At 57.1% G+C, this 57,671-nt stretch carries 51 protein-coding genes (2 of these 51 cut by a window edge); 22 read left to right on the plus strand and 29 right to left on the minus strand.

Annotated elements, in window-relative coordinates; all coding sequences use genetic code 11:
* Positions 1-765 carry the 5' portion of an NO-inducible flavohemoprotein gene (gene hmpA / locus RGU70_RS11325; RefSeq protein ID WP_322209502.1) on the minus strand. It extends 417 nt beyond the left edge of the window, so the window shows 765 of its 1,182 coding nt (coding positions 1-765); it begins with the start codon at positions 763-765; its stop codon lies beyond the left edge, outside the window.
* A gap of 172 nt (positions 766-937) precedes the next feature.
* Between hmpA and norR the strand changes: the two genes are divergently transcribed.
* Entirely contained in the window at positions 938-2,503 is a 1,566-nt protein-coding gene (gene norR, locus RGU70_RS11330; protein ID WP_322209503.1) for a nitric oxide reductase transcriptional regulator NorR, read from the plus strand.
* A gap of 38 nt (positions 2,504-2,541) precedes the next feature.
* On the opposite strand, the gene RGU70_RS11335 is transcribed toward norR, so the two are convergent.
* Positions 2,542-3,546, minus strand: coding sequence for an LLM class flavin-dependent oxidoreductase (locus RGU70_RS11335; protein WP_322209504.1), 1,005 nt, complete (start codon positions 3,544-3,546; stop codon positions 2,542-2,544).
* A gap of 290 nt (positions 3,547-3,836) precedes the next feature.
* Between RGU70_RS11335 and RGU70_RS11340 the strand changes: the two genes are divergently transcribed.
* The 5 genes from RGU70_RS11340 (at position 3,837) to RGU70_RS11360 (ending at position 8,725) form a co-directional block, all read left to right on the plus strand.
* Positions 3,837-4,397, plus strand: coding sequence for a carbonate dehydratase (locus RGU70_RS11340; protein ID WP_322209505.1), 561 nt, complete (start codon positions 3,837-3,839; stop codon positions 4,395-4,397).
* Between the two features lie 315 nt (positions 4,398-4,712).
* Positions 4,713-5,687 carry a TerC family protein gene (locus RGU70_RS11345; RefSeq protein WP_322209506.1) on the plus strand — a complete coding sequence of 325 codons (975 nt, stop codon included), beginning with the start codon at positions 4,713-4,715 and terminating at the stop codon, positions 5,685-5,687.
* A 77-nt stretch (positions 5,688-5,764) separates the two neighbouring features.
* Positions 5,765-6,970 carry an HD-GYP domain-containing protein gene (locus tag RGU70_RS11350; RefSeq protein ID WP_322209507.1) on the plus strand — a complete coding sequence of 402 codons (1,206 nt, stop codon included), beginning with the start codon at positions 5,765-5,767 and terminating at the stop codon, positions 6,968-6,970.
* Positions 6,971-7,308: 338 nt separating this feature from the next.
* Complete coding sequence (locus RGU70_RS11355; RefSeq protein ID WP_322209508.1) at positions 7,309-7,761, plus strand: MerR family transcriptional regulator; 453 nt, start codon at positions 7,309-7,311, stop codon at positions 7,759-7,761.
* Positions 7,727-8,725 carry an aldo/keto reductase gene (locus tag RGU70_RS11360; protein WP_322209509.1) on the plus strand — a complete coding sequence of 333 codons (999 nt, stop codon included), beginning with the start codon at positions 7,727-7,729 and terminating at the stop codon, positions 8,723-8,725. The genes RGU70_RS11355 and RGU70_RS11360 overlap by 35 nt, the downstream gene beginning before the upstream one ends.
* A 16-nt stretch (positions 8,726-8,741) precedes the next feature.
* On the opposite strand, the gene RGU70_RS11365 is transcribed toward RGU70_RS11360, so the two are convergent.
* From RGU70_RS11365 to RGU70_RS11455, 19 genes are all read right to left on the minus strand, one after another.
* A complete protein-coding gene (locus RGU70_RS11365) occupies positions 8,742-9,476 on the minus strand; it encodes a 4'-phosphopantetheinyl transferase family protein (protein ID WP_322209510.1) in 735 nt (244 codons plus the stop codon).
* Between the two features lie 56 nt (positions 9,477-9,532).
* Positions 9,533-10,774 carry a beta-ketoacyl-ACP synthase gene (locus RGU70_RS11370; RefSeq protein ID WP_322209511.1) on the minus strand — a complete coding sequence of 414 codons (1,242 nt, stop codon included), beginning with the start codon at positions 10,772-10,774 and terminating at the stop codon, positions 9,533-9,535.
* Entirely contained in the window at positions 10,771-11,520 is a 750-nt protein-coding gene (fabG, locus tag RGU70_RS11375) for a 3-oxoacyl-ACP reductase FabG (RefSeq protein ID WP_322209512.1), read from the minus strand. The genes RGU70_RS11370 and fabG overlap by 4 nt, the downstream gene beginning before the upstream one ends.
* On the minus strand, positions 11,517-11,969 hold the full coding sequence (locus RGU70_RS11380; protein ID WP_322210783.1) for a hotdog family protein: 453 nt from the start codon (positions 11,967-11,969) through the stop codon (positions 11,517-11,519). The genes fabG and RGU70_RS11380 overlap by 4 nt, the downstream gene beginning before the upstream one ends.
* 7 nt (positions 11,970-11,976) lie before the next feature.
* Complete coding sequence (locus tag RGU70_RS11385; protein WP_322209513.1) at positions 11,977-13,164, minus strand: beta-ketoacyl-ACP synthase; 1,188 nt, start codon at positions 13,162-13,164, stop codon at positions 11,977-11,979.
* A gap of 7 nt (positions 13,165-13,171) precedes the next feature.
* Positions 13,172-13,759 (minus strand): DUF3261 domain-containing protein, encoded by a 588-nt coding sequence (locus RGU70_RS11390; RefSeq protein ID WP_322209514.1) that lies wholly within the window; start codon positions 13,757-13,759, stop codon positions 13,172-13,174.
* Between the two features lie 41 nt (positions 13,760-13,800).
* On the minus strand, positions 13,801-15,030 hold the full coding sequence (locus RGU70_RS11395) for an NAD(P)/FAD-dependent oxidoreductase (protein ID WP_322209515.1): 1,230 nt from the start codon (positions 15,028-15,030) through the stop codon (positions 13,801-13,803).
* Complete coding sequence (locus tag RGU70_RS11400; RefSeq protein WP_416186564.1) at positions 15,017-17,473, minus strand: MMPL family transporter; 2,457 nt, start codon at positions 17,471-17,473, stop codon at positions 15,017-15,019. The genes RGU70_RS11395 and RGU70_RS11400 overlap by 14 nt, the downstream gene beginning before the upstream one ends.
* Complete coding sequence (locus RGU70_RS11405; RefSeq protein WP_416186511.1) at positions 17,466-18,098, minus strand: outer membrane lipoprotein carrier protein LolA; 633 nt, start codon at positions 18,096-18,098, stop codon at positions 17,466-17,468. The genes RGU70_RS11400 and RGU70_RS11405 overlap by 8 nt, the downstream gene beginning before the upstream one ends.
* Entirely contained in the window at positions 18,095-19,675 is a 1,581-nt protein-coding gene (locus RGU70_RS11410) for an aromatic amino acid ammonia-lyase (protein ID WP_322209516.1), read from the minus strand. The genes RGU70_RS11405 and RGU70_RS11410 overlap by 4 nt, the downstream gene beginning before the upstream one ends.
* Positions 19,662-20,618, minus strand: coding sequence for an acyltransferase (locus RGU70_RS11415; RefSeq protein ID WP_322209517.1), 957 nt, complete (start codon positions 20,616-20,618; stop codon positions 19,662-19,664). The genes RGU70_RS11410 and RGU70_RS11415 overlap by 14 nt, the downstream gene beginning before the upstream one ends.
* Complete coding sequence (locus RGU70_RS11420; RefSeq protein ID WP_322209518.1) at positions 20,615-21,367, minus strand: glycosyltransferase family 2 protein; 753 nt, start codon at positions 21,365-21,367, stop codon at positions 20,615-20,617. The genes RGU70_RS11415 and RGU70_RS11420 overlap by 4 nt, the downstream gene beginning before the upstream one ends.
* Positions 21,364-23,151 (minus strand): AMP-binding protein, encoded by a 1,788-nt coding sequence (locus RGU70_RS11425; protein ID WP_322209519.1) that lies wholly within the window; start codon positions 23,149-23,151, stop codon positions 21,364-21,366. Before RGU70_RS11425 ends, RGU70_RS11420 begins: the two co-directional genes overlap by 4 nt.
* On the minus strand, positions 23,144-23,701 hold the full coding sequence (locus RGU70_RS11430; protein ID WP_322209520.1) for a hypothetical protein: 558 nt from the start codon (positions 23,699-23,701) through the stop codon (positions 23,144-23,146). The genes RGU70_RS11425 and RGU70_RS11430 overlap by 8 nt, the downstream gene beginning before the upstream one ends.
* Positions 23,688-23,969 carry an acyl carrier protein gene (locus RGU70_RS11435; RefSeq protein ID WP_322209521.1) on the minus strand — a complete coding sequence of 94 codons (282 nt, stop codon included), beginning with the start codon at positions 23,967-23,969 and terminating at the stop codon, positions 23,688-23,690. The genes RGU70_RS11430 and RGU70_RS11435 overlap by 14 nt, the downstream gene beginning before the upstream one ends.
* The gene (locus tag RGU70_RS11440; protein ID WP_322209522.1) at positions 23,966-24,247 is read right to left on the minus strand and encodes a phosphopantetheine-binding protein; all 282 of its coding nucleotides are present in this window, start codon (positions 24,245-24,247) and stop codon (positions 23,966-23,968) included. The genes RGU70_RS11435 and RGU70_RS11440 overlap by 4 nt, the downstream gene beginning before the upstream one ends.
* Positions 24,234-25,025: a lysophospholipid acyltransferase family protein gene (locus RGU70_RS11445; RefSeq protein ID WP_322209523.1), complete on the minus strand. Its 792-nt coding sequence runs from the start codon at positions 25,023-25,025 to the stop codon at positions 24,234-24,236. Before RGU70_RS11445 ends, RGU70_RS11440 begins: the two co-directional genes overlap by 14 nt.
* Positions 25,018-25,815, minus strand: a complete 798-nt coding sequence (locus RGU70_RS11450) for a beta-ketoacyl synthase chain length factor (RefSeq protein ID WP_322210786.1) — start codon at positions 25,813-25,815, stop codon at positions 25,018-25,020. The genes RGU70_RS11445 and RGU70_RS11450 overlap by 8 nt, the downstream gene beginning before the upstream one ends.
* A gap of 284 nt (positions 25,816-26,099) precedes the next feature.
* Positions 26,100-26,711, minus strand: coding sequence for a hypothetical protein (locus tag RGU70_RS11455; RefSeq protein WP_322209524.1), 612 nt, complete (start codon positions 26,709-26,711; stop codon positions 26,100-26,102).
* A gap of 423 nt (positions 26,712-27,134) precedes the next feature.
* Here RGU70_RS11455 and chrA point away from each other — a divergent pair, with 423 nt between their 5' ends.
* Entirely contained in the window at positions 27,135-28,499 is a 1,365-nt protein-coding gene (gene chrA, locus RGU70_RS11460; protein WP_322209525.1) for a chromate efflux transporter, read from the plus strand.
* A 23-nt stretch (positions 28,500-28,522) separates the two neighbouring features.
* On the opposite strand, the gene RGU70_RS11465 is transcribed toward chrA, so the two are convergent.
* Positions 28,523-29,602: a DMT family transporter gene (locus RGU70_RS11465; protein ID WP_322209526.1), complete on the minus strand. Its 1,080-nt coding sequence runs from the start codon at positions 29,600-29,602 to the stop codon at positions 28,523-28,525.
* Positions 29,603-29,904: 302 nt separating this feature from the next.
* Between RGU70_RS11465 and RGU70_RS11470 the strand changes: the two genes are divergently transcribed.
* On the plus strand, positions 29,905-30,669 hold the full coding sequence (locus RGU70_RS11470) for a potassium channel family protein (protein ID WP_322209527.1): 765 nt from the start codon (positions 29,905-29,907) through the stop codon (positions 30,667-30,669).
* Between the two features lie 99 nt (positions 30,670-30,768).
* Here the strand turns inward: RGU70_RS11470 and RGU70_RS11475 are convergent, their stop codons facing one another.
* From RGU70_RS11475 to RGU70_RS11495, 5 genes are all read right to left on the minus strand, one after another.
* On the minus strand, positions 30,769-31,593 hold the full coding sequence (locus RGU70_RS11475) for a universal stress protein (protein WP_322209528.1): 825 nt from the start codon (positions 31,591-31,593) through the stop codon (positions 30,769-30,771).
* 292 nt (positions 31,594-31,885) lie between these two features.
* Complete coding sequence (gene fnr / locus RGU70_RS11480) at positions 31,886-32,707, minus strand: fumarate/nitrate reduction transcriptional regulator Fnr (RefSeq protein WP_416186512.1); 822 nt, start codon at positions 32,705-32,707, stop codon at positions 31,886-31,888.
* A 211-nt stretch (positions 32,708-32,918) separates the two neighbouring features.
* Positions 32,919-34,106 (minus strand): acetate/propionate family kinase, encoded by a 1,188-nt coding sequence (locus RGU70_RS11485; RefSeq protein WP_322209529.1) that lies wholly within the window; start codon positions 34,104-34,106, stop codon positions 32,919-32,921.
* Entirely contained in the window at positions 34,099-35,511 is a 1,413-nt protein-coding gene (locus tag RGU70_RS11490) for a bifunctional enoyl-CoA hydratase/phosphate acetyltransferase (protein WP_322209530.1), read from the minus strand. The genes RGU70_RS11485 and RGU70_RS11490 overlap by 8 nt, the downstream gene beginning before the upstream one ends.
* A 208-nt stretch (positions 35,512-35,719) precedes the next feature.
* Entirely contained in the window at positions 35,720-37,738 is a 2,019-nt protein-coding gene (locus RGU70_RS11495; protein WP_322209531.1) for an OPT family oligopeptide transporter, read from the minus strand.
* 299 nt (positions 37,739-38,037) lie between these two features.
* Between RGU70_RS11495 and RGU70_RS11500 the strand changes: the two genes are divergently transcribed.
* From RGU70_RS11500 to RGU70_RS11520, 5 genes are all read left to right on the plus strand, one after another.
* A complete protein-coding gene (locus RGU70_RS11500) occupies positions 38,038-38,475 on the plus strand; it encodes a universal stress protein (RefSeq protein ID WP_322209532.1) in 438 nt (145 codons plus the stop codon).
* 68 nt (positions 38,476-38,543) lie between these two features.
* A complete protein-coding gene (locus RGU70_RS11505) occupies positions 38,544-39,206 on the plus strand; it encodes a BON domain-containing protein (RefSeq protein WP_322209533.1) in 663 nt (220 codons plus the stop codon).
* A gap of 459 nt (positions 39,207-39,665) precedes the next feature.
* The gene (locus tag RGU70_RS11510) at positions 39,666-41,258 is read left to right on the plus strand and encodes a methyl-accepting chemotaxis protein (RefSeq protein ID WP_322209534.1); all 1,593 of its coding nucleotides are present in this window, start codon (positions 39,666-39,668) and stop codon (positions 41,256-41,258) included.
* Positions 41,259-41,529: 271 nt separating this feature from the next.
* Positions 41,530-42,687 carry an FIST N-terminal domain-containing protein gene (locus RGU70_RS11515; RefSeq protein WP_322209535.1) on the plus strand — a complete coding sequence of 386 codons (1,158 nt, stop codon included), beginning with the start codon at positions 41,530-41,532 and terminating at the stop codon, positions 42,685-42,687.
* Positions 42,674-44,371, plus strand: a complete 1,698-nt coding sequence (locus tag RGU70_RS11520) for a diguanylate cyclase domain-containing protein (protein WP_322209536.1) — start codon at positions 42,674-42,676, stop codon at positions 44,369-44,371. Before RGU70_RS11515 ends, RGU70_RS11520 begins: the two co-directional genes overlap by 14 nt.
* Positions 44,372-44,526: 155 nt before the next feature.
* Here the strand turns inward: RGU70_RS11520 and RGU70_RS11525 are convergent, their stop codons facing one another.
* Positions 44,527-44,718 (minus strand): hypothetical protein, encoded by a 192-nt coding sequence (locus tag RGU70_RS11525; protein ID WP_322209537.1) that lies wholly within the window; start codon positions 44,716-44,718, stop codon positions 44,527-44,529.
* A 326-nt stretch (positions 44,719-45,044) separates the two neighbouring features.
* On the opposite strand from RGU70_RS11525, the gene aspT reads away from it, so the two are divergent.
* The 3 genes from aspT (at position 45,045) to RGU70_RS11540 (ending at position 49,627) form a co-directional block, all read left to right on the plus strand.
* On the plus strand, positions 45,045-46,730 hold the full coding sequence (gene aspT / locus RGU70_RS11530) for an aspartate-alanine antiporter (RefSeq protein ID WP_322209538.1): 1,686 nt from the start codon (positions 45,045-45,047) through the stop codon (positions 46,728-46,730).
* A gap of 76 nt (positions 46,731-46,806) precedes the next feature.
* The gene (locus tag RGU70_RS11535) at positions 46,807-48,399 is read left to right on the plus strand and encodes a bifunctional aspartate transaminase/aspartate 4-decarboxylase (protein ID WP_322209539.1); all 1,593 of its coding nucleotides are present in this window, start codon (positions 46,807-46,809) and stop codon (positions 48,397-48,399) included.
* Positions 48,400-48,940: 541 nt separating this feature from the next.
* Entirely contained in the window at positions 48,941-49,627 is a 687-nt protein-coding gene (locus RGU70_RS11540) for a 4'-phosphopantetheinyl transferase family protein (protein WP_322209540.1), read from the plus strand.
* 114 nt (positions 49,628-49,741) lie between these two features.
* Here RGU70_RS11540 and RGU70_RS11545 read toward each other — a convergent pair whose 3' ends face one another.
* Positions 49,742-50,965, minus strand: a complete 1,224-nt coding sequence (locus RGU70_RS11545) for an IscS subfamily cysteine desulfurase (protein WP_322209541.1) — start codon at positions 50,963-50,965, stop codon at positions 49,742-49,744.
* A gap of 271 nt (positions 50,966-51,236) precedes the next feature.
* Between RGU70_RS11545 and RGU70_RS11550 the strand changes: the two genes are divergently transcribed.
* The 6 genes from RGU70_RS11550 to RGU70_RS11575 all read left to right on the plus strand — a co-directional run.
* Complete coding sequence (locus RGU70_RS11550) at positions 51,237-52,166, plus strand: LysR family transcriptional regulator (protein WP_322209542.1); 930 nt, start codon at positions 51,237-51,239, stop codon at positions 52,164-52,166.
* 98 nt (positions 52,167-52,264) lie between these two features.
* Positions 52,265-53,743, plus strand: a complete 1,479-nt coding sequence (locus RGU70_RS11555; RefSeq protein ID WP_322209543.1) for an NAD(P)/FAD-dependent oxidoreductase — start codon at positions 52,265-52,267, stop codon at positions 53,741-53,743.
* Positions 53,740-54,714, plus strand: coding sequence for an ABC transporter permease (locus tag RGU70_RS11560; protein ID WP_322209544.1), 975 nt, complete (start codon positions 53,740-53,742; stop codon positions 54,712-54,714). The genes RGU70_RS11555 and RGU70_RS11560 overlap by 4 nt, the downstream gene beginning before the upstream one ends.
* Positions 54,715-54,794: 80 nt before the next feature.
* The gene (locus RGU70_RS11565; protein WP_322209545.1) at positions 54,795-55,730 is read left to right on the plus strand and encodes an ABC transporter permease; all 936 of its coding nucleotides are present in this window, start codon (positions 54,795-54,797) and stop codon (positions 55,728-55,730) included.
* Positions 55,727-56,746, plus strand: coding sequence for an ABC transporter ATP-binding protein (locus RGU70_RS11570; RefSeq protein ID WP_322210788.1), 1,020 nt, complete (start codon positions 55,727-55,729; stop codon positions 56,744-56,746). Before RGU70_RS11565 ends, RGU70_RS11570 begins: the two co-directional genes overlap by 4 nt.
* Positions 56,739-57,671: the 5' portion of an oligopeptide/dipeptide ABC transporter ATP-binding protein gene (locus RGU70_RS11575; protein ID WP_322209546.1), read on the plus strand. The gene runs 72 nt beyond the window's last position; only the first 933 of its 1,005 coding nucleotides appear in the window; its start codon is at positions 56,739-56,741; its stop codon lies off the right edge, out of view. Before RGU70_RS11570 ends, RGU70_RS11575 begins: the two co-directional genes overlap by 8 nt.

Raw genomic sequence — 57,671 nt, forward strand, 5'->3', positions numbered from 1 at the left:
CAGCGTAAAGTCGCCGGCGGGAGGGAACATCTCCAGCGTCCCCTGTTCATGGATGGCGTCGTGCAGATAGTTCGATACCTTCCCGTCCGGCTCACGCTTGACGCTGATGCGGTACTGCTTGCCATTCATCGCCATGGAGAGGGAATAGGTGCGGCGCATTTCCTCGCCGTTGATCACGACCCGCATACCGATGAATTGCCCCGGTTCAAAATCGGCCAATCCCTGTCCATCCGCAGGTTGCAGATAAAAAGAGGTGATTTCATCGCTTTCCCGCTGTTTGCGGACGACGGTAAACTTTCTGCCGCCGCGCCATCCACCGGGAGCGGTGGCTTTGTCATCATAGATTTTCTTTTCCGCGCCGATCAGGATGTCTGCCAATTGCTGATACGCCTCGCCCCACGCGCCGAGCACTTGCTCGGTGGCGATTTCGGCACCCAGCACTTCCCGGATTGAACGCAACAGGCAATCCCCCACCATCGGGTAATGTTCCGGCAAAATTTGCAATGCCACGTGTTTGTTGATGATGGTGGAAACCAGCCCCCCGAGTTGTTCCAGCTGATCGATATGGCGGGCGTACATCAGAATGCCGTTGGCCAGTGCGCGCGGTTGTTCACCGGTGGCCTGGTGTGCCTTGTTAAAGAGCGGCAGCACTTCCGGGTAATCCTTCATCAACATGCGATAAAAATGCGTAGTCAAGGCTTCGCCGCCGCTTTCCAGCAAAGGCACTGTAGATTTAACGATGCTGCGTTGGGTGTCGGTTAGCATAATGAGAGCGCCTGTATAGTGGGTTTTGAAGCGAAAGGGGCGCGTTTTAATGGCTTTCCCCTATACCTTCTTATTCATAAAACATGCCAGCACACGATTTCTTTATAATCAATGGCTTATGAATTAACAAAGTCAATTCGACCTGAGTTATTTCGACTACAATCATGTTCTTATGACTCCAAAAAACTTGCTTCTTGCATTGATCCCTTTAGTGGCTGATTTGTCGCGGGAGCTGGACGATCACGAGCGCTATCGCCGTTTGCTCGATGCCATGCGCGCCTTGTTTCCCTGTGATGCTGCGGCGCTGCTGCGACTTGACGGAGATACGCTGGTACCGCTCGCGGTGGACGGTCTGAGCCTCGATACCTTGGGGCGTCGCTTCAAAGTGAGCGAACATCCGCGCTTTGCCGCGCTGTTAGCGAGCGAGACGCCGACCCGTTTCCCGACTCACTCACCACTTCCCGATCCCTACGACGGTCTGGTGCAGGAGCACACCGGCAAACTCAAGGTGCATGACTGCATGGGGTGTCAGATTTCCATCAATGGCCGTCAATGGGGGGTGTTGACTCTCGATGCCGTGGCGGCCGATCGCTTCAGCACCACCGACATGGTCTCCTTGCACGCCTTTGCCAGTCTGGCGGCAGCGACGGTCAATGCTGCCGAACGAATCGATATCCTGGCGCAAACCGGCGAACAGGAACGTCAGCGCGCCGAAGCCTATCGTCTGGCGGCCAATCAAAACAGACGGCAACTGATAGGCCAAAGCGTGGGGCATCTGCGTCTGCTGGACGAAATCAAATCAATCGCCAGCAGCGACATGACCGTACTGATTACCGGCGAAACCGGCGTCGGCAAGGAGCTGGTGGCCGGCGCGATTCACGCCTGGTCGCCTCGGGCGCACAAGCCGCTCATCAGCGTCAATTGCGCGGCGCTGCCGGAAATGCTGGTGGAAAGCGAGCTGTTCGGCCATGTGCGAGGTGCATTTTCAGGCGCAGTGAGCGAGCGGCGCGGCAAATTTGAACTGGCACACGGCGGCACTTTATTTCTCGATGAGGTCGGCGAGTTGTCTTTGTCGGTGCAGGCCAAGTTATTGCGCGTGCTGCAGAGCGGACAGTTGCAGCGGGTGGGGTCGGATCAGGAACATACGGTGGACGTGCGGGTGATTGCAGCGACTAACCAGCATCTCGAAGATTTGGTTCGGCAGGGGCGTTATCGCGCCGATTTTTATCATCGGCTCAATGCCTATCCCTTGTGGGTGCCACCGCTGCGCAGCAGGGGACATGACGTACTCCTGATTAGCGGCTTTTTCCTGGAAGAGAACCGTTCGCGCCTTGGTTTGCTCGGTTTGCGTCTGAGTAGCAATGCGCAAGCGGCCTTGTTGGCCTACTCATGGCCCGGCAATATCCGCGAACTGGAACACTTGATCGGACGTACGGCATTGAAAGCCCTCGCCAGTCAGGCGCCGCGGCCACGCATTCTGACATTGACTGCCGAGGATTTCGGATTGCATGACATCCTCCCGACACCCGATTCAGGCGCGAACGGATTCAGAGCGCAGGAATCTGCCGTGACCTTGACGCCCGGCGAGGGCTTGCGGGAGGCGGTTACTGCCTATGAGCGGCAGCTGGTTGGCGACAGCCTGACCCGGAACCGCAATAATCTGGCGGCGGCGGCGCGCGAATTGGGGATTGATCGCGCCAACCTCAGCCGCATGAGCAAGCGGCTGGGATTGAAATAAGCCAGGCTGCGCCCCAGCCAAGCTACCGCACCATTCTCTTAAAGAGCAACCGCCGTCATAAGTTGATGTGCCTCCGCCACCAGCCCGAAGGAATGCAGGCGCGCCTGATGATCGAAAATCTGCGCCGTAATCATTAACTCATCGGCACCGGTTTCTGCGACGAAGGCCTCCAGTCCTTCCTGCACGGTTTCCAGGTCGCCGACCACCGAACAGGCCAGCGTTTGCTCGATGTGTCGCCGTTCACCCTCATTCCAGAGCGCATCGATATTGTCTACCGGCGGCTGCAACAAGCCGCGCTCCCCTCGTATCATGCCGAGAAATTGCTGCTGTAATGAGGTGAACAAGCGCCGGGCTTCCTGGTCGGTCCCTGCGGCGAAGACGCTCACACCCAGCATCACATGCGATTTTGCCAGCGCGGCCGACGGTTTGAAGCGCGAGCGGTAGATCTCAATTGCCTGATGCATCATGCCGGGCGCGAAGTGCGAGGCGAAAGCGAAGGGCAAACCCAGTTCCGCCGCCAGTTGCGCGCTGTACAGACTGGAGCCGAGCAGCCACAGAGGCACGCCCAGTCCGGCACCCGGCACCGCGCGCACAGCCTGATACGGCTGCGCCGGCGCAAAGTAGGCTTGCAATTCCTGCACATCTTGCGGGAAAGTGTCTGCGCTGTCCTGCAAATGGCGGCGCAGGGCGCGGGTAGTGTGCTGGTCGGAACCGGGCGCGCGTCCCAGACCGAGGTCAATTCGTCCCGGATACAGCGATTCCAGCGTGCCGAATTGTTCGGCGATGACGAGCGGAGCGTGGTTGGGCAGCATGATGCCGCCCGCGCCGACGCGAATGGTCGAGGTATTCGCCGCGACATGCGAAATGACGAGTGAGGTGGCGGCGCTGGCAATGCCGACCATATTGTGATGCTCGGCCAGCCAGTAGCGTTGGTAGCCCAAGCGTTCGGCATGTTGCGCCAGTTCCTTGGTGTTGTGGAAGGCCTGCGCAGCGTTGCCGCCTTGAGGAATAGGGGAAAGATCGAGTACGGAAAACGGAATCATTAGGCATCCTTCTTGCAGAAAAGCGGGGGGCGTGTCACCCCCGTAAGTGCTTTAACTTAACATCGTTTAGCAAAATCAACCTGTGGAGGCCCTGTTTCGGGCCATCATCCTCCCGAAAACGGTCACGTGGGCAGCGGCGAGGGCCGTAATTTTGCTACACTTAGGGGTTGCAAAGCCGCGCGTGCCCCTTGTGTCCCATTTGTGTGCCATTTGTGTGCCATTTGGGTGCCATATTTCAGCGACATTGCGCCTGCGGCGGAGCTTAATCCGATGGACTACTTGCCCACTACATGATCAGAAAAAACCCCAGCGGTCACTTGCCCGAAATCCATGAAAGCGCCTATGTCGATCAGACGGCCATCATCTGCGGCAAAGTTATTATTCGTGAAAACGTTTTCGTCGGCCCTTATGCGGTGATCCGCGCCGATGAAGTGGATGAGGAAGGCAATATGGACCCGATCATTATCGGTGCCAATTCCAACATCCAGGACGGCGTGGTCATCCACTCCAAAGCCGGCGGCGCAGTCAACATTGGCGAACATACGTCGATTGCACATCGCTCCATCGTGCATGGCCCTTGCACTGTTGGCGACCGGGTTTTCATCGGTTTCAACAGCGTGCTGTTCAATTGCACCATCGGTGATGGTTGCGTGGTTCGCTACAATTCAGTGGTGGATGGTTGCAAGTTGCCGCCCGATTTTTACGTGCCGTCGACTATCCGTATCGGGCCCGGTACCGATCTGGACCAAATTCCTCGCGTCAGCGTGCAGGCATCGGAGTTCTCCGAAAGCGTGGCGCGCACCAATATCGAACTGGTCAAGGGCTACAAGCGCTTGCAAAACGAGTTCTGATCTCTTTAGGCCCTAATACAGCGGCTGCCGACACCAAGGCAGCCGCCGTCAAGTAATTGCAGATTGGCCAGATTTCCTGTCTTGCCGTTGGCAAGACAGGCTGTTCGGGCCTTGTCCGCAAAACGCTAATGAATCTCTGAAGAGTCGCAGCGACCGATCAGGATGCGCGTTGCCGTACGCAACTAAGGCGGCAACTAAGGCGGTCACTAAGGTGGCAACTCAGGAGGGACTACCTTCCTGAGATCAACCCTGCGCAGCCGCTGAATCAGCAGATTCTTACCATTTCATTTGTCGTTCGTCATGCAGGAGCACGCCATGGGCGGTATCGAAAGTTTTGCCACGCTACCAATGTGGATAGGATTCATTGTTTTTTTGCTGGGCATGCTGGCGCTGGACGTCTGGGTGCTCGGCGGCGGCCATGCGCACAAGGTGTCGACGCGCGAAGCGGTGGGCTGGTGCTTGGTGTGGGTGACGCTGGCGCTGCTGTTCTGTCTGTTGCAATGGTGGTATCTGGATGGCAGCCTCGGCCGGGCAGTGGCGAATGAAAAATCACTGGAATTCTTGTCGGGCTATGTGATTGAGAAATCCTTGTCAGTCGATAATATTTTTGTTTTCCTGATGATTTTCGGTTACTTCGGCGTCCCGCCGCAATTGCAGCGTCGCATCTTGCTGTTCGGCGTGTTGGGCGCGATCGTATTGCGTGCCGGCATGATTTTGCTGGGTGCCTGGCTGATTTCGCACTTTAGCTGGATCATGTACCTTTTCGGTGCTTTTCTGGTGTTTACCGGTATCAAGATGCTGGTGGTCAGCGAGCAAGACGCCGACCTGGGCAACAACCCGGTCCTGGGCTGGCTGCGGCGGCATTTAAAAGTCAGCAAGGATTACGACGGCGAGCGGTTTTTCACAGTACAGAACGGTATTCGTCATGCGACCCCGCTGTTGCTGGTGCTAGTTCTTATTGAGATCACCGATCTGATCTTCGCCGTTGACAGCATCCCCGCCATTTTCGCGATCACCACCGATCCCTTCATCGTGTTTACGTCCAATATGTTCGCCATTATGGGCTTACGCGCGCTGTATTTCTTGCTGGCCGACATTGCCGACCGTTTCCATTTCCTCAAATACGGCCTGGCCTTGGTTTTAGTGTTTGTTGGCGGCAAGATGTTGGCTGCTTACTGGTACCATGTCTCGACGCTATGGTCCCTGGGCATCGTCGCCGGCATTCTGCTGATATCGGTGGTAGCCAGCATCGTTTCCACGCGAAGCAAATCGGATCGCTCGGACTCATAGCCGGAATTGTCCGTACTCAGGGGGCGTCCGGTATGCCCCCTGGCTGCCAGCAACCAGATTTAGCGATGGAGTTGTGGATGATAAAAGCGATAACGGTCGATCAGGTGCGCGTCGGGATGTATCTCCACGAAATTCGCGGATCATGGATCAATAATCCGTTTTGGCGAAGCGCGTTTCTGCTTGAGGACGCCGCCGATATCGAGATCTTGCGCAAGAGCAAAATCAGCGAGATTCTGATCGATCTCGACAAGGGTCTGGATGTTGCCGACGACGAGGAGCAAAGCCCCCCTCAGAAAACAGATGTCACCGAACCGGCTGCGGCCAAGTCGCCCGCCAAACCCCAGAAAAAACTGAGCGCGGCAGATGAGCGCGCCAATGCCGGAAAAATTATCGACTCCTCACGGATTGCCGTTACCTCGATGTTTAATGAGGCACGCATGGGCAAAGCCGTCGATGCGGTCGGAATGCGACCGCTGGTCGAAGAAATCACCGCTTCGATTTCACGCAATTCCGGCGCCCTGATCGGACTGGCGCGCCTCAAGACAACCGACGATTACACCTATATGCACTCGGTTGCCGTCTGTGCGCTCATGATCGCGCTGGCGCAGCAAATGGGCTTAAACGATGAGGAAACGCGCCAGGCAGGGATGGCGGGCCTATTGCATGACATAGGCAAGATGGGCGTGCCGCAGGATTTGCTGCAATTTGCCGGCAGCCTCAACCAAAACGAATTCCAGAAAATCAAACAGCATCCGGTTGTAGGCCATGCCATATTGCAAAAGATGGAGGGCGTCGATGCAGTAACACTGGATGTCTGCCTGCATCATCATGAACGTATGGATGGAACCGGCTATCCGCACCATTTGCTCGACGAGCAGATTTCCCTGTTTGCCCGGATGGGTGCTGTGTGCGATGTGTATGACGCCATTACCTCGAATCGTCCCTACAAGCTGGGGTGGGGGCCGGGCATTTCGCTGCGCAAAATGTCTGAGTGGAAAGGGCATTTCGACCAGAAGGTGTTTCAGAACTTTATCAAGACCGTGGGCATATTCCCTATCGGCTCGCTTGTTTTGCTGGAGTCGGGGCGTCTCGCCGTGGTGACCGACTCGCATGAGTCCTCGTTGCTGACCCCGATTGTAAAAGTGTTTTTTTCGACTAAATCGATGGCGCGGATTACTGAAGAAACGATTGACCTGTCCAAGTCTTATGCAAAAGACAAGATCATTTCGCATGAAGACCCGGGGAAATGGGACATTAAAAATTTCAACGAAATATGGGTTTGAACCTAGGGGTTTGAACCTAGGGGTTTGATCCTAGGGGTATCCGCCTGGGGATGGATTGCCGGAGAGGCAAAAAAAAACCCACGAGGCCGAAGCTTCGTGGGTAAATCCAATTCTTTTAAAGGAAACTGGAGGAGACAAGGCAGACTTTACCGTCGCGCGTCCTACAGTGCCAATTTATTTCCCGGATAACAGATATGCGGAAATGCTATTTCTGCACGCCAATATCCTCTGCGCCTACAGCATTGCTGCGATCACTTACCGCCGCGAGGGAAAAACGGCATGAAAACAAAGAGAAACGCGCTTGACTTCGAGCGCGCTCAAACTAATACACTTAATCCATGACAACTTCCCTGACGATTCAACAAGCTGCCGCAGCAACCGGACTGACCGTGCATACCTTGCGTTATTACGAGCGCATCGGTCTGATTGATCCGATTCCACGCCAGGACAATAGCCATCGTCTTTACCGTCAAGAGGACATGGTGTGGATAGAATTTTTGCTGAAGCTGCGCTCGACCGGCTTACCGATCCGGCAAATGCAGCGCTATGCCGAATTGCGCAGATTGGGAAATCAACGGGAAAGTGTGTCGGAACGCAAAGCGCTGCTCGAACAGCACACGCTTTCACTGGAAGCCACGCTCGCCGATTTGCAAAGCACGCTGGTCGTCATGCACAAGAAAATTGCCATGTACGGCGAGCTTGAAAGCACACTCGCACCGAGCATTGCCCCTCTCACTCTGGATAAGGACTATGCACATGAACGCAAACATCAGCACCCGCCGCTTAGGTAACGGCCCCACGGTTTCCGCCATTGGTCTTGGCTGCATGGGCATGAGCGATTTTTATGCCAACCGCGACGACACCGAATCCATCGCCACCATTCACCGCGCCCTCGAACTGGGCATCAACTTCCTCGATACCGCCGACATGTACGGCCCCTACATCAACGAAGAATTAATTGCCAAAGCGATCAAGGGAAAACGCGACCAGGTTTTTATCGCCACGAAATTCGGCATTGTGCGCGACACCAGCAATCCGACCGCGCGCGGCATCAACGGCACTCCGGACTACATCCGCAGCTCGGTCGAAGGTAGTCTGAAACGCCTGGGCATAGAAACCATTGACCTCTATTACCAGCACCGTATCGACCCGAAAACACCGATTGAAGATTCGATGGGCGCGCTGGCGGATCTGGTCAAGGCCGGCAAAATCCGTTACATCGGCTTGTCCGAAGCCTCGGCCGAAACGCTGGAACGCGCCCACAAAGTGCATCCGGTCACGGCGCTGCAAACCGAATACTCGCTCTGGACGCGCGATCCCGAGCAAAACATCCTGGCAACCTGCCGCAAGCTAGGCATCGGTTTCGTGCCGTATAGCCCGCTGGGACGCGGATTTCTCACCGGTGCCATCACTTCGCCGGAGCAATTCGCCAAAGACGACTACCGCCGTCATTCCCCGCGCTTTCAGGGCGAGAACTTCAGCAAGAATCTGCTGCTGGTCGAAAAAGTCAAAGAACTGGCCGCTAAAAACGGCTGCACACCGGGACAACTGGCGCTGGCCTGGGTACTGGCACAAGGCAATGACATCGTGCCTATTCCCGGTACCAAACGCCGTAGCTATCTGGAAGAAAATATCGGCGCGCTCAATTTATCGCTGAGCAAAGCGCAACTGGCGGAGCTGGAAGCCATCTTCCCGATGGGCGCAGCCACCGGCGGCCGTTACACAGATGAAGGCATGAAAACCGTCAATAACTAAGAATAATTAAGCAGGACTAAGACGGCTCGGAGGACTCCCGCAAGGGAGGGCGCGTCAGCAACGCTTGCCAAGGCAATTCGATGCGCTTGAGTGGCTGGTCCGCGCCAACAGCCTGGTCGCTGCATACGCAGACAGACAGGAGCGGGTGAGGGGGTATCGTGCAATGCCACGCTGCCCCCGCTGCCTGCGCTAGTAAAAACTCCCCCTTTTCATCGATGATCGCTTGCCGCAAGCCCGTACCGTGCAGCTTGAAGCGCGCCTCTTTCGCCGTCCATAAACGATAAAATTCCCCCGCTCTGGCAGCTGCCGTTTGCTGCATCAGCCAGGCATGCTCCTGCGGCGCGAATGCCGACCGGCTGATCGCCTCGATATCGCGCCCGGCGCGCGGCATTTCTATATCGAGTCCAACGGTAGTGGTCGCGCTGACCACGCACGCTACCCAAGCCTGACTATGCGCAAGACTAAAGTGGGGCGCAGTACATCCAAGAGGAAGGCTAAGGGCAGGTGCTTGTCCGGCTTGCTCGATTACCGTGATGGATGCCGGATCAATGTTTTCGAGCGCGGCAATGGCGTGCCGCAGCAGCAATCGCCCCAGCAGAAATTCCTGCGCACGTCGGGGACGGACGAAAGAGGCCAGGCGTTGTTGTTCGCTCACGCCCAGCAAGACAGCTTGCTGCGGCCATTGTCCGGCGGGAATTGCATTGCCATCGACCAGCCATAAAGTGGCGCAGGGCGCAGGGTTTTGGCTCACAGGAGGACTCAATTTCGGCTTATTTTTAGCGCAATTGCCACTCAAGCGCCGCGCATTTACGGATGCCGCTTGAAAATCAGCGAAGTGTTAATCCCGCCAAACGCAAAATTATTCGACATCACGTATTCGCAGTCGATGCGCCGGCCTTCGCCGACGATGTAATCGAGTTGTCCGCAGAGCGGATCAACCGTAGTTAAATTCAGATTCGGCGCAAACCAGTTGTTGCGCATCATCTCAATGCTCATCCAGGCTTCCAGCGCCCCGCACGCGCCTAGGGTGTGTCCCATATAGCTTTTGAGCGAGCTGACCGGCGTTGCCGCACCGAAAATCTGCGCGGTCGCTTGCGATTCCGCCACATCGCCATGTTGGGTGCCAGTGCCGTGCGCATTGACGTAGCCGATGGCCGAGGCCGGCAAACCCGCATCCTCCAGCGCCAGCCCGATGGCGATTTTCATGGTGTCGACGTTGGGATTCGTAATGTGGCGGCCATCGCTGTTGGTGCCGAAACCGACCAGTTCCGCATAGATTCTGGCACCGCGCGCCTGCGCATGTTCCAGCTCTTCCAGTATCAGACTGCCTGCCCCTTCGCCCAGCACCAGACCGTCGCGCTGCGCATCGAAAGGGCGGGGCGTCAGTTGCGGCGTGTCGTTGACGGTGCTGGTGGCATACAAGGTATCGAACACCGCCGCTTCGCTGGCGCATAACTCATCGGAACCCCCGGCAATCATGATCCGCTGACGGCCGCTGCGTATCGTTTCATAGGCATAGCCCAGACCCTGACTGCCCGAGGTGCAGGCGCTGGAGGTGGTAATGATGCGACCGGTAATGCCAAAAAACACCCCCATATTGACCGGCGCGGTATGCGCCATCATTTTCAGATAGGTATTGGCATTAATGTTGCGCGTGCTTTTTTCGGCAAACATCATGCTGAAATCGGCAATCGCGTCGGGCGTGCCGGCAGAAGAACCGTAAGCAATTCCGACATGACCGCTTTGCAGCAGCGGATCGTCCAGCAAACCGGCATCGGCCAGCGCCAACTCGCTGGCGCGGGTCGCCATCACGGCGACTCTGCCCATGCTGCGCATGGATTTGCGGTTATAGCGGTCGGACAAAGCGAATGCCGCCGCCGGTGCGCCCAGCCGCGTATGCAAGCCATCGTAGGCATCCCATTCGTCCATGCGCACTACGGCATTGCGGTAGCTGTGGAGTTTCTCCTGCACCGCCGCCCAGTCATTGCCGATAGGGCTGATACCAGCCATGCCGGTCACGACGACGCGACGTTCCTGAGCGAGCCTCATGCAAGACCTCCGTTGACCGAAATCACCTGCCGCGTGATGTAGGCCGCGTCTTCGCTCATCAGAAAGGCAACGGCGGCAGCCACTTCCTCCGGTTTGCCGATGCGCCGCAGCGGCACCATTTTCAGCATTTCTTCCAGCGGCGCATCCTGCGTCATGTCAGTATCGATTAAACCCGGCGCAACGCAATTGACCGTAATCTGCCGCTTCGCCAGTTCCAGCGCCAAGGCCTTGGTCGCACCGATAATGCCGGCCTTGGCGGCGCTGTAATTGACTTGCCCGCGATTGCCCACCAGTCCCGACACCGAGGCCAGCGTGACGATACGGCCCGGCTGACGGCGATGCACCATCGGCATCGTCAGCGGATGCAGGACATTGTAAAAACCATCCAGATTGGTTCTCAGCACGCTGTCCCAGTCTTCCCCCGGCATCGCCGGAAAGGCATGGTCACGCGCAATTCCGGCGTTGCAGACAATGCCGTAATAGCAGCCGTGCTGTTCCACATCCTGCAAGAGAATAGCGGCGGCGGCGGCCCGGTCCGACACATCGAATTGCACGATTCTGACCGCACGCCCCAGCGCCCTGATCTCCTGTGCCACGGCGTCGGCAGCGTCGCGCTGAAGATGGCAATGCAGCACGATGTCGTAGCCGTCACGCGCCAGCCGCAAGGCAATCGCCTTGCCTATGCCTCGGCTGGAACCGGTAACCAGTACCGTTTCAGCGGGTGTGTTGTCTGCTGCGCTAGTCATTCCGCATTTCCTTTGAGAAATTGTTCCGCATCATCCGGCTGAAAGACGGTCAAGATCGCCTGAGCCAGTACTTGCTGTGTTTGTTTGTCCGACACCGTGCAATCGAAAGAACCCAGCCCATTTTCCGCTTTCAGCAGCCGGCTGGCACGCACTTGCAGGGTACGGCCGGGTGCAAAAAAAGAGCAATGCGCTACGTAACGGCGGGTTCCCAGCAGGAAGCCTATCCTGATCGCTTCGCCTTGCCGCCGCGCATGGTAACCCGCCTGGGCAGCGATAGTTTGCGCCATGTATTCGATACCGATCCAGGCCCCCACGCCCTGCGCGCCATAAAACATCACGGACGGATGGATATCCACCTCCGCGCACAGAGTTTTTTCGTCGGCCTCTACGATGCGATCGAGCAAGGACATGGCGCCGCTATGCGGTACGACCAAGTGAACATCCGGCATTTCCACGTCAGCTTCTCCCGAAAATCAGTACAGCGTTACTTCCGCCAAAAGCAAAGGAATTACTCAGCACCCAGCGCGGCGGATGGCCCAGCCTGAATCCGGGCGCCACCACTTGCAAGGCTGGCAAAGCGGAATCGGCCACCCCATCCCACAGGTGCGGCGGCAAGCGGCCTTCGGCGTTGTCGTCCTGCATCGTCAGCCAGCACAGCCCGGCTTCTACCGCGCTGGCCGCGCCGAGAGCATGGCCGGTCAGCGGCTTGGTGGAACTGACGGGAAGATGTTCGCCGAACAGGCCATGGATCACCTTCGACTCCATGGCGTCATTTTGCGGCGTAGCCGTGCCATGCAGATTGATGTACTCAATATCCCCGGCGCTAATGTCCGCCCGCGACAGCGCCTGCGCAATCGCCAATCGCGCACCGCCGCCTTCAGGATCGGGGGATGAGATATGGTAGGCATCAGACGACTCGCCCCAACCACGCAAAGCCACGGTTGCCGGTTGGCTGCTCATCAGAAACAGCGCTGCGCCTTCGCCGATATTGATGCCATTCCGATGCGCGCTCAGGGGATTGCAGCGGCTTTCACTGAGCGATTGCAGCGCGTCAAAACCGCCGACAGTAAAGCGGCACAGGGAATCGACCCCGCCGCTGATGACCGCGTCGCACAGCCCCATGCGGATCAGACGCGCCGCACTAGCCATGGCTTTGGCGCTGGATGCGCAGGCGCTGGAATGCACGTAAGCGGGGCCGCTCACTCCCAGCGTTTGCGCCAGTGCTTGCGCTACCGATCCCAGTTCTTGCTGGGCGTAATCGAATTCGGGCGGGAAGACTCCCTGTTGCAGATGGTGGCTGAATGCCGCCTCACCCTCGGCGATGCCGGAGGTGCTGGTGCCGACGATCACGCCTATCCTGTCCGCGCCGAAGCGTGCGATAGCGGCATCGACCTCGTGACGAATCTGCGCCAGCGCTGCCAATGCCAGCCGGTTATTCCGGCTTTGCTGGCCCAAGGGCAAGTGCGCCACCGACGGCAAGGCGGCATCGTCTTGCGCAATACGTCCCAGAGACAGGGTTTTGCCCGGCGAATAGTGACTGGTCGCGACCACGCCGCTGTCAGCGGCAAACAAGCGGCGATGGATTTCCGTGTGGGTCTGTCCCAGCGGACACACCATGCCGAGGGCATTCAGATAGATCATCATGGCGTAGTCATGGTGCAGTGGCGACCGACTCAATGGTCAGCCGATAACGATAGCGGTAATTGGTCAGCATGACCGTCCCGCCCCAGGCTTTGTGGTCGGGATAGTCGATCTGAAGAATCTCTTCGCCCTTTAGACGCACAATACGGCGACCGTTCTGTTCTTCCAGCGTCCAGCCGTCAGGCAAGGCGGCACGGATGGCGGCGGCGGGCCATAAAGTCAGTTGAATGTCTTCCAGCACATCTTCGCCCTTGATCTGCTGCGGCAGCATGACATGACGCCAGGTCGTTAATTCTTTCCCGTCGTAATGCAGCGTCAGCACGCGCCTGCCAGCGGCCAGTCCGACCAGATCGAGGCGCTGAGTATCGATTTCCAGCGCGGTATCGAGTTCATTGGTGCGACCGTCGCGCTCCACCGAAAGGTGCTGTTGCAGACTGAGTGTTTCACCCAGCGCAGCGGGTGAGAGTTGCAAACCTATTCTTGCCGAGGGGCGACCGGGCTGCTGATCCGGTTGCGGCGTCGTGCAGGCGGCAAGCAGCCAGCAAACACTGCCTATGCTTGCTGCGCGTCGCAGTGCCTGCATCACTCTGAATTTCATTGTTCCGAATTTCATTGTTCCGAATTTCATCGTCCCTGAGTTCATGCGCATAGCTGCTCCAATGTCGCCAGCCGCCGCTTGCTTTCGCTGACGTAGGGATTGCTGCGGTCCCAGGCATAGCCGGCCAGAATCGATGAAATCATGCGACGGATCTGCGGTTCTTGCTGCTCGTGGAAAATCACGTCCTGAAAACCGCCGGCGTACCAGGAATCGACAAAGGTGCGGAAGGTATCGACTCCTTGTTTCAAGGGGACGGCGTAGTCGGCTTCCCAATCGGTTGCAATTCCGGCGAATTGACGCTCCAGCACGGCCGCTGCCAGTTGCGCCGATTTCATGGCAATCGTCATGCCCGACGAAAAAATCGGATCGAGAAATTCGCCGGCGTTGCCAAGCAAGGCATAGCCATCGCCCCACAGGGATTTGACGTTGGCGGCATAGCCCTGAATCTGCCGCGCCGGGGTGTCCCAGCTAGCGTGTTGCAGCAAGTCGCGCAGGGCGGGGTCTTCGCCGACCAGCTCGCGCAGACGTTCGGTCTCCGTACCGGGCGTGACGGCCAGGAAACTGCTTTCCGCCACCACGCCAATCGAACAGCGCCCGTTGGCAAACGGGATCAGCCAGTACCAGACGTCACGGTGCTGTGGATGCACTGTGATGCGGATTTTGTTGCGGTCGAAGCTGCCGCTGGGAATGCCGTCAGCAATATGGGTGAAAATCGCGCCGCGTACAGGAAATCCGGACGGCGTTTCCAGTTGCAAGAGTCGCGGCAGTACCCGGCCAAAGCCGCTGGCGTCGAGCAGAAAGCGCGACTCAACCGCATAGTCATGCCCCTCGGGATGGCGTACCGTGGTGCGCTGGCGCTGCGCCGACAAGTCCACCGCCGTGACGGTGTGCCGATAGCGCACGACCGCGCCCTGACGTTCCGCCTGCTGCGCCAGCAGCTGGTCGAAATCGGCGCGCTGCACCTGATAAGTCGTACCCCATCCGGCGCAATGTTTGTCGCGGAAATCGAAATCGGTATAGCGATTGCCCTGCACAAAAGCCGCCCCGTTCTTGAATTGGAAACCGGCTTCCACCACGGTTTGCAGCATCCCGGCCTGCTCCAAAAACTCCATGCTCTGCGGCAACAGGCTTTCGCCTATGCTGAAGCGGGGGAACTGTTCGCGTTCCAGCACCAGAACCTGCCGACCCTGCTGACGCAAGAGCGCCGCAGCGACCGCACCCGCCGGACCGGCACCGATGATGAGCACATCGCATTGTTCAATGGGGGACATGATGTTGATCCTTATTTTCTGGAGTAAGCAAAGGAAGAGAAAAGCAGGGCGCAAGACCCCAAATGGCCGCCATGCCCAGCAGCATGGTCAAACCGAAGGCATGCAAGGGGGGACTGCCGCTCAGCGCCAGCAAGCCGAAGGAAAACAGCGCGCTCAGTGCCGATAGCCCCACGGTCAGCCAGGCAAAGCGACGTTGCCGGTCCGCCGGTTCCTGCAAGAAAATGCCGTAATCGACACCCAGTCCCAGAATCAGCAGGCAGGCCAGCACATGGAAGAGTTGCAGCGGTATGCCGCACCAGCCAAACAGCGCGATCACACCCAGACTGGCCAGCGCCGGCGGTGCAATCACACGCCAGGCGGCGCGGCGATAGCGCAGCAATAGCAGCAGATAAATGGCAAGGTAGGCCCCCACAATGCCCCAGCTCATGGTCTGGCGGTAATACGACAGCACTGAGGAAATTTCCGATGCCTTGTCCATCCACAGTACCGACGAGCCAGTTTGCGCAGAGGGCGTTAATAGTGTTAATGGGGGCGATTGCGCCAGTTGCGCCAGTCGCGGCAGGTTGCGATAGTCGTTCAGGCCGCGCAACGCAACGATGCTGGCGTATCCCTTGGACGTTTTGCCCAGCCACAGATGCCGCCACGGTTCACCGGCAGGCGATTTAAGGAAATCGTCGGGCGTGAGTAAAGACGTCTGCTGTAGCAAATGTTGTCGTAGTTTCTCTGCCCAGGCTGGCTCTTCGCCTATGGCTTTTGCGACGGCCGTCAGCGGCCCGCCAGTCGCCAGCAGCGTGCGCTCGACCAGTGCGCGGTTGGCTTTTTGCACACCGCTCGAAGGCACCCAGTTGGAGATCGCCTGATAGCCGCTGATGATGTGCTCGTCAATCAAGGGCGCGAGTTGCTGTTTCAGTAATTCTTCCTGCGCCAGCACGGCGTCGGCGGAAGCGGCCTGCACCAGATAAAACTGCACCGGCGTCGGCGCATCGAGCAATTTTCCCAGTTTGAGCTGGTCGGCCAGCAGGACTTTGTTCGGTGTCTGCAAGGCGCGGATATCGTCGCTCACGGTCAGGCGGCTCAGGCCAGCGATGGCCAGCGCGACCAGTAAGACGGCGGCGGCCATCGTTTTCCAGTGCCAGCGCAGCACCGGCCAGTGACGCAGGCTGAGGCTGTAGCGGTCGGCCAGCGCGGTAGTCTGAAAGGAATCGGCCCGCACCAGCCACGGCAACCAGCACACCGTGGTCAGCCACGCAAACACCAGCCCTGCGCTGGAAAAGACCGCCATTTGCTGGATGCCGGGAAAGGGCGTCAGCGCCAGTCCAAAATAACCGATCAGCGCCGCCGCCAGCATCAGCCCCAGGCCAGGCACAAGCTGTCGCATCAGGCGCGGCGAACTCAGCGTGGCGGGCGTGCCGAGACGGGCGCAGAGGAAGTAAATGCTGTAGTCCTGCGCGATGCCGATCAGACTGGCACCGAATACCAGCGTGAGCAAATGGATTTTTCCGAACACCAGCCAGCTCACCGACAGCGCACCGAGGCAGCCGACCAGCAGCGACAAGGCAATCAGCGCAATCGGTTTGAGCGAGCGGAAACTACACCACATCATGAGCAGGATGCCGATCAGGGAACCGATGCCTATGGTCGACATTTCATGGCTGGCCTGACGACTGGCGGCCGCGGCATGCAGCAAAATGCCGGCCTGTACGATTTCGACGTCGGGAGCGGATTGGCGTGCCGCTTTTGCGGCGTCGGCCAGCACCGGCAGCACGGTGTCTTGCGCGGCCATGGAAAAGGCGGCTTGCTGCACCGTCATCAACACCACGGCATACGAACGGCCCTTGCTTTCTACAAAGAGCTTGCCGTCACGCGGGCGCACCGGTGTTTCCTGCGCTCTCTCCTGCACCCAGCCGCTGAACAGACCGAAGGGATCATCTTGCCAGGAGCCGAGTTTGGGACCGGAAAACGCGCCGTACAGACCACTCAAGGCCGTTTCCACCCATTGCGACGGCGGGGCGGTTTGCAATGCGCTGCGCTGCGCCGGGGTCAGCAGCCTGAGCCGGGCCGGCGTGAAAGTTTTGAGCCAGTCGTTCTGCACCTGCTGGCCAATGTCGCCCGGGGATTGCAATACCGCCGGATGCTGCCGGATCACGGCGTCATAGGCATCGGCGGCGCGGGCGGCTTGCGGCCAGTCGTCGGCACCGATCAGCACCACCATGCGTTGCTGGGCGGCATCCACCATCTGACGGAAAGCTTGCTGCAAGACCGGGTCCTGTTGTCCCGATGGCAGCAATGCCAGGATGTTGGTGTCGGGGCCGTTGCGCTGGCCTAGCCAGAGAGAGGCGTTATGCCCCAGCAGCAGGCTGACGACCAGCAGCCAGAGCAGCGGCAGGCCGCGCAGTTTCTTATGGAGTTTATTACGCAGTTTATTACGTAGTTTATTAATCAAATGCACGTTTTTCTTCCGCGTTCATGGCACCGGCTCCGCTGTTGATGGCGGAAAAGAGGATGTCGGTGCTATCGCCGCCGACTTCGCGCAAGCTCACTTTATTGACGTAGGCCGCACCTTCCAGCGTCACATCGCCCAGCGCTTTGGCCAACGCCGGTTGACGCGCCTTGAGGGCGACCGACCAGTGGCCGTTCTTGATCGCACCATCGAGTTCAAACAGCTTGTCCAGTTGCGCCAGATCGCCCGCCAACAGCGAAAACAGGACTTCATTGATCATCTTGACCACCGGTTCCTGTGTCGCTTCGAGTCGCATTGCGACCCGCTCACCCTGCTTTTGCACGATTTCGTCGCGGGTCAGGCGCAGGGTATTGGGAAACGGCAGCAAGGTGCGCCACAGCACGCCTTTGCCGGCGACGACGCAAAACCGTCCGCTCGACAGCAGCGGTTTTTTAATCCCGGTCAGCAGTTTGCTTTGTTCAAAGTGGCCGCACAGGATGTCCGGTTTGGCCAGTGCGGCCTGAATTTGCGCCACCGGTGCTGCCGCCCAGGAGGCAGAGGAGATGGCAAGGGAGAAGGCAGTCATCAGTAAAATCACGGTGGCAAGCAGGCGGCGTGGCTGATTCATCGGTATAGCTCCCAGGCTTGTGTGCGGATGTGGTGGAGTAGCTGTAGCAGATCGGGCTGCAGCATGCGGTCTTCGATAATGGCGGGGATGGTCTCGCTCAGGCTGCTTTGCATGGCGGCCAGATGACCATTCGGCAAATCGGCCAGCGTGTGCGCGCCGGTGTCGGGGTGCATTTCAGCCCGTAGCCAGACTCCCTGTCGCACAGCGATCAGCAACGCGGCCACGACTTGCTCGGTCAGTTCCAGGATGCGCAGGCAGTCGCGTGCGGCGATGGTACCCATGCTGACTTTGTCCTGATTGTGGCATTCGGTGGAGCGCGAAAACACCGAGGCGGGCATGGTCAGCTTGAGCGCTTCGGCGGTCCATGCCGAGACGCTGATTTGCAGCGCCTTGAGACCATGATTGATGGCGGCGCGTGGCCCTGTTGCGCCGGACAGATTGGCCGGCAAGCCGTTGTTGTAGCGGCTATCGACCAGCAAGGCCATCTGGCGGTCGAGTAGGTCGGCGATATTGGCGACGGCGTTTTTCATGCTGTCCATCGCAAAGGCGATATGGCCGCCGTAGAAATGTCCACCATGCAGCACGCGCTCGTTATCGGCGTCGATGATGGGATTGTCGTTGGCGCTATTCAATTCATTTTCAATCGAGTTACGCATCCACGGCAGGGCGTCGGCCAGTACGCCGATTACATGCGGCGCACAGCGAATCGAATAGCGGTCTTGCAGACGTTTTTCGTTGCGCAGCGGCTGATCGCAGGGCAAGTCGGTTTGCAGCCAGGCGGCGATTTGCTGCAAGCCGGGGTGAGGCTTAACCGAAAACAGGGTGGCGTCGAAGTGGTGGGCGTTACCGTCGAGCGCGAACGAGGCCATGGCGGTAATGCGGGTGGCGATACGGGTCAGGTAGTCGGCGCGCCGGTAGGCGAGGCAGGCCAGCGCGGTCATGACGGCGGTGCCGTTCATGATCGCCAGACCTTCTTTGGGACGCAGCCGCAGCGGCGTCAATCCTGCTGCTGGCAAGGCTTGCGCGGCGGCAACGGTGGTGCCGCCGTCGCCCCACACCTGACGTTCGCCGCACAAGACGGCGGCCACATAGGACAGCGGCGTCAGGTCGCCGCTGGCACCGACCGATCCCTCGCAGGGAATGACCGGCAGCAGATCGTGTTGCAGCAGCGCGGCCAGTTGTTGCAGCAGACCGACACTGACGCCGGAATAGCCTTTTGACAGCGAGACCAGTCTGACCGCCAGGATCGCCCGCGTCTGTTGGGGCGTGAACGGCGTTCCTAGTCCGCAGCCGTGATAGGTGTAGAGATGATGGGGTAGTTCGGCCACCAGTTCCGGCGGTACGGTGACGGTGCAGGAATCGCCATAACCGGTAGTGACGCCATAGACCACGCCGTCTTCGCGCAATAAGCGGTCGAGGAAATCGGCACCGCGCTGAATATGCGCCCGGAATGGGGCAGCGTCGGACAACGCGGCGGACGCATCGCGCAGGGCGAGGTCGGCGATATCTTCAATTGTCAGCGGATGGCGGTCGAAAGTGACGCAGCGTGCGGAGGGAGACAGTTCAGTGAGGGGCATGGTGGTCACCGGTATCGGGTAAAACCCAGAAATCGTAAAAATTGAACCATTGCAGCGGGGTGCGCAGGCAGTGGTGCGTCAGTCGTGCGGCGTAGTCGGCCACCATTACATCCAGTAGCAATGTGCGATTTTTGCGCGGTAGCAGGAGCTGCTCGCAGAAGAGTTCGAAGTGAAACTCGGCGCCGGTCGGCAGGCGCTGGGAAAACATCAGGTAGACCGGGCATTCCAGCACGCTGGCCAGCACGTAAGGGCCGACCGGAAACGGTGCGCGTTTGCCCAGGAAATCGGCGAAGGCCACACGCGGCCCGGGTGAGACCGGAATGCGGTCGCCGGCAATGACGACGAATTCGCCACGGGACACTTTTTCCTTTAATTGCAGCGCGGTAAAGGGCGTGATTTCCGTGACTTGCATCAGGTTGAGCTGGCTGTCGGGGTCCAGACTGGCCAGCAGGCGGTTGAAGGCTTGCGCATGTTTGGTATGCACCAGTACCGTCATTTTCAGCCCCGGGCATAGTCGGGCGGCGAGGCGGCATAATTCCAGATTGCCCAAATGGGCGCAGATCAGCAGCCCGCCGCGTTGCTGCGCGATGTTGTCCAGGATCGCTTCCTGCCCGATATAGCGGATATCGTCGAGCTTGAGTTGCCCGCCCCATAGCAGCATCTTGTCGAGCAGGCTTTCGGCGAAGGCGGCGAAGTGGCGCAGGACGCCGGGCAAGCCGGTGGCTACCGGCGCATCCGGCGCAAACGCATGCAGCTGATCGAGATAGGTTTTCGATGCCTTGCGTGCGGCCGGATTGGTGAGCATGTACCACCCCAGCACCGGATACAGCAGCACCCGGAACGGCCATTTTCCACCGTAGCGATAAATAAGGAACAGCAGCCGCATGCCGGCGACGAAAGTCACTTCGTCGATTTGCGCCCAGTGCCTGGTTCGGGGCTTCATGGCGCGCCTTTGGTGCGTGAGAGGGTGCGGATCAATAATTGGGGAAAGCGTCGCAGCATGCCGAAAAACAGACGGCTGTGCATGCAGGTAATGAGCACGTTGTCGCGCACCATCCGAAAATGCGAGACGCCATCGGTGGGGTAAACCACGCGGGTGGGCAGGTTGATGACCTCCAGACCGTCCCAATACAGCCGGACCAGCACATCGGTATCGAAATCCATGTGCCGGCCGATGCGGTGTTGCTCTGCCAGTCGCATGAACGCCGGTAAAGGGTAGAGACGGAAACCGCACATGGAATCGCGGATGGCGAACGAGAGGGTGTTGATCCAGACCCAGACATGGGTCAGGTAGCGTGCATAAAAACGCAGCCCGGGTACGCTGTCGTCGTATTGCGGACAGCCGGCGATGACGGCTTGCGGATGCGCCGTCGCTGCGGCGATAAAACGCGGAATATCGGTGCTGGCGTGCTGGCCGTCGGCGTCGATTTGCAGTGCATGGCTATAGCCACTGGCAGCGGCATGCCGCATACCGCTCACGACGGCGGCGCCTTTGCCCTGATTGTGCGGATGGCGCAATAGAGTGACTTTATCCGGCGCGGCGCGGACGATCCGATCCAGCGTGCGCGCGCAGAGGACGCTGCTGCCGTCGTCGACCAGAATGCAAGGCAAGCCTTGCGCGAGGACGGCGTTGACCACAGCGTCGATTGCCTCTTCATGGTCGTAGACGGGAATGACGGCGCACAGATTCATGATGAGGCTCCAAAGGAAATACGACCGCTGGAATGTGGGGCGTCACCGGTGTAAAAACGGAAGCTCAGTACGGATTTGAGGGGGTCGTAGTCCAGTTGCAGCATGACGGTGTCGCCGGGACGGATCACGCGCTGGAATTTGAGCGCCTGCATGCCGGTGAACAGCGGGGGCATAGCGAAATGGTGCTGTGCATAGAGAATCGCCCACTCGACCTGCGCTACGCCCGGCAGCACAGGGGCATTCTGAAAATGGCCGTCGAAGTAATGCAGGTCGGCGGCAATGCTCAGTTGCATGAGGAGATGCTGCGCCTCTTGCTTGAGTACGATGTAATGTGGCTCGGTGGGACGGGCAGGCGGATCGAGCAGGGCCAGCAAGGCGGCATGGGAAATTTTCCCCTGGGTGTTGACGGGCAGGGCGTCGGGATAGCGCCAGCGGCGCGGCAGGGCGACCGGTTCCACGGTGTCGGCCAGTACGTCGCGCAGGCTTTGGTTGAGAGCGATTTTCCCCTTGGCGGCGAGGATGTGCCGACCTTCCTCACTGAGGACAATGAAGGCGGCAATGCGTTGCCGCGTTCCCGGGCCTTCGCTGACCAGTGTGTGCGCCTGAAGCACCAGTGGCGAGCTGCACAGGCGCTGTTCTATGACGTCGAGGGAGATGCGTTTTTCTTCCAGTTTGACGATGCGGTCGCTGCGGCCTTGCAGGAAAAATCGGCCCTTGTCCGCTGGCGTTGCGCTATCGGCCATCTTCAGCCATGCAAGGTCGGGTAAATGGGGGGAGCTAATTTCCAGCGTGCCTGAGTTTGCCGGGTCGGTATCGGTACCGGTATCGGTGTTGGGGTCGGATTGCTTGCTGTCGTCCACGATACGGAAGCACACGCCCGGCATCGCTTGCCAGCTTTCATCGACTACGGGGACGCCTGCGCGCTGACGCCAGGCAATGCCGCCGGTTTCGGAGCTGCCGTAAATTTCTATCGGCACGCATCCGAAACGCTGGGCGCTGGTCTGTGCGCTTGCCAGCGACAGCGGGCCGCCGGAGGAAAACACGGCGCGCAGGTGGGTGTTGTCGAAGGCGACGGGACTATCGGGGAAGCGTTTCAGTTGCGCCGGGCTGGCCACCAGCAGGCAATTGCGGCGCGACAAGGCAGCGGCCAGTTCCTCGGGAAAGAGAATCTGCTCGGCGTGCATGGCGCGTCCGGCGCTCAGCGGCCACAGCACTTTGAAGAGCAGTCCGTAGATGTGCTGATGCGAAACGGTGGCGATAACGTCGGCCGATCCGAGCTGATCGCCGAACAGATTTTCCAGCGAGGCCACTTCCGCCGCCAGTTGCGCTAATTTTTTGGGAATGGCGCGCGGGGTGCCGGTGCTGCCGGAGGTGTGTACTACCAGACCGATCAGATCGGGATCGAGCGCATTCAGCGATGGGGTGTCTGCTGGCAGTTCCTGTGACAACGGCAAGCTCAAGGGCGACCACGCAGCGTCAAAATCACCGAGGTAGGCGTCCACTTCCAGACTCAGGGCGCGACAGGTGGCGGGCAGCATATCGCCGGGCAGGACGATGGTTTTGCCAGCCTGCCATGCGCCGAACAGGATGCCAGCGAAGGCCACGCTGTCATTACTATAGAGGGCAAACTTGCGGCCGGGATGTTGTTGCAAAAAGGCGTGCCAGGCCGCTACCTGTTGTTGGAATTGAAGGTGGCTGACCGCTTGCTGACCGCGCCAGGCAATGAGCTGTTCTGGCGGCCTGTCTGAAAAAGGTACGCGCAGCATGTCGATAACTTCAGACATGGTATTGCCGCCTGACCCGAATCCGTACCAGATATTCGCCGCAGAAAAGCGTGGCCATCAAGCCATAGGAAATGACGCCGGTGTACAGCGACCAGACGGCAGCCGACATCCACAGCGCGGTCGCCAGGGCAATGCTGCCGTTGATGATAAAAAAGACACACCAGATTTGCGTGACACGACGGGTGTAGGCCACCGCTTGTGGGGGTAAATCCGGTTCTTTCAGACGTGCCATGCGTTCGATAAAAGAGGGCGGATAGATGAGGCTATAGCCGAATAACGCGAGCATGGCTACGCTGACCGCTACCGGGTAGAGCTTGAGCGGCAGGGCGGCGTTGCCCCAGAAAATCAGCGCGGTCAGCGCCAGCAGGGCGATAGCCCACCAGCCGCGTCCTCGGACACTACGCATGGTCAGTAGACGCGCAGCGGCAACGGCGGCCAGCAGCAAGGCCATCCATCGCGGCTCGACATGGCCGTCTGCCAGCCAGATGAGCAAGGGATAGAGCAGGGTAAGGAGGAGGACCGGAAGGGTCCAGAGATCATGCTTTTTCATCGGCCTTCAGGGTTTCGATGACATTGACGATGTCCTGCACGGTGCGCACGCTGCGAAAAACTTCCGGCTGCAGGCGCTTTCCGGTCGACTGGCTCAGTTTCACGACAATATCGACCGCATCGATGCTGTCGATGTCGAGATCGGCATATAAATTCGATTCCAGCTGGATATTGGTTTTGTCGATTTCAAACATGTCGTGCAGCATGTCCACAATCCAGAGGTACAGCTGGTCGCGGTTCATGTCGTGGACATTGAGTAACGTTGTCATGCGGGGGCCTTTGCTGGTTGTTGGTTGCCGTTGATGAGGGTTGCCAGCGTCTGCACGGAAGCGAAATGCCGGCGGGTATCTTCCGAATTCGCGGAAAAGGCAATGCCGTAGCGCTTTTGCAAGGCAACGCCGAGTTCCAGCGCGTCGATGGAGTCGAGCCCGAGGCCGGGACCCGATCCGAACAGGGGCGCGGCGCTATTGATGTCGGCTGGGTTCAGGTCTTCCAGCTGGAGTACGGCGATGATGACGCGCTTGATTTCTTCTTCAAGTTGTTGCATGGACTTGGCTTTCTTGGATGAAATAGGTTTGCAAATAATCGCTCAGGTGTCTTGCCGCCATGGCGGGATTGGCCTGTTGCGACACGATAGGGTGTGTCTCTATATCCGCTTGAATCTGGATATCGAAGCAAGCGACTGTGGCTGGCACCTGCCACCACTTCCCGCCCTTGCTCAACGTGGCCGGTGTGCAGCGGATGATGGCCGGCGTGACATCGAAGCCGCCGCGCACCGCCAGATTGGCCGCGCCGCGTTTGAAGCGGATCTGACCATCGGTGGGCGTGCGCGAGCCCTCCGGAAAGATGATCAGGTTGCCGCCAGCTTGCAAAATCGCCATGCAGTCGGCCATGAGTTCAGGACCGTGGTTATTGCGCAGGTAACCCGCTGTGCGCAAAGGGCCGCGCATGAAGGGGTTATTCCACAGGGAATTGTTAATAATGCAATTGGTCTGTCCGGCAAAGGCCATTAAAAATACGGTGTCAATCAGAGTTGGATGATTGGCAATAATGAGCAAACCGCGCCTTTGCAAGCGCTCCAGTCCGCTGATCCGGTAGCGGATGACGCCTAAGAAGCGCATCACATTAATAAAAATGCGGAAAGACAGGCCGATGCTCTCCCTTGCCAGTTCAGCGCGTCGTTGCGGGTCTCTTACCGTTAAATCCATTAGGGGGCAAATGCCCACTCTCCATAGCAATCCGCCCAAGCCGAAGGCGACAAAACTCAGGCCGGTGCCGACGATGCGCCAGCTTTGGTCGATAGTTCTGCGGCAGCCTTCAAGCATGATGGCTCCAGCGCCACATTTTCCCGTTGCCCCTACGCTCCAGAGACGGTTCCCGACGCAAACGGAAACGCAGAATTTGTAATCCGGCCGCTTCCACGGGGAGATCGTCCGCGCGCTCATCTGCGTAGTCATCTGCGCGTTCATCTACGTTACCGGCGGCATTCTTGTCCTGCGCCCTCCAGGTCAAGCGGATACAGTCCGATTGCGCCGGTTGTAGCAGCCAGGCCCAGGCAAATGCCTGACCGCCGCCGTGATAGGCAGAAAACACCTCGGGCAGCTTACTGTCGAAGGCGACTAGCAGCACTTGCGGCGCACCGTCAGCCAGCAAGCCACAGGCGTCAATGACAGCGTGTTCAATGGTGTCCGGTCCGGCAGCGATGGCAATATTGTTGCCGTGATCGTTGCGGGCAATCGACAGCAGGCCTGCGCTGGCATTGTGTACCGACAAACTGAATGCAGCCGGCGACATCGGTACGTTGCCCGCCAGTTCCTGCAACAAGTCGACTGCCCGTGCGCATTCTCCATCGCGCGAGGCAAATACCACCGGAATACTGGCTTGCACACCCAGACACGCCGAGGCAACTTTCAGCGCCATTTTTCCGGCGGCGCTGGCGCGTCGACGCACATTGGCGGGCAAGGCGCTGAGGTCAGGCTCTCGTCGCTCGGCGGAAGTCGGATTGCCGTCGGCCCAGGCCAGCCAGTCTGCTTCTGTTTCAAGGCCGGGCGCCCAGGACGTCTGTGACGCTATGGAAAAACTGACACCGTTAGAAGGCATGTTTTTTAATTTCACTGTCAAGATTAACTTCTGTCATCACGGCAGTTTTGCAATGCGCTACAACGATAAATAAATATTTCAAAATTAATAAAATAAATTTGATATAAATCAGTTTGATTATCGCGCATTTATTTAACCGAAATAATTAAATGCATAAATAAAGGTATTTATTGGTATTAGTCCATATTATAAAATAATAATTTTCAGCATTAAAATTGCCAATAATAAATTTTTGTTGTCATTTATTTATATTCAAATACATTTGAATTAAAAAAATATTTTCAATGCAATATTGCCATTCAATAATGCGCTGCAGACGCCTTGACAACGATGCCGCGCATACGGCAGGGGGCGCATGCAGTTGGCCGGTTTTCAGACCTTTCGCGCTCGGCTTGCAGGCTCGCCAGCGTCCTTTCGGCTGCTGTGGTGCTGTTTAGGCGGGTCAGTTCTTTATGGCTTGCTTCCAGTTCATAGTAACTAATCAGCGCATTTTCGGAGAAATGAACGTGTTTTTCCGACTTCACAGGGCGCGATAATCCGGCATTTATTCGTAATGCCTCGTTGAACGAGTTTGCGTTCTGAGAAGCACGCTGAAAACGGTTCTGTAAAGTTCGCCCCATTGTGCCGAAAAGTGCAGGTTCTTGCGGCGCAGGCAAGACCGGTTGCCGGCGGCCCGCACTGCCAGACTGCGTCAGTGCCTCGGAGGTAGCGGGGATCAGGCCGGTGCGCGTTATTTTGTCCTGAATCTTGGCCTGAATCTCGCGCTGAATTTCGGCCTGAATTTCAGCCTGAATTTCAGCCTGATAGGCCCGTTCGATCGAATAGCAATAAAACGGCGCTGACTGGGTTGGCATGGCATCAACAACCGGCGCGGCCGTCCTCCCTCTTGCGAGGCTGATAAGAGAAAACATTTGATTTCCTCCTTGTCATGTAAATGGGTCTCACATAGTAATGGAACTACAAGATGAAGCACCGGATTGTCAGATAATTAATATTTTCATGGGAAAAGGACCCAAAAAATGACGTTTCTGAGATAAAAATCAGGGGAAAACGACTTGAGCGCCCTTATTGCCGCGCCAAGCCGCCCAGCGAAGGTGCTTTCGATTGGGGTCTGTTGACGTTTCATTGACGAGATGCGCCTTGCCATCACACTTTCTGGGAAAACTCTCCGGGAACGGCTACGGGCGTCGCCTGCCGTTGTTGCAGCTCCTTGCCGTAGCCCCGCGACGACGCGTCGCTGGGCCTAGGCAGTCACCGCCTGCCGCGCGTTCGCACTCGTCAATGAAACGTCAACAGACCCTAGTATCCGCAAGCGAATAACAATACTATTTGTCATGAAAAAAGACCTTGCATCGCCTCTCAATACCCCGGAATCGCGACCCGCATCGGTCAGTTTTTGGACTGCCTTCGCTTTTTGGCTGAAATTAGGCTTCATCAGTTTTGGCGGCCCTGCCGGGCAGATAGCTCTCATGCATCAGGAGCTGGTGGAAAACCGACGCTGGATTTCAGAGCGCCGCTTCCTGCATGCACTGAACTATTGCATGGTCTTGCCTGGCCCCGAGGCGCAACAACTCGCTACCTACATAGGGTGGCTGATGCATCGTACCTGGGGCGGTATTGCCGCTGGGGCGCTGTTTGTGTTGCCTTCCTTGCTGATCCTGATCGGATTGTCCTGGCTCTATATTGCGTTTGGCCATATGGCGCTGGTTGCCGGTCTGTTTTATGGCATCAAGCCGGCCGTGACCGCCATCGTGCTGCAAGCGGCGCATCGTATTGGTTCACGCGCACTCAGGAATAAGGCCTTGTGGGCTATTGCCGGAGCTTCTTTCCTTGCGATTTTTGCCCTTGACCTGCCATTTCCATTGATCGTGCTGGCGGCGGCGCTCGTCGGTTATGTTGGCGGCCGGATCAAGCCAGCGCTGTTTGAACTCGGTGGCGGTCATGGCAAGTCTGCCGCTTCGTATGGCCCGGCGCTGATCGACGACAAGACGCCCACCCCCGAACATGCCCGTTTCAGCTGGCGCGGACTGTGTCGGATATCGCTTGTCGGCGCACTGCTGTGGGCGATTCCTATGGGCTTGCTGTCCATCGTCTGCGGCTGGAAGCACGCTTTGACGCAAATGGGCTGGTTTTTTACCAAAGCCGCTTTGCTGACCTTCGGCGGGGCATATGCCGTCTTGCCTTATGTTTTTCAGGGCGCAGTCGGGTATTACGGATGGCTGACTCCGGCGCAGATGATGGACGGACTGGCGCTGGGCGAGACGACGCCGGGGCCGCTGATCATGGTGGTGGCGTTCGTTGGTTTTGTCGGCGGCTATGTTAAAGCGCTGTTCGGCCCGGATAGCCTGTTCCTGGCCGGTGCTGTTGCTGCCATCGTAGTGACGTGGTTTACTTTTTTGCCTTCGTTCCTGTTTATTCTGGCCGGGGGACCATTGATAGAGTCAACGCACAACGTGCGTAGTTTCACTGCGCCGCTCACGGCAATCACCGCTGCCGTGGTGGGCGTGATCGTGAATCTGGCCTTCTTTTTTGGCTATCACGTCCTCTGGCCGCAAGGTTTTGCCGGCAGGTTTGATGTGTTGTCCGCCCTGATTGCGCTGGGAGCGGGCGTTGCTTTATTCCGCTTCAAACGCCATGTGATTCATGTCATTGCCGGGTGCGCCGTGATCGGCTTGCTCTTGAAAATGCTGGTGCTGTAAAGGCAGGCAGTCGATACAGGCTCTCAATGCCGATGCTGGTGGTGGGCATCTGGAAAATGGGAGTGAACGTGCGTCAAATGACTGTGCCTGTGCGGGTGACTGTGACTGAGGGTAACATCGGTGGCATCGGTGGCATCGGTGGCATCGCCGCCAGCGGCATGCGCATGCTGATGGTGAAGATCATTATGGACATGCTCATGGTCGTGTTCCAGAGCCTCATGGTCGTGCGCGTGGCCGTGTTGTTCTGTCAGATGCAGCCAGATTCCCAGTGCCATGCAGGTACCGGCAACTCCCAGCGTCAGCGTGATCGGTTCGCCCATGGCGAGCGCCAATAGCGCACCAATAAACGGGGCGACAGAAAAATAGGCGCTGGTACGGGCCGTCCCCAGATGGCGCAAGCCCAGCACAAACAGCGTCAAACTGACGCCATAGGCGAAAAATCCGACCAGCATGGCGGCACCCACCAGCGTCAGCGGCGGTAAGCTGGCACCTGCGATGAAGGCGAGCAGCAGATTGACGGTACCGGCAACCAGTCCTTTGGCGGCGGCAATCCAGGTGGCGTCGGTCAGAGAAACTTTGCGCGTCAGATTGTTATCGATGCCCCAGGCCAGGCACGCGCCGAGCACCGCCAGCGCAGGCCATACTCCCTCAAGTCGGGCCTCGCCGGACCAGCTCAGGATGACTGCGCCAACGACGATGGCGATCATTCCCAATGCAATCCGGCGATCGAAATTTTCCTTGAAGACGAACCAGGCCAGTAGCGCCGTGAATACCCCTTCAGCGTTGAGCAGCAGCGAGGCACCCGATGCCGACATTCCGTTGAGACCCAGCATCAACAAGACCGGCCCGATGATGCCTCCGGCCAGAATCGCGCCGGCAAACCAGGGCGCTTCATTGGACGGCAGTTTCACCGCAGGGGCGTGGCTGAGATAGCGGTAGAGACTCAGCCCCAGACCGGAACCCAGATATAACAGGCCGGCCAGCAGCCAGGGATTCACTGCATGAAGTAGTAATTTGGCCAGCGGCGTACCCGCTCCGAACAAGAGCGCGGCACCTAGCGCTGCCGGTATGCCTTCGCGGCGCAGGCCAGTAAGCAGTTTCATTTAATCATTTCCCTTATTTTCAGGACTGACGCAAAAGGCCGCTGGGATTGTTGAATCGCCTTGCTGTGCTACTCGCACTGTTTGCGGCAATGCGTCTGGCTAGCGGTTTTTGATGAGGGAATTTTCGAAAACTGCGCAATTACATCGGGATAGTAGCGGTATTTTGCTATGAATCTGGCGTTTTTGATTTATCGCAAGCTATGCCGACCCCCGATAGATCATATTCAGCACACTATATTGCGATTTATGCGTTGGTTCAGACAGAGCAACCACCATTGATTCCCCACCTCCGAGGATTTTTGATGTCTACCCATCGTGCGCACAACATGCCCAAACCTTATTTTGGCTGGCTGGTACGGCCAATGTTGCTGGCGGCTTTGCTCTTATGCATTCCTGCCTTTTATCTGGTGATGAGCGACCCACAATCGGCTTACCGCAGCCTGGGTTTCGCATCCTATGGATTGGCGGCAATATTGATTGGTGCCGAGTGGTTCATACGGCATCAGCATCCTACATTCAGAGGTAAAAATGAGCGGGTGCAATTGGATGCGCTTATTTTCTTCGGGGCATTGGTCAGCGCCTGGCCGACCAGTTTTTCCTGGCCGTTTATCGAATGGCTGCTGCGGCTGACATTTTGCGCCATCGTTTTTTTGCGGCTGGCCACCTTGCTGGGACGGTATGTTGCGCCACATCGTTTGCTGCAAATGGTGGCGATGGCCTTGTTTCTGCTTGCTATAGCAGGAGAGGGCTTCCTCTTGCTGGAGCCGAAAGTCCATACCTATGCCGATGGTGTGTGGCTGGCGTTTCTTACCTGCGCCACGCTAGGCTATGGCGACATTGTGCCAACGACGCCCGCATCCCGTATTTTTGCCGTTTTTATCGTGCTGCTGGGGTATGCCTTATTTTCAGTCGTGACCGCTAGCATTTCGGCCATTCTGGTGGGAGAGGATGAGAAAATCATTCGCAAAGAATTGCATGCCGATACCCGTATGTTGAGGGCGGAGATTGCAGCGCTACGCAAGGAATTGCGTAGCGCTGTCGGTAGCAAACCTGAGTTGCCGAATTAATTGAAGAAGTTTCTGAATAAGCTACTGCGCGACGCTTACCCTGAGACTCCTTAGTGTGAATTAAAACTTAGTGTGAATTAAAACTTAGTACGAATTAACTTAGTGCGACATCAGCACAGGAATCGTCATCGTGCGCAAGATGCTCAAAGTGACGCCGCCGAGCAATATTTCGCGGAAACGGGTGTGTCCGTAGCCACCCATGACCAGCAGGTCAGAACCTTTATCCGCCGCCAGCGAGAGCAAGGCATTGCCGATATCGAGATCGGTCTTTCTTTGTTCAACATCGATTTTGACGCCATGCCGCGCAAGGTATAAGCCGATATCGGCACCCGGTTGTTCGCCATGCACATCGAATTGCTTGGATGTATTAAACAAGGCGACGGTGACATTTTTAGCTTTTTTGAGGATGGGAAGGGCATTCGTTACGGCGCGAGTGGCTTCCATGCTGCCATCCCATGCAATCAGGACGTTGCTTCCGAGACGATCAAAATTACCGGCATAAGGCAGGGCGAGTACCGGGCGGGCGGAATTGAGCATGACGTATTCGGGCAAATCGGTGATGAGGTCATCAGTTCGCTCATCCGGATCGGTTTGACTGAGAATCACCAGGTCGCTATAGCGTGCTTGCAGTGACAGACCGCCACCGGCATCGTCATCGACCAGCCGACGCTCAAAGGAGTTAACGCCCATTTGCCGCGCAATCGCATCGAATTGATCGAGGGCCAGATTCGCCTGCGCGCGCAAGGAGGTAATCACCGATTCGATAAACACCACGCCGTCCTGATAGAGGTAGCGCGACACGCCTGTCATGGCCGAACCGATTAAATGGGCGTCTTCCGCAATAGCGATTTTGGCGGCAATTTTAATGCGGGCGGCGGCATGGCTGGATTGATCAACATGCACAAGCAGGGTTTTATAAGTCATGGAGTCACCTTTACGGTGTTGCATTGATGGGAGGCGCGGATGACCGCGTCGTTGCTGCATCTTCTGCCATATCCGGGAAAACCGGCTTGATCCATATCAAATGGCGAATGGCGAATGGCGATGCAATAGTTATGCGGAGAGACGACGAAGGTTTCCGTTCCCATGAAAGTACATGATCTGTTGACGCTGTAAATTCAAGGGGCGAGGGCTATGGAGCCTCTGATTGAACGACGGTCGTTCAGCTACTCTCAAACAACCGTTTATCCCACCAGTTTGACCAGTGCCATTAAGCTCATTTGGTCGTCACCGGACAAAAATCATCGCCGGCAGCCAGTAGCCGCAGCGCATTGAGGTCCAACAGTTGCACTTCGCGTTTGTCGACGTCGAGCAAACCCTGTTTTCTGAATTTTGAAATAAGACGGCTGATGCTTTCTATGGTCAGTCCCAGATAATTCCCAATGTCTTCGCGTGACATGCGTAACTGAAAGCTGGTTGCGGAATAGCCTCGGGCCATGTATCGCGATGACAAATTGACAAGAAACGTCGCAAATCTTTGTTCGGAACGCATGTTGCCGAGCAGCAGCATGGTGTTTTGTTCGCGCGTGATTTCCCGGCTCATGATGCGGTGAAAATGATGCAGCAGGGTAGGGATGTGGCCAAACAGATCCTGCAAGCGTGCGAACGGAATCTCGCAGACTTCGCTGTCTTCCAGCGCTACTGCGTCGCAATGATGGCGATCGGTGCTGATGGCATCCATTCCCAGCAGCTCGCCGGTCATCTGGAATCCGGTGATTTGCTGCTCACCGTTTTGATTAATCTGGAAAGTTTTGAAATTACCGAAGCGGATGGCAAACAGATGCGTGAACGTATCGTCCATCCGGTACAAATTTTCACCTCGGAGAACGCGTTTGCGCAAACCGATGATTTCATCGAGACGGCTGACATCAGCATCGCTGAGCCCCATGGGCAAGCACAATTGATGCAGGCTGCATCCCGAGCAATTCGTTTTCACCGTTGTTAAATTAACGACGGGCAAGGAAGCGAGAGCGCTCGTTGCCGTGATATGGTCAGGTTTGACGTTTGCAGAAGTGTTGGGCATAAGACGAATATACATCAAATGCGCTGTAAAACCCTTGATTAAGAGGCAATATCAGTATTGTGTGCGCATCGCGCCTCACTAAGTTCATGCTTATCAAGCTGCTATTGCATCGCTTTGCATTTCACTATTCGTCTTAAAAGGGGGCCTCTGTTTGAGTCCGACCATCTTGTCCGACGATTTTGTCCTATGCTTTCGTCCGATGTTTTTGTCCTACGATCTTGCGCCTTCATGTCGCACCGGCCGTCAGCAAAGTCTGCGCTTCCCTGGCAGCGATCCACTCTTCATTCGTCGGTTCGACCACGACCTTGACCGCACTATGCCCGTTCGAGATCAGCGCATCATGGCGCAGGTTGGCTTCCGCATCCAGCGCCACGCCCAGAAAGCCGAGGGACGCGCACACCCGCGACCGGATTTCCGCATTGTGTTCGCCAATGCCAGCGGTAAACACCAGCATATCGACACCACCCAACACAGCCACCAGCGCGCCTATCTCGCGCACAATGCGGCGCACATAGAGCGCCAGGGCATCCTGCACCTGGACATTGCCCTGCTCTTGCCGCAACAATTCACGCGGATCGGAAGAGACCCCGGAAAGACCCAGCAATCCCGAGTCGTGATACAGCATCTGGCCTAGCTGTTCCACCGTGAGTTTGTCCACCTCCAGCAGGTACAGCAGCACGCCCGGATCCAGCGCGCCGCAACGTGTCCCCATCATCAGTCCATCCAGCGCCGAAAAGCCCATAGTCGTGGCCACGCTGCGCAAATCCTGCATAGCGCACAGACTAGCGCCGCTGCCGAGATGCGCGACGATGGTGCGGCCACGCGCTGCTGTGCCATATTTTTCAGCCAGCGCAATCGACATGAACGCATAAGACAAACCGTGAAACCCATAGCGCCGCAAACCGCGCTCCCACGCCGCATGGGACAGGGGCAGCATTTGCTCGACACGCGGCAGCGTGTGGTGGAAAGCCGTATCGAAACAGGCAAACTGCGGCAACTCAGGATGCAATGCCAACAGCGCCTCAATCGCTTCCAGCGCAAATGGCTGATGCAAGGGGGCCAGAGGAATAAAGGTACGGAGATCGGCCAGCACGGCGGCATCGACCCGGATCGAGGCCCGGTATTTCGCACCGCAATGCACTACCCGGTGCGCCACGGCAACGATGCGGCGCTCGCCAAGTCGCGCCAGCACGCGCTGCCGGATGTGCTCCAGCGCCGCATGGTAGGGTTGGGCCGGATCGAGCGGCAAGGCTTCCGGCGCACAGTCCGTTTCACCGAAACTGGCCGACGCGCCGCCAATGCCATCGACCTTGCCGTTCCAGACCGGCTTGCGCAACAGCGGTTCGGCCGTATCGAACAGCGCGAATTTGATGCTGGACGATCCACAATTGAGCACCAGAATCAGCTCATTCATGGCTGGCTCCTGCACTACGATGCGCCAGCAGTACGGCAATAGCGCAAGAGGCAATCCGCGATTCGCGTGAATCGGCGCGACTGGTCAGGACAATCGGCACCGCCGCACCCAACACGATGCCGGCGCTGGCCGCGTCGCCCAGATATTCGAGCTGTTTGGCCAGCATATTGCCGCTTTCCAGATCGGGCACCACCAGGATGTCGGCCTGTCCTGCTACCTCGGAGACGATGCCCTTGATGCGCGCTGCCGCCGCCGAAACGGCATTGTCGAACGCCAGCGGACCGTCCAGAATGCCGCCGGTAATCTGCCCTCGATCAGCCATCTTGCACAGGGCGGCGGCATCGATGGTGGCCGGCATGCGCGGATTGACGGTTTCCACCGCCGCCAGAATCGCCACGCGTGGCTGCGCAACGCCGATGGCTTGCGCCAGATCGATCGCGTTGCGCACGATATCGGCTTTTTCTTCCAGCGTAGGGGCGATATTGATCGCGGCATCGGTAATGATGAAAGGGCGCGGATAGGCCGGTGTTTGCATCACGAAGCAATGACTGATGCGCCGACCGGTCCGCAAACCGGGAAGCGCAACCACTGCCGCCATCAGTTCATCCGTATGCAAACTGCCTTTCATGATGGCTGCCACCTGACCGGAAGCCGCCAGTTCTGCGCCGCGAGCGGCGGCGGCATGGCTATGCGGGACGTCTTCCACGCACAAACCGGCAATATCCAGATTGGCTTCCTGCGCGATTTTGAGCAATTTGGCTTGCGGCGCGATCAACACCGGTTCAATCAATCCGGCGACATGGGCGTCGATAGCCGCCGACAGGCTCAAGGCATCGCAGGGATGCACCACCGCCATGCGGATCGCCCCCATCGGGCGCACATGGTCGAGCAGACGCAGCAAGCCGCCCGCGCCAGCGCTGATCCTGACGTCGGGCAGGGTAGTGCGTGGCCGCTCGATTCGCTCGGTGGGCGCAATCACGCGGGCTTCGCCGCTAATGACCGTCACGTCGTCCTGATTGATGCAGGTGCAGGCCAGTGTGAGCTGCTGGCTTGTTTCGTCACGCGCAGTGACGGTCACGCGGATGCTCAGCGTATCGCCGATGCGCACCGGTTTGAGGAAGCTGAGCGTCTGGCTCAGATAAATCGTGCCTGGCCCCGGCAGATGATTGCCCAGCACGGCGGAAATCAGCGTGCCGCCCAGCATGCCATGGGCAATGACGCCGTGGAAACGGGTGGTGTTGGCATAATCAATGTCCAGATGCTGTGGATTCACATCCTCCGACAAGACGGCAAAGAGCTGAATGTCTTTGGCGTTGAGGGTACGTTCGATGGCCGCTGTTTCCCCTATGGCAATTTCGGAGAAAATGCGATTGCGCACGATGTTTAAATCCACGATGTCTGCCACGTTGCGACTCCCGTAAGTAGTGAGAATGAGGTGAACGGCGTGAATACGATGAATGATGTGATTACGCGCCTGCCAGCAATGGTACTGGCAGGCGCGCAAAAATGCTGGCAGAGAATCCAGATATCCCAGAGATTCCGGGGATAGAAGAAGAGTAATCGCTAAAAATAATTGCTAAAAGTAATTGTTTAGCGGGCTTTATTCAGCCGCGTTAAACCCTCGTCCTGATCAACCTGCGCACAAACCAGGTAATCACGATAGCAAACACCAGCAAGGCCAGCCACTGCGTCATATTCTCGAAGCCCGGCCCGACCAGCGCAAGAGGGTCATCACGACCGCTGGCACCGATGACCGCCGCCAGCACGACGCCCATGATGCTTTCGCCGACGATCAAGCCCGAGGTGATTAATACACCGCGCCGTTCTATGCGTGCAACCACCGCGTGGTCGCCAGCCGCCCTGCGCTTAGCCAGATAGCGCTGCAAGCCCCAGGCGAGCAAGGCACCCGCCACCAAAGCCATGCCGACCGTCGGCGGCAAGTAGATGCCCAGACCGACCGCCAGCGCCGGAAGTCGATAGCGACTTTGGCGACGCTCCAGCAGCACGTCGATGACGATCAGGATGACGCCGATCAGCATGCCGATCAGGATCATGTTCCAGTTCAGCGCATGGGTAAAAATGCCAGTGGCAATTGCTGTCATCAGCGTGGCTTGCGGTGCCGCCAACGCATGGCTGACATCCATCCCCTCGCGTGGCAAGGCCCCGACGAAGCCATAGGCGTTGTAGAGCAAATCAAGAATCGGCGAAATCACCGCCGCACCCACCACACAACCGATCAGCAAGGCAATTTGCTGGCGATACGGGGTGGCACCGACCAGTAAGCCGGTTTTGAGATCTTGCAGGTTATCGTTGGCGATAGCAGCCATGGCGATGATGGCGGTGGTGATAAAAATCGCCAAGGCAATCGGTACTCTGCTGGCACCGGGCGTGGCCAGCAATTCATCAATGCTGCCCGAGGCCAGCAGCAATAAGGATACCAACACCATGGCAATGATGCCGATGCCGGAAATCGGGCTGCTCGACGAACCGACCAGCCCCGCCATGTAGCCGCAAGCGGCCGCGACCAGAAATCCAAAAACGCAAGAAAACAGGATGCTGATCGCCACCAGGCCGAACAGCAAAGGCAGCGACAGTTTGGCGTCGATCAAAAACAGGGCGAAGACCAGTGTCAACACTGCGATCAAGACCACACCGATGATGACTATCGCGCGCACCGACAAGTCGCGTTCCGGCAACGGCCGCAGCGCACCGGCATACGCATCATGCCGGTTTCCGAGCAATTCGCGCACGCCGGAGAGCATAGGCTTGAACAGGGTAATCAGCGTCCATATGGCCGCTATGCCTATCGTGCCTGCGCCCATGAAACGCACCTGAGAACCCCATAAACTGGCGGCGTAGGCGGCGTTGGTGATGCCTGTCGGTGCTGGCGTGAGTACGCTCAGAATAGGTACAGCGAAGCCCCAGCAGATAATCACGCCGATCAGTACCGCCATGCCTGCCACGATGCCGATCAGATAGCCTGCCCCCAACAATGCCAGCGAAAAACCGAGCGGCAGACGGAAGATGGCGCTACCGGCGCTGACCCAGACATTGAGTCCTTCCGACAACAATCGAAAGCCGCCGCTAAGCAAAGCAACCACCGCTGACACCAGACTGCCGATACCGATATCTCTCATGCCCTGACGCATTTCGTCGCTGCCGGCATCGGCATTGCCGACGCGCAGTATCTCTGCGGCGGCCAGCCCTTCCGGATAGGGCAGGTCGCTATTGACCACCATCACGCGCCGCAACGGAATCGTAAACAGAACGCCCAGCATGCCGCCGGCCGCGCAGATACCGAAAGTTTGCCAGTAAGGAAAGCCTTGCCAGTGGCCGATCATGACTAATCCGGGCAGGATAAAAATCACCGATGACAAGGTGCCGGAGGCCGAGGCCTGCGTCTGCACCATATTGTTTTCCAGGATGTTGCCGGAGCCGAGCAAGCGCAGCACGGCCATCGAAATGACGGCGGCCGGAATGGCAGAGGAAAAGGTCAGGCCGACTTTCAGCCCCAGATAAACGTTTGATGCAGTAAAGAGAATGGTGATGAGTGCGCCGAGAATGATGCCGCGGAGTGTTAGTTCGGTCAGTTCGGGGATATTGCCTTGCGCGGGATGGGCGGGATGGGGCATGTAGGACGCTCGCTTTCTTTGCTTGTCTCCTGCTTATATGAATTATTGAGCGTTGGATGGAACAGACTGCCCCCTAAAACTACTCTAGTCAACAAAAGATTTCCTCGGGGAAATTATCCTGGGGCCTGTTTGGAGGGGCTGCTTAGGCAGGGGAAAGAACCAGGGTCTTTTTAGGAATGCAACAGGTACTGATAAAAGATCGCGCGTATCTGCTCTCGCACAGTTTTGATTCAGGTCAAACGGGACTGGCCCAAGCGGGATACGATGAGACCACTAATTTTTATTAATGGAGACGCTCTATGCTCAAGACTATTTTGCTGGCGACCGATGGTTCCGAACTGTCAAAAAAAGCATCGCAGGCGGCAATTGATTTTGCCCGAGGTTATGGCAGCACGATTATCGGATTGTCGGTAGTCGAGACCGTGCCGGTATTCGTCATGCCGGAGATGGGCACAGGGATGGACTGGGCGGCGATTGAGGAGCAGATTCAGGCGCAGTCGGACGCGACGCTCAAAGCGCTGACTGCCATGGCGCAAAAAGCCGGCGTGCCGTGCGAGGTGTATACGGTCAAGGGCCAGCATCCTTACGAAGAAATTCTTAAATACGCAGAACTCCACCATTGCGACACCATTTTCATGGCTTCGCACGGCAGAAAAGGTCTGGATAAATTCATTTTGGGCAGTGAAACCCAAAAAGTACTGACCCATAGCAAGGTCCCGGTACTCGTTTTCAAATGAAGCGTACGCATTTGCGCTGCGCGCACGCCAATTAACGAATGACTGGAACCGACTTAATGGAGCCGCAAATGAAAAACGACCACCAATTAAAACAGGACATCCTCGAGGAGCTTGCATGGGAACCGAGCGTCAATGAAGACCGTATCGGCGTGGAAGTGGACAAGGGCATCGTCACGCTGGTTGGCCGTCTGGACAGTTATGCAGAAAAATACGCGGCTGAACGCGCGGTTCAGCGCGTATCCGGCGTCAAGGGTCTGGCGGTAGAGCTTGACGTCAGACTTCCCGGCAGCAGCGTGCGCACGGATGCCGATATTGCCAAAACAGCGCAAGAAGGCCTGGAGTGGAACGCCTTTGTGCCAGAGGACAAAATTCGGGTGATGGTCGAAGACGGTTGGATCACGCTTAGCGGCGAGGTGGAACACGCCCACCAGAAAGAAGCCGCGGAAAGCACTTTGCGTCGCTTGATGGGAGTGGTTGGCATCAGCAATCAATTGACCGTTAAGCCTGTTACTGCGCCAGTGATTGCGCCAGAAAATGTGAAATTAAAAATCGAGGCAGCATTGCAGCGCCGGGCGCACGCCGATACAAAAGCGATTCAGGTCACGGTTGATGGCAGCAAAATTATCTTGAGCGGGATCGTTCCCAACCTCGCAGAACGTCGCGAAGCCTGCCGCGCAGCGGCTCGCGCCCCGGGAGTAGTGCAGGTGATCGACAAGATGACCGCTGTGTAATTAATGAATACGTTCAACGAATACGTTCAACGAATACGCTCAACGAATACGTGCTGCGACACCAAGGTGCCAGAGTGCCAAGGCACTGAAGCAGGGAAAAATCCTGGCGATTGATTTGGCAATACAGTAACTCGATCATGCCTACGTTTCACCATGCCAGGGGTGAGGTGTAGCGCACCTTGCCACCAGGCACAGGGCGGATGTGCCGCCCTTCAAAACTCCCCTCTCACCATCCCCTCCTGTTTAACTCAGATGGCCGATTGCGCTGTTTAAGCCGGGTTTCTCTTGCTGAGGGACTTTTTGTGGTTTGTATATTTAAAATCACATCTCACAAAAAAATGGCATACAATCATTTGACCCAATTAAATTAAATTAAATTGGTGAAATTAATTTAATTTAGTGAAATAATCGGATTTGCACGTTTTCTTAATAAATTTTGCGCCGATAGGGTTTTTAGAAATGAATCATTTCCTGCCACTTAGTTATCAAATAAAAAAACTTGCGGCGCATTTGACAAAAAAATTCCCTCAGACTTTCTCTCTCGACAAGCAGGATCAGGTTCTTATCGGCAATGAAAGCACCCCTGTGTTGCGGCATGGGACCGAGGTGTTGAACATGAATTTTAAAGAAGTGGATCACTTTACGGCCCAAACAGGTGCCGGCGCTACCATCTTCGTCCAGCGCGGCCAGGATTTCATTCGCGTTGCCACCTCAGTCAAAAAAGAAAATGGCGAGCGCGCAGTCGGAACCGTACTCGATCACACCCATGCCGCATATAAGGGGCTTCTGGCAGGAGAGAGCTACACAGGTTTTGCACAATTGTTCGGCCATCAATTCATGACGCGCTACGAACCGGTTCGCGATGCCAGCGGTCACGTTGTTGCCGTGTTGTATGTGGGAATCAATGTCAGCGAATCGTTTCATTTCGGTTTGAGCGCCAAAGTCAGCGCCGCCGCATTTTGCGTCGCGGCACCTATTTTTGCTCTGTATTACTGGGCAACCATCGCTTCGTTAGCCTCGCTGCCCAAGCTTCCAGCCGATGTCATGATGCAACAAGTCATGGCATTGCATCTGCGCAATGGGTCCATTGCCGCCGCTGCGCTGGTGTTGAGCATGGGACTGACCTATCTGATGCTGCAAAAAATGCTTTCCAGCCCGATCGCCCATCTGGCCGTAGCAGTACAAGAGCTGGCGAAAGGCGATCTCACCACCATGATTCACGTTGGCCGGCGCGATGAAATCGGGGAGCTGACCCAGGCGATTAACGGCGTCTCGCAAGGCCTGAGCGGTATTGTGGGTAACGTCCGTCGCCGCTCCGATCGCATCGGGGTTGCTTCCAACGAAATTGCGGTCGGCAACAACGATCTTTCTTCTCGCGCAGAATCCCAAGCGAGCGCACTGGAACAAATCAGTGCAACGATGGAAAACTTTACCGAAAATGTTAAAAATAACGCTTCGCACGCACGAGACGCCAGTGCGCTGGTTGGAGAAGCATCAGAACAAGCGGTCAAGGGTGGGGCGGTAGTAACGCTGGTGGTCAATACGATGGGAGCAATCCGGGATAGCTCAAACAAGGTCGCCGACATTATCAGCGTGATCGACAGCATTGCTTTTCAGACCAATATTCTGGCATTGAATGCCGCCGTCGAAGCGGCGCGCGCCGGACAAGAGGGCAGAGGCTTTGCGGTTGTCGCATCAGAAGTACGGCATTTGGCGCAACGCACTGCTACTGCCGCCCAGGAAGTTAAATTGCTGATTGCCGATTCGGTCAGCAATGTCGACAACGGCAGCCGTCTTGCCAATGAGGCCGGCAGCACCATGCAGATCATTGAAAAATCCATCGGCAACGTGGAAGTCATCATGCGCGATATCGCCATCGCCGGGACGGATCAAAGCAACGATATCAGTGAAGTATGTCGCGCTATAGGCGACATGGATCAGATCACCCAACAGAATGCGGCATTGGTCGAGCAAGCGGCAGCGGCAACGGACAGTCTTAAACAAGAGGCCGAGAGTCTGTCCGATAACGTCCGTATATTTAAATTGGCATAAGGCGGTAAGGAAGGGCATTTTCCTGATCTGAACATCGGCCAATTTAAATCGCTTGTAAAAAAGCATACGGGGTATCGCAGGCAAACGAAATCAGTCCGTGCGGATTTGTAAGCGTATTTGTAGCCGTTGTTAAGACGGCTACCTGAGCACTTTTAGATTGTCGTACTCAGGTAGGGTGAGGCTTTTACCCAGAGCCTGTGCCAGACCACCATTGCATCAGAGTTTTCCTATTAAGAAGATCTCACACAGCATCAAAACGAAAGTGGCTGCGATGACTATTTTGCCTATCCGAAGGGCCCATTCATTCGAAATGGATGCGCGCAAGGCGGTGCTGGAGTTTCACGCCGCAGTGTCACAGCCAGACATGCAATTAGTGATTTTTTTCTGTTCGACTAACTACGACCTGGATGTGCTGGCCGCTGAAATGCGCCGTCTTTTTGTCGGCGTTCAGGTCGTCGGCTGTACCGCCGCTGGCGAAATCGGACCGAGTGGCTACTTGAAGCACAGCCTGTCGGGAGCAAGTTTTCCGACAGCAATATGCAAAGTCGTCAGTGGGCGATTGGATGAGTTACAGGATTTTGATTTTTATAAAGGCCATGAATTTACCCAGGCGCTGATGCAAAAACTCCGGGGCAAGGTTGCCGATGCCGGGTTGAAAAATAGCTTCGCGCTGATGCTGATCGACGGTCTCTCCATTCGTGAAGAGCTGGTGGTGCATGCTTTCCAGCACGCGCTGGACAACATACCTCTGGTCGGAGGTTCGGCGGCGGACAATCAGGAATTTCTCTGCGCGCAGGTCTATGCGGACGGCAACTTCCATTCCGCAAGTGCCGCGCTGATCCTGATTAATACCTGCCTGCCATTCCGGGTATTTCAGTCGCAGGATTTTATTAGTGACCAGGAACAAATGGTGGTCACACAAGCCGATACCGCCCGTCGTATCGTCAGAGAAATCAACGGACGTCCCGCCGCACAGGAGTATGCAAGGCTGGCCGGCGTGAGTGTGGCGGATCTTCATTCCTACCATTTCGCCTCTTTGCCCGTCGTCGTGATGGTGGATGGCGTGGAGTATGTGCGCGGCATACAAAAAACGGAATCCGACGGCAGCCTCACCTTTTTGTGCGCCATTGAAGGGGGCTTGGTGTTGAGAATAGCGCATCGAGTCGATCTGGTAAGCAATCTGGAGCAGACGTTCAGCGCCATCAAGGCAGCCATAGGCAAGCCACAACTGGTTTTAGGCTTTGATTGCTTTCAGCGCCGTATGGAAATTGAGCAGATGGGAATAAAAGACACGGTCGGGAAAATTTTCCAGGACAACAATACGATCGGATTCAATAGTTACGGCGAACAAATCCACGGCATGCACGTCAACCAGAGCCTCACCGGAATCGCCATCGGCGTTGCTCGGACCGCGTTTGAAAACCAATAAGATGCCTGCTCCCATCGCCGCCGCTCTTGCCGGACTGGATCCGGCGATCCTGGCAGAATTTGCCCGGTTGAACAAAATTATCCACTCACTGATGGATCGTGCAGAACGCGTCGGCACGATGCAAAAATCCGACTTCGATCTATTCCAGAAAGCCGCCAGACTGGAAGATCAGATACGGCACCGGACGCAAGAGCTGGAACAGACCCTGGTGAAAAACAAAGAAATTTCGGAAGCCTTGCAAAAAAGTAGCGAACGCTTTCAACGTCTCACGAATTTATCCTCCGACTGGCATTGGGAGCAGGACGAACACTTTCGTTTTACGCTCGTCCAGTCTTCGGCGCAGATCAATGGCCGTGTTCATTCGCACGAGTACCTGGGGAAAACCCGTTGGGAACTGGATATCGGGATGGCTCCGTCAGAATGGAGCGAACACAAAGCCCAGATGGAAAGGCACGAGTCGTTTGCGGATCTGGAATACAAGCTGCAAGTCGAAAACAACCCGGACCAGTGGTTCAGCGTCAGCGGAGAACCGGTGTTCGATAGCACCGGACAATTTACTGGTTACTTCGGATCGGGCAAATACATCACCGAACGCAAAAAGGCAGAGCTGCTGCGCACAGGGCAGAGCAGAGTACTGGAAATGATCGCCACCAGCATGCCACTGGGATCAACACTGGAAAGCCTGATGCATCTGCTCGAGTCTCAACTCGATGGCATGATGGCATCCATCCTGTTGCTGGACGATGACGGACTGCATTTGCGGCACGGTGCCGGCCCCAGTTTGCCGCTGAAATACCTGCAGGCAATTGATGGTCTCGCCGTCGGCCCGAATTCAGGCGTGTGCGGCACCGCCATTTACCGTAACGAACGGGTGATTGTCAGTGATATTTTGGCAGACCCCTTGCTGGCGGACTACCGTGAACTGGCGATTGAACATGGATTGCGCAGCTGTTGTTCCACACCGATTACAACGCATCATGGCAAGCTGCTGGGTACCTTCGCCCTTTACTCGGCCGAGGTGCACACCCCGACCGCACAGGAAGAGCAACTGATTGATGTGGCCACGCGCATTGCCAGCATTGCTATCGTGCGCAGGAATAACGAAGCACGCATCAGCCATATGGCACATCACGATGCGCTGACCGGCTTGCCCAATCGTCTCCTCCTGGAGGACCGGCTCAAACAGGCAATGCTGCATGCCGATCGCTATGGTCGCAAGGTCGTCGTGGCGTTTATTGATTTGGATAAATTCAAATCCATCAATGACAGTCTCGGGCACAGCACGGGAGATGATCTTCTTAAAGTTATGGCGGACAGAATGCAGCGCTGCGTTCGCGCGACGGACACGGTAGTCCGTCTGGGCGGGGATGAATTTGTCATTATCCTGTTCGATCAGCCCGGCCAGAAGGCGGCCATTAGTCCATTGCTAACAAAAATAAGCGATGCCATTACGGCACCGATCCGTCTTGCGCAGCAATGGCTGGAAGTGACCTCCAGTATCGGCATTGCCGTTTATCCCGATGACGGCACCGATACCGGTACGCTCATCATGAATGCCGATATGGCGATGTACTCGGCAAAGGATCAGGGGCGCAATAATTGCCAGTTTTATACCCCCGATCTGAAAGCCAAGATGCATGCAAAACTGATGTTGGAAAATGCCAATCCAAAGGGTGAGCGGTAGTCTAAAGCTGCTCTCACCGACTCCCGGTTTGACCTGACCCTGGCGGCCTTGTCAGGCCAACCAAAGTTGTTCAGCGTGGCGTTTTATCTTGCCACCACTCTTTCCGCTCCCTCAATTCTTGTTGCTTCCTTGTGCCAGCAAGTGCCTCGTCTATTTCAATGCTGCAATGCCGTATATTTTCTATATACGAATAGAAATTGATCCACATCAAATGCTTGCAATAGGGTATTGTTATCATAAAGCAACACTTCTTTGAGGGATAAAGGCAATAAAAACAAAGCAATATGCACCACAGTTCGCTCATAAAACGCCATTTCGTCACACGTTCCCGCTGCGATTAGCAGCATGACCCCCAAGCACCATGACCTCCAAGCAGCATGACCCCCAACCCAAGGCAATCAGACCACTCAGTAGCCGGCCCCACGATTTTTTTACACTTTGCGTGATTGTTGCCCCTTCTGTGCCAGGGTCAATCAGGTCCTGGTGATGGCGGTCGAAAAATCGCGATCCACAGGATTTTCCCGCGACGTTTCTACGCTTTACCACCACGCGATTTTTGGCAGATGTTGTCTGGATTATCTGATGAAGCAACTGCGCGGCGCTTATTCAGCAATTCCTGATCTGCCACGGATGCCTTCTCATTGAAAAAAAATACGACAAGAAAGGTATGAACATGGATTGGTTACATGATCTATTCAAAACATCGCCGGAAATAGCTTTATTCCTCTCGCTGGGAATTGGTTACTACATCGGCAAAATCAAATTTGGCAAATTTCAGTTGGGCGGCGTGGCCGGCTCTTTGCTTGCCGCCGTCGTCATCAGTCAGGTCGGCGTGCATATCGATCCCGGCGTCAAGGCCGTGCTGTTTGCCTTGTTCATTTATGCCGTGGGCTATGAAAGCGGCCCACAATTCTTTAATTCGCTGGGCAAGCAATCGGTAAAAGAAATTATTCTGGCGGCCGTACTGGCGCTGACAGGTCTGGCCACAGTCGTCATTATGGCCAGGCTGTTCGGTCTGGATAAGGGGCTGGCTGCCGGTGTCGCTGCCGGTGGATTGACGCAGTCCGCCATTATCGGCACGGCCGGCGATGCCATCGCCAAGCTCGGTCTGGCTGCCGACGAAGTCAAGCGGCTGCAAGGAAACGTCGCTATCGGCTACGCGGTGACCTATGTATTCGGCTCATTCGGCGCCATTATCGTCTGCGTCAACATCTTGCCAAGACTGATGGGCCGCAGCATCCGCGAAGATGCCATCAAGGCCGAAGTCGCCATGCAGTCCGGCGTAAAAGTGCTGGCTCCGGGGCAGGAGGCTGCGGTGTCGGAACTGATAGGGCGGCTCTATGAAATCGTGCGCGGCGGCAACACCGTCAACGACATAGAAACTCTGGACCCGGCCACCACCGTGACCATTGAAAAAGTCAAACGCGCCGGACGGATTATTCCCGTCAACCCGGAACTGGTTCTTCAGCCGCTCGATATCGTTCTGGTAGTAGGACGGCACGATGCCATGCTCAGCATTTCCAAGCTGATGGGCAAAGAAGTCTATGCCGTTGAGGGCATGGAACTGACGATGCAGCATCGCGACATGGTGCTGACCAACAAACAGTTTCACAACAAGACGGTCAGCGCCATTCGGACCGAAACCGCCAACGGTGTCCGTCACGGCATATTCGTGACCCAGATCAGCCGCATGGGCCAGGTTTTGCCCATGTTGCCCGAAACCGTGGTGCAGCTGGGTGACGTGATCTCCATTTACGGTGCCGAGCAGGACGTGAAGCGGGTCGCCGATAGCGTCGGCTATGTGCTGATTCCTAGCGCCAAAACCGATTTCGTCTATCTGGGCGCCGGTTTGGTAGTGGGTTTGCTGGTCGGCTTGCTGACGGCGAAGATAGGCTCCATTCCACTGACCTTAGGCAGTGGCGGCGGGGCCTTGCTCTCCGGCTTGCTGTTCGGCTGGTATCGCTCCAAGCATCAGTCTTTCGGCGAAATGCCCAACCCTGCGGTGCAAATTCTGAAAGATCTCGGCCTCGCCGGATTTGTGGTTGTCGTGGGTTTGTCCTCTGGTTTGCAAGCGGTCGAGACCATCAAACAACAAGGCTTCACCATTTTCGGCGTCGGTATCGTCGTCACTATTTTGCCGATGATTCTGACCATGCTGATCGGTCGCTACATTTTGCGCTACGACAACACCGCAATTTTTGCCGGCGCTCTGAGCGGTTCCCGCAGTGCCAATCCGGCTTTCGGTGAAGTCCTTGGCAAAGCCGAGAATGCTATTCCTACCGTGCCGTTTGCCATTACCTATGCGCTGGCCAACGTCTTTCTTACCTTGCTGGGGCCGCTCATCGTGGCCTTGGTCTGAATAATTACTTGGTATTAAAAAGCAGCATCCCTGGTCCTGTTCCGACAGACCACCCATATTTATAGGAGTACCCGCAATGGACTTTAGTAACCCGGAAAAACTCGCGCTGTTAAGCCCCTTCGAATTGAAAGATGCGCTGATTGAAGTGGCGTCCCGACAAAGTGATCGCCTGATGCTCAACGCCGGTCGCGGCAATCCCAACTTCCTCGCCACGACTCCGCGCCACGGCTTTTTCCAATTCGGCTTGTTTGCCATGAGCGAAGCAGAGCGCTCGTACATGTACATGGAAGATATTGGCGGCTTTCCACAGCGCGACGGCATCGAAGCGCGTTTTGAAATTTTCGCCAAGGCGCATCCCGGTGTACCCGGTGTCGACTTCATCGAGGCAGCCGTATCGTATGTGCGGGACCAGCTCGGCCTGTCGGTCGGCGATTTTATTTATGAAATGTGCGAAGCCATCCTCGGCTGCAACTATCCGGTACCCGACAGGATGCTGCGTCTGAGCGAAAAAATTGTCGGCCAATACATTCATCAAGAAATGATCGGCACCCATCCTTTCGTCGGCAACTTCGATATGTATGCGGTTGAAGGCGGCACTGCCGCAATGACTTACATCTTCAACAGCCTGCGCGAAAACCACATTCTGGAAGCCGGCGATACCATTGCTCTCGGCATGCCGATTTTCACCCCCTACATCGAGATTCCTCTGCTCAACGATTACCAGTTGGTGGAATTGATGATCGATGCGCCAGCGGAGAACAACTGGCAATTCACCAAGAAGGAACTCGATAAACTGCTCGACCCCAAGGTCAAGGCTTTCTTCCTGGTCAATCCCAGCAACCCGCCCTCGGTCAAGATGAGCGACGAAGTACTGGCTTATCTCGCCGACGTCGTCAAACAACGCCCCGACCTGATCATTCTGACCGACGATGTCTACGGCACTTTCGCTGACAATTTCGTCTCCCTGTTTGCGATCTGCCCGCACAACACCATCCTGGTGTACTCGTTCTCCAAGTATTTCGGCGCGACCGGCTGGCGCATGGGCGTGGTTGCCACCCATGAAAACAATGTGATTGACGAAAAAATCGCCAATCTTCCCGAAGAAAAGCGCCTGCAACTGGACAAACGCTACAGCTCCATCACCACCGATCCGCGCGGGCTGAAGTTTATCGATCGCCTGGTGGCCGATAGCCGCACAGTCGCTCTTAACCATACGGCGGGCGTGTCCACGCCGGTTCAGGCGCAGATGACCTTGTTTTCTTTGTTCTCGTTGATGGATGAGGCCGAGGACTACAAAAAATCGATGAAACGCATCGTGTTGCGTCGTAAAGAGGCGCTGTACCGGGAGCTGGGATTGCCCATGCCGCATGATCCTAATTCGGTTCGTTACTACCATCTGCTGGATCTGGGGCCGATCGCTACGCAGATGTACGGTGCCGAATTTGCGACATGGATGCTCAAGCTGCTCAAGCCGAATGAAGCGCTGTTCCGTCTGGCCGAAGAAACCGGCGTAATCCTGCTGCCCGGTCGCGGCTTCGGCACGCAACACCAATCGGCGCGTGTTTCGCTGGCCAATTTGAACGAATACGACTACGCCAATATCGGCCGGTCTATCCGCAAAATGGCGGCAGAGTTTTACGCCCAGTTCCTGGCCGAAAAGAAAGCGTAAAAGGGCGCTTGTACTAGCGTTCTTGCACAGTAAAAGCTGAATAAAAGGCACACTGCAACAGCCCCGGCGGGTTGTCGCAGTGTGCCTTTTTGCATTAATGAAGTGGCAGGCACAGCGTAGCGCCTTGCGTTGCCGGAAGGCACTGAGCGATTCACGCCGTACAATTGCGCAACAACGGGCAGGGTCCCCATCGGACTCAGAAATCACCAACCTCACAAGCTCAATCAATCCATTGCGATTCTCGAAAATAGTTTTTTCAATGTTATTCTCACTCACTTGCCATTTCGATGAGTTTCGATAACAGGACTTACGCAAAAAGCTGCTGGCTAGGCGCATTGCCGCAGGCAGTCCAAATTAGCACGACAAGGCAATGCAACAACGCCAGCGGACTTTTGCGTAAGTCCTCAATAAAAAGGATACCCATGCGACCGTCCGGAACCATGACGGACCATGTTAATCGGCTACGCTCGCGTTTCGCCACAGGGTCAGAACCTTGAATTGCAGCGCGCAGCCCCTCGACAACTGGTCCTGGCCATCCCTATTGAGCGAGATTCAGTCTGGCGACGTCCATGTCTGGAGAGCCACTACCGCAAGCGAACAGTTTTCGCATTGTCATCATTTGCTTTCCGATGCCGAAGCAGAGCGGGCAAAGCGCTTTCTCACCGCGCAAAATCGCGATACCTATGTGCTGGCGCACGCCATGCTGCGTTCGCTGATCGGGCGCTATCTTGGCACAGGTGAGGCGCGCATCGATCTGGCTTATTCCATCTATCGGAAGCCCTTTCTTCCCGACAGCAAACTGGCATTCAATCTGACGCACTCCGCCGACGGTGTACTCATCGCCATCGGCTGGGACCGCGCCATCGGCATTGATCTGGAAGCGATTCAGACATTGAGCGACCAGGAAGAATTGATCAAGGTCGTGATGTCCGGGACGGAGAGGGCGATGCTTTCTGCTCTCGACAACCCTGAACGGGGTGCCGCTTTTTACCAGTTATGGACGCGCAAAGAGGCGCTGCTCAAAGCGACGGGCGCAGGTTTGCGGCATGACATGAGCAGCCTGACGCTGGATGCGCCTTTGGAGGATGCCGATGAAAAATTGAACGTAATGGACGCCCTTGCTTCCACCTGGACGCTGGTGGATTTGCAGCTGGGATCAAGGTGGAGGGGGGCGCTGGCAGCGGAAGGAAAAATAACCGCGTTGCGTCATTTTTCCTTCGCATGGTGATGATAATCAACGAGGCAAGCCAGCTCAGCGCAGCCGATAGTTCAATACGATAGTTCAATACAATGCGCGGCACCGCCACGAGATTGATTTGCGCCGCCGCTGAATCCGCCGCGTTTACGCCGCTATTGGCTGGCTCTGCAGCAACTGACGCAAAGTTGCGACGGTGTAGTCGATTTCTTCCATCGTCGTGTAGCGGCCAAGGGAAATGCGAATGGCGTTGCGCGCCAGCGCGTCCGACCGGCCCAGCGCCGACAGCACATAAGAGGGCGCGGCATTGGCCGAATTGCAGGCCGAACCGGCCGATACCGCAATATCGAGCAACTGCCCGGCGACCGAGACCTCGCCCACCAGATCGAAACTCAGATTCAGATTGTTTGGAATACGTTGTTCCGCCGAGCCATTCAGCAGCACGCCGGGCAATACCCGCAAGCCTTCCCACAAACGCTCGTGCAGCAGCCGGATACGCGCGCTTTCTTCCTCTTGCAACAGCGCCGCAAGCGCGAAGGCCTCACCCATGCCGACAATCTGGTGCGTCGCCAGCGTGCCTGAGCGCATACCGTTTTCATGACCGCCGCCGTCGATTTGCGCTTCCAGCGTCAAATCCGGATTGTGACGAACGAATAGCGCGCCTATGCCTTTTGGACCATAGACCTTATGCGCGCTGAAGGACATCAGATCCACTTTCAGACGGCGCAGGTCAATGGGAATTTTCCCGGCGGCTTGCACCGCATCGACGTGAAAAACAATACCGCGCCCGGCGCAAATTTCGCCCAGTTCGGCAATCGGCTGGATGACGCCGATTTCATTGTTGACCATCATCACCGAGGCGAGGAGGGTGTCAGGTCGCAAGGCCGCAGTGAATTGCGCGGTCGTAATCAGGCCGTCGGAGCCCGGTTGCAGGTAAGTGACCTCGAAACCGTCGCGCTCCAGCGTATGCATGGTGTCCAGTACCGCCTTATGTTCGGTGCTGACCGTGACCAGATGTTTGCCCCGGCCGCGCTCCCGCAAGACATGGGCCGCGCCCTTGAGCGCCAGATTATTCGATTCGGTAGCGCCTGAAGTCCAGACAATCTCTGCCGTCTGCGCCCCGACCAGCCCGGCAACTTGTTTGCGGGCTTTCTCTACCGCCGCCCGCGCTTCCCAGCCAAACGAGTGCGAACTACTGGCCGGATTACCGAATTTCTCGGTCAGATAAGCGCACATCTTGGCCGCCACCGACGGATCGACCGGCGTAGTGGCGGAATAGTCCAGATAGATGGGGAAGTGCAGCGCCGCCTTGTTGTCGGTGTCGGCATGGTTGGTAGCGATGGAGGTGTTACAGGCAGATGAAGCATTCATGGTGACGAATCCAAAAGACATTGACAACTTACTGTACGCTCAACTTGATATTTTAAAAACGAATGTAAATTGATTTTGTTATCTGATTTTTGCAATTAAAAAATACTGATCTGCTCGCCAATGTTCGTGAAATTAGGTATTTTCACTAAGCGACGCGGCTTTTATCGGTATTTTTCATATTAACTTATGCGAAATGATTATACGTAATTGGAATAAATATACGCCTATAATTCAAAAATCGTATAAATCTTAAGTGCATGGACTCAAGTGTATGGACTCAAACCAACTGGAAGCTTTTTCGGCCGTCATGACGATAGGCAGCGTCACCGGAGCCGGGCGTAGCCTGGGCCGGTCGCAGCCGGCGATCAGCAAAGCGATCCAGGAGTTGGAAAGCGAACTGGGTTACGCCCTGTTCGACCGTAACGGCCCGCGCGTGACGCCGACCGACAGGGCCTTCCTGCTTTACGAAGAAGTCGAGCGCTCGCTGGTTGGCTTGAAAACTATCCTCGAACGCGCCCACGAGATCGGCCGTGACGAAATGCAGCCGCTACATTTAATGGCGACTCCTGCACTGGCCACCACCATCGCCCCGGCCGCACTGAAACTCCTGGAACAGCACGGCTTGCCGGAACGCATCCATCTGCGCAGTGCTTCGGCCGAACAGATAGTGCATGCGGTGCTGCATCGTACGGTCAGTCTCGGTCTGACCAGTTTGCCGGTGGCGCATCGCGGCCTCGATCTGCACTGGATAGGGCAGGCCCCTTGCGTGGTGGTGCTGCGCGCCGACAGTCCGCTGGCGCAAGCCGAGGTGGTGACGGTCGAAGCCTTGCGCGATCAGCGCATCATCACCATGTCCAATCGCTACCGGCTGCGCCAGCGCATCGACATGGCGCTCGCGCAGGACAAACCGCTGCCGGTAGCCATTGAAACCAATACCTCCCTCAACGCCATCATGGCCGCGCACGCCGGACTGGGCGTAGCGCTGGTGGAGCCGATGACGGCGCTGGGCATGCCCATAGAAGGACTGGTGGTGCGCCCGCTGGAGGTCAATATTCCCTTCTATTTTGGCGTGGTCACCCCCTACGGCAAACCGGTGGACGGCGTGACACAGGCCCTCATTGCCGCAGTCGAAACCGCCGCCAGAAACATCCTGCATGGCTTCGTCAAGCGCGGCCCTGATGAACACGATAATTTGCTATAGGCGTACATGCGCGTATCCATGCGTCTAAGTGCCTCAGCAGGCGCGCCTGACCTGGCTCTGCCAGCCACACACCCTCCACCTTGAACGAAGCGATAGCGATGCCAAACAAGTTGAATTCTCCTTCGGCCAAAGCCGGACTCGATGCACTGGAAGCCCGCCTGCGACAAGATCTGGCGTGGCTGGAATTGCCGGCCAAATCCTGGGTGCCGCCAATGACGGTGGACGGTCAGGCCGTGCTGGAAGTCGCCATCATCGGTGGCGGGCAGGCGGGCATGGCGGCAGCGGTATCGCTGATTCATCTCGGCATCAATGCCGTCATTTTCGATCAGTCGCCGGAAGGTTTCGAAGGCCCTTGGGCCACCACGGCGCGTATGGAAACCCTGCGCTCGCCGAAAAAACTCACTGGCCCGGCCTTGGGTTTTTCCACGCTGACCTTCCGCGCCTGGCACGAAGCGCAATTCGGGCTGGAGGGCTGGGAAGCGCTGGACAAAATTCCACGCCTGCAATGGATGGATTACCTGCGCTGGTATCGCCGCGTCATGTCGCTCGATATCCGCAACGCGCATCGCGTCGAAAGCATTGTGCCGCGTGCCGACGGCGTGGTCGCCTTGCATCTGTCTGCGCCGGAAGGCAAATCGATAGTGCTGGCGCGTCGGGTCGTGCTGGCGACCGGCCGCGACGGTCTGGGCGGCGCGTATCTGCCGCCATTGGTGGAGGACCTTCCGTCTGAAAAGTGGGCGCATTCCTCCGACGACATGGACTACCGCCAGCTGGCCGGCAAGCGCGTCGGCGTGATCGGCGCGGGCGCGTCCTCAATGGACAGCGCCGCTACTGCGTTGGAGGCGGGTGCTGCGCGTGTCGATTTGCTGATCCGTCGCGCCGATCTGCCGCGCATCAACAAGGGTAAGGGCGCTGGAAGCCCGGGGTTGACCAACGGCCATCTGCATTTGCCGGATGACTGGAAATGGCGCATCCGCCACTACATCAATATCCAGCAGACGCCACCGCCCAGCGGCAGCGTGCAGCGGGTATCGAAGTTCCCTAATGTGCGTTTTATTTTCGGCGCGCCTATCGATGCGATCGATCTCCATGCCGAGGGCAACGAGGAGGGCTTGCGCGTGACAACGCCGCGCGGCGTGTTCGATTTCGATTTTCTGATTTTCTCCACCGGCTTCCGCATCGACTGGACGATACGTTCCGAGTTTGCCGTCATCGCCCCGCACATCCGCAACTGGAGTGATCGCTATACGCCGCCGCCGGGCGAAGAAGATGCCGAATTATCCGATTCACCCGATCTCGGTCCGGTATTCGAATTTCAGCCTAAACAGCCCGACAGCCTGCCGGGACTGGAGCGCGTCCATTGCTTCTGCTATCCGGCGGCACTGACGCACGGCAGCGTGTCCGGCGACATCCCCTCCATCACCGATGGCGCGCAACGTCTGGCGCAAGGCTTGGCTTCCTTACTGTATGGCGAGGACATCGCCGCGCATTACCGCACGATTCAGGCCTACGAAGAGCCTGAGCTGGTCGGCGACGAGTGGCTGCCATCTGCGCCGACGGAAGCGGAGCGCCGGTGAGCGCAGCCATTCTGCGTAGCGTATTGCAGGCGCTGGCGGTGCTGCTGCTGATGACGGTGATCGTCTTTTTCGGGCTGCACATGATAGGTAATCCTATCGATACCCTGATAGGGCAAGACGTCGATCAGATCGACCGCGTGCGCATCATCCATGAAATGGGCTTCGATCAGCCGATCTGGCGGCAGTACCTCAGTTTTCTCAACGGCGCGCTGCACGGCAATCTGGGCAACAGCTTTGTGTATAACGAGCCGGCCATCAAACTGATTTTTCAGCGCCTGCCGGCCACGCTGGAACTGGCCTTCGCCGCGCTGTTGCTGGCCGTGGTGGTCGGTATCCCGCTCGGTTTGCTGGCGGGATTATTTCCGGATCATCCGTTTTCGCGCATGGTGATGACAGTCAGCATTCTCGGTTTTTCTCTGCCGACCTTCTGGATAGGGCTGATGCTGATCATGGCCTTTAGCGTCTCGCTGGGCTGGTTGCCCTCAGGCGGGCGCGGCGAAACCGCCAGTTTGTTCGGCGCGCAGTGGTCGTTTCTGACGGCCGACGGTTTGCGCCATCTGATTCTGCCGGCGCTGAATTTATCGCTCTTCAAAATCTCATTGGTCATCCGGCTGACACGCGCCAATGTGAGCGAAGTGCTGCCCATGGATTTCGTCAAATTTGCCCGCGCCAAAGGGCTCACGCCCTTGCGCGTGGTGCTGATGTACGTCTTGCGCAATACCCTGATTCCGCTGGTGACCATCCTGGGACTGGAATTCGGTTCGACGATTGCCTTTGCGGTCGTCACCGAAAGCATTTTCGCCTGGCCCGGCGCGGGCAAACTGATCCTCGATAGCATCAACTCGCTGGATCGCCCCGTGATCGTCGCCTATATGATGGTGATTGTCTGCCTGTTCGTCACGATCAATCTGGTCGTCGATGTACTCTACAAACTACTGGACCCGCGTGTGCGGGTGGAGATCAAGGCATGACCCGGCCCACTCAGGAGATACCTCCGCCAGGCACTTCGGTGCATCAACCCATGATGCAGCAGCCTGTGACACGGAAACCCATGACCCAGCAGGAAGTCCGCGCCCGAATCGCCGAATTATCGGCCTACGAAGCGCCGCGCCGCGAATCGCCGTGGCGGCGCGTGGCCCGCAGTTTTCTGGCCTCCAGAAGCGCCCTGTTCGGACTCGCCATCGCGGTGCTGCTAATGGCGGCGGCCGTCGCCGCGCCCTGGCTGACGCCGCAAAATCCGTATGACCTGATGCAGCTGGATGTGCTCGATGCGCGCTTGCCGCCGGGCACCGTCAATGGCCTCGGCAGCTACACCTACTGGCTGGGATCGGACGGGCAGGGGCGCGATTTGTATTCGGCCATCCTGTATGGCTTGCGCATCAGCGTCGGCATCGGCGTCGGTTCGGCCTTGCTGGCCGGCGTGATCGGTACGCTGGTCGGTTTGCTGGCGGCTTATGTCGGCGGCAAGGTCGAAGCGCTGCTGATGCGCATGGCCGATCTGGTGCTGTCCTTCCCCTCCATTCTGGTATCGATGCTGATTCTGGCGTATCTGGGCAAGGGTATTTTCAATGTGATGGCAACATTGGTTGTGCTGGAATGGGCCTATTACGCCCGCACCGCGCGCGCTCAGGCGCTGGTCGAGCGGCAGAAAGAATATGTCGAAGCTGCCCGCGGACTGGGCGTGTCCGGCTGGAGCATCATGGTGCGTCACATTTTGCCGAATTGCCTGCCACCGCTGATCGTGATTGGCACGCTGCAAATCGCCCGCGCCATCACGCTGGAAGCCACGCTGAGTTTTCTCGGCCTGGGCGTGCCGATTACCGAGCCGTCGCTGGGACTGCTGATTGCCAACGGCTATCAATACATGCTCTCGGGTGAGTACTGGATCAGCTTCTATCCCGGCATTGCGTTGCTGGTCGTGATCGTGGCGATCAATCTGGTGGGCGACCGCCTGCGCGATGTAATGAATCCGAGGTGGCAAAAATGACTGTGCCGACACTGGAAGTGCGCAATCTGCGCACGCATTTCTTTACACCTGATGGCGTGTTGCCCGCGGTCGATGACGTCTCGTTGCGGCTGGAACGCGGCCGCATTTTGGGGCTGGTCGGGGAATCGGGCTCAGGCAAGACCGTGACCGGATTTTCCATTCTGGGTCTGCTGGATGCGCCGGGTCGCATTGTGGGCGGACAAATCCTGTTCCAGGGACGCGATCTGGTCAGCTTAAACAAACCGGCCTTGCGTCATTTGCAAGGCAATCGCATCGCCATGATTTTTCAGGACCCGATGATGGCGCTCAATCCCGTGCTGCGGGTTGAAGCGCAAATGATCGACGCCGTACTCGCGCACAGCCAGGTCAGCCGCCAGCAGGCGCGCGAACTGGCACGCGATACGCTGGGCATGATGGGTATTGCCAGTCCGCAAGAGCGGCTGCGGGCTTATCCGCATCAGCTTTCCGGCGGCATGCGGCAGCGGGTGGCGATTGCAATTGCCATGCTGCACAAACCGGATCTGATTATTGCCGACGAGCCAACCACGGCGCTGGATGTGACGATACAGGCGCAAATCCTGTCGGAAGTGCAGAAGCTGGCGCGCCAGCATGGCACGGCGCTGATCTGGATCAGTCACGATCTGTCGGTGGTGGCGGGGCTGGCAGATGATATTGCGGTGATGTATTCGGGCCGTATCGTCGAGCAGGGCAGCGTTGCCGAAGTGCTCGACCATCCCCTGCATCCTTACACGCAGGGCCTGATCGATAGTTTGCCGGGCAATAACCGGCGCGGCGAACGGCTGCGTCAGATTCCCGGCATTACGCCCAACCTGCTGCATCTGCCGCCGACTTGCGCCTTCGCGGCGCGTTGCGAGCGGGTCAGCGAGCGTTGCCTTGAAAGACCAGAAACCAGCGAACCGGTGCCGGGTCATCTGGTGCGCTGTTTTCATCCTGCCGTTCCGACTGGGACGGTCATTCCCATTGCCACACCTATTGCGGAGCCTCGTCATGGATAAATGCGTTCCGCTGGTGGAAGTCCGTCAGGTCGGCAAATTGTTTGGCGAGCGCAAGGCGCGTCCCTTCGAGCGTCAGTTGGTTGCACACGGCTGGATGCGTCCGGCCGCGGTGACACAGGCGCTTGAAGCGGTGGATTTGCATGTCATGCCGGGTGAGGTAGTGGGACTGGTCGGAGAATCGGGCTGCGGCAAATCGACACTGGGGCGCATCGTCAGCGGCTTGCTGCCGCCATCGTCGGGACAGGTTCTGGTCGATGGCGTCGATCGTAACAGCCTGAGCGCGCGGCAGGAACATGCGATGCGGCGCAAGGTGCAGATGATTTTTCAGAATCCCTACGCCAGTCTGAATCCGCGTTTGCGGGTCAATGAGATTGTCGGCGAGGCGGCGCTGATTCACGGCATGGTCGATAAGGCCGGCCTGGATGATTACGTCTGCGCGCAATTGCTGCGCGCCGGACTGGACCCGGAATTGCGCGATCGCTATCCGCATCAGTTCAGCGGCGGACAGCGGCAGCGTATCGGCATCGCCCGCGCGCTCGCCGTGCAGCCGCAGATGCTGGTGTGCGATGAGGCGGTGGCGGCGCTTGATGTGTCGATTCAGGCACAGATTCTGAATCTGTTTTCCGACCTGCGCGAGCAACTGGGCTTGACCTATCTGTTCATCAGCCATGATCTCGGCGTGGTCGAGCATGTCTCAGACCGCGTGGTCATCATGTATCTGGGACGGATCGTCGAAAGCGCCGCTGTCGACGACCTGTTTGCCCGCCCCAATCATCCCTATACGCAAGCCTTGCTGGCGGAAATACCACGTCTGAGTGCGCGCAATAAATCGTTTACGGCGATCAAGGGCGAGATTCCCAGTCCCTTGCAGCCGCCGACGGGTTGTCATTTCCATCCGCGTTGCCCGCATGCGATGCCGCGCTGT

It is taken from the genome of Herbaspirillum sp. RTI4 (assembly GCF_034313965.1).
Lineage (GTDB): Bacteria > Pseudomonadota > Gammaproteobacteria > Burkholderiales > Burkholderiaceae_D > Herbaspirillum.

Bases quoted from the DNA above. Each gene is read 5' to 3' on its own strand.
- norR (WP_322209503.1), top strand. From the start codon at position 938: ATGACTCCAAAAAACTTGCTTCTTGCATTGATCCCTTTAGTGGCTGAT.
- RGU70_RS11335 (WP_322209504.1), bottom strand. From the start codon at position 3,546: ATGATTCCGTTTTCCGTACTCGATCTTTCCCCTATTCCTCAAGGCGGC.
- RGU70_RS11340 (WP_322209505.1), top strand. From the start codon at position 3,837: ATGATCAGAAAAAACCCCAGCGGTCACTTGCCCGAAATCCATGAAAGC.
- RGU70_RS11345 (WP_322209506.1), top strand. From the start codon at position 4,713: ATGGGCGGTATCGAAAGTTTTGCCACGCTACCAATGTGGATAGGATTC.
- RGU70_RS11350 (WP_322209507.1), top strand. From the start codon at position 5,765: ATGATAAAAGCGATAACGGTCGATCAGGTGCGCGTCGGGATGTATCTC.
- RGU70_RS11355 (WP_322209508.1), top strand. From the start codon at position 7,309: ATGACAACTTCCCTGACGATTCAACAAGCTGCCGCAGCAACCGGACTG.
- RGU70_RS11360 (WP_322209509.1), top strand. From the start codon at position 7,727: ATGAACGCAAACATCAGCACCCGCCGCTTAGGTAACGGCCCCACGGTT.
- RGU70_RS11370 (WP_322209511.1), bottom strand. From the start codon at position 10,774: ATGAGGCTCGCTCAGGAACGTCGCGTCGTCGTGACCGGCATGGCTGGT.
- fabG (WP_322209512.1), bottom strand. From the start codon at position 11,520: ATGACTAGCGCAGCAGACAACACACCCGCTGAAACGGTACTGGTTACC.
- RGU70_RS11380 (WP_322210783.1), bottom strand. From the start codon at position 11,969: ATGCCGGATGTTCACTTGGTCGTACCGCATAGCGGCGCCATGTCCTTG.
- RGU70_RS11385 (WP_322209513.1), bottom strand. From the start codon at position 13,164: ATGATGATCTATCTGAATGCCCTCGGCATGGTGTGTCCGCTGGGACAG.
- RGU70_RS11390 (WP_322209514.1), bottom strand. From the start codon at position 13,759: ATGAAATTCAGAGTGATGCAGGCACTGCGACGCGCAGCAAGCATAGGC.
- RGU70_RS11395 (WP_322209515.1), bottom strand. From the start codon at position 15,030: ATGTCCCCCATTGAACAATGCGATGTGCTCATCATCGGTGCCGGTCCG.
- RGU70_RS11405 (WP_416186511.1), bottom strand. From the start codon at position 18,098: ATGAATCAGCCACGCCGCCTGCTTGCCACCGTGATTTTACTGATGACT.
- RGU70_RS11410 (WP_322209516.1), bottom strand. From the start codon at position 19,675: ATGCCCCTCACTGAACTGTCTCCCTCCGCACGCTGCGTCACTTTCGAC.
- RGU70_RS11415 (WP_322209517.1), bottom strand. From the start codon at position 20,618: ATGAAGCCCCGAACCAGGCACTGGGCGCAAATCGACGAAGTGACTTTC.
- RGU70_RS11420 (WP_322209518.1), bottom strand. From the start codon at position 21,367: ATGAATCTGTGCGCCGTCATTCCCGTCTACGACCATGAAGAGGCAATC.
- RGU70_RS11425 (WP_322209519.1), bottom strand. From the start codon at position 23,151: ATGTCTGAAGTTATCGACATGCTGCGCGTACCTTTTTCAGACAGGCCG.
- RGU70_RS11430 (WP_322209520.1), bottom strand. From the start codon at position 23,701: ATGAAAAAGCATGATCTCTGGACCCTTCCGGTCCTCCTCCTTACCCTG.
- RGU70_RS11435 (WP_322209521.1), bottom strand. From the start codon at position 23,969: ATGACAACGTTACTCAATGTCCACGACATGAACCGCGACCAGCTGTAC.
- RGU70_RS11440 (WP_322209522.1), bottom strand. From the start codon at position 24,247: ATGCAACAACTTGAAGAAGAAATCAAGCGCGTCATCATCGCCGTACTC.
- RGU70_RS11445 (WP_322209523.1), bottom strand. From the start codon at position 25,025: ATGCTTGAAGGCTGCCGCAGAACTATCGACCAAAGCTGGCGCATCGTC.
- RGU70_RS11455 (WP_322209524.1), bottom strand. From the start codon at position 26,711: ATGTTTTCTCTTATCAGCCTCGCAAGAGGGAGGACGGCCGCGCCGGTT.
- chrA (WP_322209525.1), top strand. From the start codon at position 27,135: ATGAAAAAAGACCTTGCATCGCCTCTCAATACCCCGGAATCGCGACCC.
- RGU70_RS11465 (WP_322209526.1), bottom strand. From the start codon at position 29,602: ATGAAACTGCTTACTGGCCTGCGCCGCGAAGGCATACCGGCAGCGCTA.
- RGU70_RS11470 (WP_322209527.1), top strand. From the start codon at position 29,905: ATGTCTACCCATCGTGCGCACAACATGCCCAAACCTTATTTTGGCTGG.
- RGU70_RS11475 (WP_322209528.1), bottom strand. From the start codon at position 31,593: ATGACTTATAAAACCCTGCTTGTGCATGTTGATCAATCCAGCCATGCC.
- fnr (WP_416186512.1), bottom strand. From the start codon at position 32,707: ATGTATATTCGTCTTATGCCCAACACTTCTGCAAACGTCAAACCTGAC.
- RGU70_RS11485 (WP_322209529.1), bottom strand. From the start codon at position 34,106: ATGAATGAGCTGATTCTGGTGCTCAATTGTGGATCGTCCAGCATCAAA.
- RGU70_RS11495 (WP_322209531.1), bottom strand. From the start codon at position 37,738: ATGCCCCATCCCGCCCATCCCGCGCAAGGCAATATCCCCGAACTGACC.
- RGU70_RS11500 (WP_322209532.1), top strand. From the start codon at position 38,038: ATGCTCAAGACTATTTTGCTGGCGACCGATGGTTCCGAACTGTCAAAA.
- RGU70_RS11505 (WP_322209533.1), top strand. From the start codon at position 38,544: ATGAAAAACGACCACCAATTAAAACAGGACATCCTCGAGGAGCTTGCA.
- RGU70_RS11510 (WP_322209534.1), top strand. From the start codon at position 39,666: ATGAATCATTTCCTGCCACTTAGTTATCAAATAAAAAAACTTGCGGCG.
- RGU70_RS11515 (WP_322209535.1), top strand. From the start codon at position 41,530: ATGACTATTTTGCCTATCCGAAGGGCCCATTCATTCGAAATGGATGCG.
- RGU70_RS11525 (WP_322209537.1), bottom strand. From the start codon at position 44,718: ATGCTGCTAATCGCAGCGGGAACGTGTGACGAAATGGCGTTTTATGAG.
- aspT (WP_322209538.1), top strand. From the start codon at position 45,045: ATGGATTGGTTACATGATCTATTCAAAACATCGCCGGAAATAGCTTTA.
- RGU70_RS11535 (WP_322209539.1), top strand. From the start codon at position 46,807: ATGGACTTTAGTAACCCGGAAAAACTCGCGCTGTTAAGCCCCTTCGAA.
- RGU70_RS11545 (WP_322209541.1), bottom strand. From the start codon at position 50,965: ATGAATGCTTCATCTGCCTGTAACACCTCCATCGCTACCAACCATGCC.
- RGU70_RS11550 (WP_322209542.1), top strand. From the start codon at position 51,237: ATGGACTCAAACCAACTGGAAGCTTTTTCGGCCGTCATGACGATAGGC.
- RGU70_RS11555 (WP_322209543.1), top strand. From the start codon at position 52,265: ATGCCAAACAAGTTGAATTCTCCTTCGGCCAAAGCCGGACTCGATGCA.
- RGU70_RS11565 (WP_322209545.1), top strand. From the start codon at position 54,795: ATGACCCAGCAGGAAGTCCGCGCCCGAATCGCCGAATTATCGGCCTAC.
- RGU70_RS11570 (WP_322210788.1), top strand. From the start codon at position 55,727: ATGACTGTGCCGACACTGGAAGTGCGCAATCTGCGCACGCATTTCTTT.